Origin of the sequence: Ensifer adhaerens (genome assembly GCF_002940685.1) — a bacterium.
Lineage (GTDB): Bacteria > Pseudomonadota > Alphaproteobacteria > Rhizobiales > Rhizobiaceae > Ensifer > Ensifer adhaerens_E.
Window position 1 is genome coordinate 111,255 of the sequence record NZ_PNFP01000002.1, and the last position, 57,405, is coordinate 168,659.

Sequence of the window (57,405 nt, forward strand, 5' to 3'; positions counted from 1 at the left end):
CGAGTTTCGCCTGGTGCGCGAGGCGCTGATCGAGCGCGAGGTGCTGCTTCGGTCCGCCCCGCACATCATCTGGCCGATGCGTTTCGTGCTGCCGCATAACCCTGAGGACCGGCCAGCATGGCTCGTGCGCCTCGGGCTCTTCCTCTACGACCATCTCGGCGGGCGCAAGCGCCTGCCGGGCACGCGCAGCCTCGATCTCGCGACGGCGCCGGAGGGCGCGCCGATCAAGCGTGAATATCGCAAAGCGTTCGAATATTCGGACTGTTGGGTGGACGACGCCCGGCTGGTGGTCTTGAACGCGCTCGACGCCCGGGATCGCGGCGCGCGGGTGCTGACGCGCACCGCCTGCAGCGCGATCCGCAGGCGCGACGGGCTCTGGTCGATCGAGATGACCGACACGCGGACGGGGGCGAAAAGCGAGGCGAGGGCGCGCTGCGTCGTCAACACCGCCGGTCCCTGGGTCAACGACGTCATCGGCCGGATCGGCGGCCTGAACTCCACCCGCAGCGTGCGGCTGGTCAAGGGCAGCCACATCGTCGTGCCGAAATTCTGGGAGGGACGGCAGGCCTATCTCGTCCAGAACCCGGACAAGCGGGTGATCTTCATCAATCCCTACCAGAACGACCTGGCGCTGATCGGCACGACGGATATCCCTTACGAAGGCCGTCCGGAGGATGTGGCCGCCGACGACAACGAGATCGCCTATCTCCTGAAATCGGTGAACCGCTACTTCAAACAGCAGCTGACCTCCGACGATATCGTCTACAGCTTCTCCGGCGTACGCCCGCTCTATGACGACAATGCCGAGAACCCGTCGGCGGTGACGCGCGACTACATCTTCGAGGTCGATGCGGCCGAGGGGCAGCCGCCGCTGCTTTCGGTCTTCGGCGGCAAGATCACCACCTTCCGCAAGCTTTCCGAGCACGCGCTGGAGCGGCTGAAGTCCTTTTTTCCCAAGATGGGGCCAGCTTGGACGGCGAAGGCGCATCTGCCGGGCGGCGATATGGCAGACGCCGATTTCGATCTGTTTCTGGGTGAGCTCAAGGCGCGCTACCGCTGGCTGCCATCGGATCTCGCCAAACACTATGCGCGGCTTTATGGCACGCGGACGCATGCACTGCTTGCCGGAGCCACATCACTCGACGATCTCGGTCCGGCCTTCGGCCCGCTCTTTTTCGAGCGCGAGGCGCGCTTCCTCATCGACAACGAATGGGCGCTGACGGCGGATGATATTCTCGACCGGCGCACCAAGCATGGCCTGCACATGACGCCGGCCGAGCGGCAGGCTTTTACCCATTGGCTGGAACGCCAGCAGCAAGCGGCCTGAAGGAGATCGGATGCGAAGTCTGGAATTCGAAGCGCTTCTCGATCTTTCGGCCCGGGTGGGGGCGGATCCGCTTCTGGTGCAGGGGGCGGGCGGCAACACCTCGATCAAGGAGGGCGGAACGCTCTGGATCAAGGCGTCCGGTCTCTGGCTGGCGCATGCGCGCCAGCGCGACGTCATGGTGCCGGTGGCGCTTGAGCCCTTGCTCGAAGCGCTGGATGCGAACGATCCGGCAACCGAGAAGGCGCAGGATTTCGTGATCGCCGAGCGCAACCCTTCGGGCCTGCGCCCCTCGATCGAAACCACGGTGCATGCGCTGATGCCGCAGAAGGTGGTGGTGCATGTGCACTGCGTCGAGACGATCGCGACGGCGGTGCAGAGCAACGGTGCGGCGATCGCTGCCGAGCGGCTTGCGGGCTACCCCCATGTTTTCGTGCCCTATGCCCGGCCGGGATTGCCGCTTGCCAAGGCGATTGCCGAGCGGATGCAGGACAACACGTCGATTCTGATCCTCGGTAATCACGGCCTGGTCGTCGCTGCTGAAACCGTGGTCGATGCGGCGATCCTGCTGACGGACATTACCCGCCGCCTGACCGGGGCGCGCAGGCTCGCTCCGGCGGCAGATCTGGCGGCGCTTTCCCGCCTTGCCGTCGACAGCGATTACCGGCTGCCGGAGGACGTTGCCCTTCATTCGGTCGCCGCCGATCTCGACAGTTGCCGGCTTGCTGCCGGTGGCAGCCTTTATCCGGATCATGTGATCTTCCTCGGCAAGGGTGTCGTGGTCGCCGCACCCGGCGAGACCGCGCTTTCGATCGAGACGAAACGGCGTGCGACCGGCGACAGCCTGCCGCCCTTGCTGCTCTTTCCCGGCAAGGGCGTGCTGGTGCAGAAGGAGATATCCGCTGGTGCCTTCGCCATGGCCCGGTGCCTTGCCGACGTGACGGCGCGCATTCCGACCGATGCGCGGCTGCGCTATCTGAGCGAAGCGGAAAACGCCGAGCTTCTCGGCTGGGACGCGGAAAAGTACCGCCAGCAGCTCAATCGGGCCGGACAGGTGCTGCAATGAGCAGCCAGTCAGACAAACTCGTTGTCGGTATCGACCTCGGCACCTCCGGTGCACGGGCGGTTGCCATGGCGGCGGACGGCACCATCGTGGCGTCGGGTGCGGCGAAGCTTTCATCCTTCTCCGACGATCATCGCGATCCGATCGGCTGGTGGAAGGCGGTGCAGGCGGCGCTTGGTGAAGCGCTCGGCGGCGTCAACCGGCGGAAGGTCGTTGCGCTTTCGATCGACGGCACATCAGGTACGATGCTGCCGGTCGATCATGCGGGCGCGCCGCTGGTGGTGCCGATGATGTACAATGATCCGGTTGGCGACCGCGCGCTTCTCGAGGCGATTGCCGCCCACGCGCCGCGCGAGAGTGCCGCGCATGGCGCCACATCCGGCCTTGCCAAGCTTCTCGTCTTCCAGTCGCTGCCGGGTGTCTTCCGGGTGATCCATCAGGCCGATTGGCTGGCCGGCCATTTCACCGGGCTCTACGATGTCTCCGACGAGAACAATGCGCTCAAGACCGGCTACGATCCGGTGTCGCGGTCCTGGCCGGACTGGATGGAAAGGACCGGCGCGCTTGTCGATCTGCTGCCGGATGTACTGCCGGCCGGTGCGCCGATCGCGACGATCTCGCCGGAAGCGGCCGAAGCCTTCGGGTTTTCAAGCGACGTGGTGGTCGTTGCCGGCACCACGGACGGATGCGCCTCGTTTCTCGCCACCGGCGCCGATCAGCCGGGCGACGGCGTCAGCGCGCTCGGTACCACGCTGACGGTGAAGATGCTTTCCGACCGTCCGCTATTTGCGCCGGAATACGGGCTCTACAGTCACCGCATCGGCGAGATGTGGCTCGCCGGCGGGGCTTCCAATACGGGCGGGGTGGTGCTGGCGGAACATTTCTCAGCCGACCGGATCGCTGCACTTTCGGCCGAGATCGATCCGGCCGTCGACACCGGGCTCGATTATTATCCGCTGGTGAAGCCCGGAGAGCGCTTTCCCATCGCCGATCCGGATTTCGCCCCGCGCATGAGCCCGCGGCCGGCCGATGACGCGACCTTCCTCAAGGCGATCTTCGAGGGCATCGCAGGCGTCGAGAGCCTCGCCTATCAGCGGCTGACAGCGCTTGGCGGACCGGGGCTCCGATCGCTCCGCAGTGTCGGCGGCGGCGCGAAGAACGCGGCCTGGGGCGCTATCCGGGCGCGCAAGCTCGGCGTGCCGTTCCTGCCGGTTCTCTCCGAGGAGGCGGCGGCCGGCACGGCGCGGCTTGCTCTTGCGGGTGCCAGAAAGGCTGGTGTGCTGTGACGTTTGCTCAAACGACTGCGATCGAGGGACTTGGGGAGATTGCCGATCGCTACGACGCCTTCCTGATCGATCAGTTCGGGGTGTTGCGCGATGGCCTCGGGCCCTATCCGGGCGCGGCCGAAACGCTGGTCAAGCTGAAGGATGCGGGAAAGCGCATCATCATCCTCTCGAATTCCGGCAAGCGGTCGGCGGAAAACGACCGCCGCCTCGTCGATCTCGGTTTCGTCGCGGGAAGCTGGGATTGGTTCCTGACCTCGGGCGAGGTCGCCTGGCAGATCCTCAGGCGGGAAGGCGCGGGTGCCGCCGGTGGGCGGCGCAAGTGCCTGCTGATCAGTCGCGACGGTGACGTCTCGCCGCTGACGGGGCTAGACCTCGAACGCACGGAGAGTGGTGCCGATGCCGATTTCGTGTTGCTCGCCGCGAGCGAGGGCGATGTCCAGCCGCTTTCCCACTACGAGGCGCTTTTGGCACCGGCCGCCAGACGCGGCGTGCCCTGTCTCTGCACCAATCCGGACAAGGTGATGCTGACGAAGGAAGGTACCGCCTTCGGCGCTGGCCGCATCGCCGAGCTTTACGAGGAACTCGGCGGCACCGTTCGCTGGATCGGCAAACCCTTTGCCGACATCTATGCGTCAGCGCTCGACTTCCTCGGGCAGCCCGATTCGACGCGGGTCTGCGCGATCGGCGACAGCATCGAGCACGACATTGCCGGTGCGGCGAATGCAGGGCTTCACGCGGTGCTGGTGACGACCGGGATCCTGGAGCGCGCCTCGGACGAGGAGCGCCGCCGGCTCTTTGCCGAGCATGGCGCCAGCCCCGATTTCATTCTTCCGAAATTTACCTGGTAGGAGGAGCCGACCGTGGCCTTCACGCTCTCGCTCAACACCAATCCGCTGGTCAACCGCTTTGCTGAGCCCGATGACCTGATCGACACGATTGCCGAGAAGATCCGTATCGGCTACGTCCAGCTCACCCACGAGTTCGTCAATCCCGGCTGGCCGGCCGCAACGATTGCCAAGACGCTCAGGCAGTTTCGCAAAGCACTCGACCGTACCGGCGTGAAGATCACCTCGGGCATGACCGGGCCCTATGGCCGGCTCAACCATTTCGGCCACCCGGACCCGGATGTCAGGCGCTACTATGTCGACTGGTTCAAGACCTTTGCCGACATCTCCGCCGAGCTCGGCGCGTCGGGCATGGGCACGCAGTTCGCGATCTTCACGCTCAAGGACTATGGTGACCCGGCACGGCGCGAAGAGATGATGAGGGTCGCCATCGACTGCTGGCGCGAGGTGGCCGAGCACGGCATGGCGGCGGGGCTCTCCTATGTCTTCTGGGAGCCGATGTCGGTCGGCCGCGAATTCGGTCACACGATCGAGGAATGCCGGGCGCTCGACCGGCGGCTGGCCGAAGCGGATCTGCCGATCCCGATGAAGATGATGGTCGACATCGACCATGGCGACGTCACCTCCGACAACCCCGACGACATCGATCCCTATGCCTGGGCGGGCGCCTTTCCGGAGCGATCGCCGATCATCCACATCAAGCAGTCCTCGATGAACAAGGGCGGTCATTGGCCGTTCACCGCCGCCTACAACCGCGACGGCCGCATCACGCCGGAGAAGCTGATCGGGGCAGTCAAGGCCGGCGGCGGCACGGACAACGAGATCTGCCTGGAGCTTTCCTTCCGCGAGCGCGAGCCGACGGATCACAACGTCGTCCAGATGATCCGGGAGTCGGTCGAATTCTGGGAGCCCTACATCGACACGGGCTTCAATCGCCCGAAAAGCCACATTGCAAAATCACATTGAAAAATCACAAAATCACGTGATAGAAATTGAAATATCACAAATAGGTGTTATCTTCTCACGGTGAGCGCGGCTGAGGCTGCGCGTGATCGGGACCGAGACGATGAAGCCGGAAGACAGGCGACAGGCGATCATGGATGTGCTGATGGAGGCCGGGACGGCCTCCGTCGAAGACCTGTCCTTGCGCTTCGGCGTCAGCAAGATGACGGTGCATCGCGATCTCGACGACCTCGAGCAGGCGGGCCTTCTGCGCAAGGTGCATGGCGGCGCTTCGATCCAGTCGAGCCCGCAATTCGAAAGCGACTTCCGCTACCGCGAGAAGATCGCGATCTCCGAAAAGCGGCGGATCGCCGAGCATGCGGCAAGCCTGATCGAGCCGGGGCAGAGCATCCTCATCGACGACAGTTCGACAACCGGCGCGATCGCCGACTGCATCCGCGATATCCGTCCGCTGACGGTCATCACCAACAATCTCGGGGTGATCACCAGTCTCTCAGGCGCCCCCGGCATCAACGTCATCGCCCTCGGCGGACAGTACAGCAAGAAGTTCAACGGCTTCTTCGGCATCGTTACCGACGAGGCGCTCAGGTCGCTGCGCGTCGACATCGCCTTTCTGTCGAGTTCGGCGATCGAGGGAACCGCGGCCTTCCACCAGGACCAGGAGGTGGTGCAGGCCAAGCGCCTGATGGCGAAGGCGGCCAAGCGCACGTACCTGCTGGTGGACCACGACAAATTCGGGCGCTCGGCGCTCCACTTCCTGACCGGGCTCGATGCCTTCGACGCGGTGCTGACCGGCGCCGAGGTGGCGGCGGAGCACGCGGCACCGCTCGAGGAGGCGGGCATCCGGCTGGTCAGGGTCGACCATCGCAAGGAGAAAGCATGAAGAAGTCGGGCCTGTGGGTCGGCACCAGCTGGAAGATGAACAAGACGCTCGCCGAGGCGATGGCCTTTGCCGACGGTCTTGCCGCGGCCGACGCGACGCGCGACGCGCGCATCCAACGCTTCGTCATCCCGCCGTTCACGGCGGTGCGCGAGGTCAAGGCGCGTCTTTCCGGCACCAGCGTCAAGGTCGGTGCGCAGAACATGCATTGGGACGATGCCGGCGCCTGGACCGGCGAAGTGTCGCCGCTGATGCTGAAAGACTGCAATCTCGACGTGGTCGAGCTCGGGCACAGCGAGCGTCGCGAGCATTTCGGCGAGACCGATCGCACCGTCGGCCTGAAGACGGCCGCCGCCGTGCGCCACGGTCTGGTGCCGCTGATCTGCATCGGCGAGACGCTTGCCGAGCGCGAAGCGGGCGAGGCGGATCAGGTGCTGAAGCGCCAGGTCGAAGGCGCGCTTGAGCGTCTCGAAGGCGAGGCGAAGGCGGCTGAGATCCTGCTTGCCTACGAGCCGGTCTGGGCGATCGGCGTCAACGGCATCCCGGCGACGGCTGACTATGCCGACGAGCGTCACAAGCGCATCGCCGAGGTGGCCGAAGCCGCACTCGGCCGGCGCGTGCCGGTGCTCTACGGCGGCAGCGTCAACCCCGGCAATTGCGAAGAACTGATTACTGAGGCGCATATCGACGGCCTCTTCATCGGCCGCTCCGCCTGGGACGTCACTGGCTATCTCGACATTCTGCAGCGTGTCGCAAAGGCGATCTGAGCCTCCGGCCGTTGCAGCTCAAGAAGAACGAAAGGAACAATCATGAAGATTGCAATCGGAGCCGACAGCGCCGGCAAGCCCCTGCTGGATGTCATCGCCGCCCATCTTGGCAGCCGGAGCGACGTCGAAGTCGTGGACCTCAGCCAGTCCGGCTTCTATGCGGACCTCGCGCAGAACCTGGCGCAGCAGGTCGTCGAGGGCAAGCATGACCGCGGCATCCTCTTTTGCGGCACCGGTATCGGTGTGTGCATCTCCGCCAACAAGGTGCCGGGCATCCGCGCGGCGCTGACGCACGACACCTATTCGGCCGAGCGGGCCGCCAAGTCGAACAACGCCCAGATCATCACCATGGGCGCCCGCGTCATCGGCCCGGAACTGGCAAAGTCGATCGTCGACACCTGGCTCGCCTCCGAGTTCGACCCGAACGGTTCTTCGGCCGGCAATGTCGAGGCGATCAATCGCCTGGATGCCGCCAGGGCCGGGTGAGGAAAAATGTGGGCGGTTTCCGCCCGCATCCCCTCCCGATCTCAGGGCCTGACCCAATATCGCGGTGCCGTTGATCCTCCCTCGGGCATCGTGACGACACGCCCGGCAGCGATGCCGGGCGTTTTCGCGTCCGGGCTCGTCCTTCGCCTTGACGAAGCTTCTGCAAATATTTGAATATTCTTGCGGATCGTCAAATGAAGGACGTTGCCGCATGAGTGAAACGACCTCGACCGAGCCGCATCAAAGCGCGCACCATCATGTTGCGCGCATGAGCGGCCGCGACACGCATGAACATCACCGGACGGCGACGACGCTCGAACTGTTGTTCGACCTGACCTTCGTCATCGCCTTCAGTCTCGCCGCTTCGCAGCTTGCCCATTTCCTGGCGGAGGGGCACATCTTTTCCGGCCTCGCCGGCTTTGCGCTTGCGACGTTCTCCATCTGCTGGGCCTGGATCAATTTCAGCTGGTTTGCCTCCGCCTATGACACGGACGACTGGGTTTTCCGTATCGTCACCATGGTGCAGATGGTCGGCGTGCTGATCCTTGCGATCGGCCTGCCGCCGATGTTCGAATCGATCGACAAGGGCGAACACCTCAACAACGGCATCATGGTGCTCGGCTATGTCGTCATGCGGGTGGCGATGCTCTTCCAATGGCTGCGTGCCAGCCGGCAGGACCCGGCACGACGGGATGCCTGCATGGCCTATGTCAAGGCAATCAGCCTCGCCCAGCTTGGCTGGGTCGTGCTGATCTTCTTCGATTTCTCGTTGCTGGTGACCTTCGTCATGGTCGTGGGGCTGACGGCGATCGAAATGCTCGGTCCCTATATCGCCGAGATGCGCTACGGCGGAACGCCCTGGCATGCCCATCACATCGCCGAGCGCTACGGACTGCTTGCCATCATCGCGCTCGGGGAAGGGGTGGTCGGCACGGTCGCCTCGATCTCCGCCGTGGTCGAAGGGCAGGGCTGGAACCTCGATGTCGCGCTCGTCTGCCTGGCGGGGACGGGGCTCACCTTCGGCATGTGGTGGATCTATTTCCTGCTGCCGAGCGCCGAGATCCTGCATCAGTACCGTCAAAAGCGGTCCTTCGTCTGGGGCTACGGCCACATGCCGATCTTCGCCTCGATCGTCGCCACCGGGGCCGGGCTGCATGTCGCGGCCTATTACATCGAGCACAAGGCCCATATCGGCTCGGTCGCAACCGTGCTGACGGTCGCGGTTCCCGTGGCCTTCTACATCGGTCTGCTCTACGCGATGTATGCCTATCTCATGCAGCAGGTAGACCGCCTGCACCTCTGGCTGCTTGCCGGCTCGGCGCTGGTGTTGGCTGCCTCAGTGGTCGCGGCGATCGCCGGGCTCGACATGGCCAAGTGCCTGATCATCCTGATGCTGGCGCCCGTCGTCGTCATTGTTGGCTACGAGGTGGCGGGACACCGGCAACGCGCGGCGGCGCTGGAGCGTGGCCTGCACAAGGGTGAAGGGGTGCATTGATTTTGCGAGAATTCGAGAGTCGAAACAGCGCGTTATCGGTAGGAGCTGTCGGCTTGATTCAGCTGGTTCAGAAGTCGATTCAATGGGACGGCAGGCTCGTGAACTTAAAGCAATCGGCGAGCCTAGCCCCTCACCCTAACCCTCTCCCCGCAGGCGGGGAGAGGGGACGAGGCCTCTTGCCAATGCCGGGGTCTCTGATTGTCCCTGGGAGACAGTCGTTCTCGATAGTCAGGGGTATATTTGGGCGACAAGCGTGCCCATGCGTCCTTCTCCCCGCGAGCGGGGAGAAGGTGGCGGCAGCCGGATGAGGGGCAAGCCCTCACCGGGCGGATGAGGGGCCGAGTAGAGCGCCGGCGCCTCAAAGGTGTAACGGCCGATCAGGCGTTGACCAGCGCCAGCTTGGCGCGGGCATCGAGGATCTGGGCGCAGGCGTTGGCGGCCTCCGTACCCTTCAAGACGAAGTGCTCGCGGAAGAAGGCGATCAGCGGTTCGCTCTCCTGGAAATTATGCGGCGTCAGCACGGCCGAAAGCACTGGCACATTGGTGTCGAGCTGCACGCGCATCATGGCGTCGAGCACGGTTCCGGCGACGAAGTCGTGACGGTAGATGCCGCCGTCGACGACAAAGGCGGTGCCGAGGATCGCGGCATAGCGGCCGGTCTTGGCCAGCGTCTGCGCATGCAGCGGGATTTCCAGAGCACCGGGCACGTCGAAGATCTCGACGTCTGCCGCCGAGCCGCCGAGCTTCGTCCATTGCGCCACGAAGGCATCGACGCATCGGTCGACGATATCGGCATGCCAGCGGGCACGAACGATCGCGATCTTGGCGGCGGGGTGGGAAAGAATGGTCATGGTCTCAAGCCTTTCAGGGTTTGGCGTTTTCCAATGATCCCGTCGGGCGAACATGCATGCGCGCGGGGTCCCCGGTGGGGTCCCACGTTCCTGCTTGCTCTCTTCCATCCGGACTGTGACCGTCGGCTCCGGAATTCGACCGGATCTGCTGACCTCTGGGGCGTAAGCTCCAAAGCGCTCGCGGGCTTCGGTCTTTCGACCGCTACCGCCGGTGGGGAATTTCGCCCCGCCCTGAGAACATCGCGACTATATAGGCCGCAGAGGCGCGGTCAAACGCACGGCGCGACGAAAAGAGCAGAAATCACGACAGATTTTTGCTTATCGGGCAGAGGTCTGGCAAATTCGTTTCGATGGCGGCGGCGTTGGGGGCGGCGCGTTTCAGACGCGGCGGCAATGCACCCCTGTTTATCCGCGAAGCTCGTCGTCTTCGGCTGCAAGTGCCCGTCCGGCCCAATGGAGAAGGGCATCGTGGTCGTCGAGGCAATCGACCGGCGCTTCGTAGAAGCGGTGCACGACCACGGTCTTGCCGGCCTTCTGATAGGCGAAAGGCTGGCAGCCCTCGGCCGCAAGGGCGTCCTTCAGCGCCTGGTCAACCCGGAAGTAGAGGCGGTCCTTGATGCTGACGGCAAAGCGTTTGTCGGCGACGAGATAGGCCCAGCCGCCGAAGAAACGCTCTGTCTGGACGGGTCCGAGATCGGAGAGTTCGTCCTGGATGTGCCTGACAAAGGCACTTGGTTCCGCCTTGGCCATGATCTCGTCCTCGTTCAGCGTTTACCGATGGCGCAGCCATTCGCTGCGCCATGCCGGTTGGTGCTACTCGCGAATGACGAGCAAGTCTTTGGCGGCAAAGCGCAGGGTGACGTTGTCGCCGGAAACCGGCGGGGCCACGCCCGGATTGTTGAACATGTCGAAGGAGATGACGTCGCCGCCGACGCGAAGGCGGGTGCGGATGACCGAGCCGAGGAAGCTGGTCGAGACGACCTCGCCGGCAAGGGCGGTATCGCCCTTGGCGCCCTCGGCGATCGAGCCGGCTTCCGGACGCAGCGCCAGCGAGATGCTGTCGCCGCCCTTCATGCCGGAAATCGGATCCTTCAGCGCGATCTGCTGATTGCCGATCGTGACGGCACCTGCGGCCGGGTCGGCGACCTTGCCCTCGATGATGCTGAGCGTGCCGACGAAGGAGGCGACGAAGCGCGTCGAGGGCGTGTTGTAGATCTCGAAGGGCGTGCCGATCTGGTCGGCACGGCCGGCATTCATGACGACGATGCGGTCGGAGATCGACAGCGCCTCTTCCTGGTCGTGGGTGACGAAGACCGTGGTGATGCCGAGCTGCTGCTGGATCTGCCGGATTTCCTCGCGCAGCGACACGCGGATCTTGGCGTCGAGCGCCGAAAGCGGCTCGTCGAGCAGCAGCACCTGCGGCTTGACCGCAATGGCGCGGGCAAGCGCAACGCGCTGCTGCTGGCCGCCGGAGAGCTGGTAGGGGAAGCGGTCCGCCAGGTGCTCGAGCTTGATCAGCCCGAGCATCTGCTTCACCCTCGCGTCGATCTCCGACTTGTCGGTGCCTGCGACCTTGAGGCCGAAGGCGACATTGTCATGCACGTTCATGTTGGGAAACAGCGCATAGGCCTGGAACACCATGCCGATGTTGCGCTGGTTGGGCTTCAGCGCGTTCTGATCCTTGCCGTTGATGACGATCTTGCCGCTGGTCGGCGTCTCGAAGCCGGCGATCATGCGCAGAACCGTCGTCTTGCCGCAGCCGGACGGGCCGAGGAACGACACGAACTCGCCCTTCTCGATGTTCATGTTGAAATCATGCACGACCTGAACCGGGCCGAAGGACTTCTTGATGCTGGTGAGTGACAGGAAACTCATGGGTGCGGTCCTCAGGCCTTAGGAGGCGCGCTTTTCTGGAAGCGCGAGACGAGCTGGATGAGGCCGAGGCAGCCCCAGGTGATGCCGAATGCGATGACGGCGAGTGCGGCCGGCTCATAGGCGCGGTTGGCGCCGAGCAGCTGCATGTACGGGCCGAAGGCCGGGCGGTTGAGAAGCGCCGCCATGGTGAACTCGCCGATGACGATGGCGAAGGTCAGGAAGGCGCCCGAGAGCACCGCGACGAGCACGTTCGGCAGGATGATCTTGGCAAGGATCGTCGCCCAGCCGGCGCCAAGGCTCTGTGCGGCTTCGGTGAGCGTGGCGACGTCGATGGTGCGAAGCCCGGTGTCGACCGCGCGGTACATGTAGGGAAGCGCGAGCGTCGCATAACCGAACATCAGGAGGATGTTGGTGCCCGTCAGCGAGCCGGTCAGCGGCAGCCAGCTCGAGGTGTTGTAGAGCCGGATGTAACCGAAGACGATGACGATCGCCGGGATGACCAGCGGCAGAAGCGTGATGAACTCGATCACCGGGCGCAGCCGCGGCAGCTTGAGCCGGACCCAATAGGCTGTGGGTACGACGAGCAGCACGCCGAAGATGATGGTGAACAGCGCCTGCATCACCGAATAGGTGAAGGTCTCCTGGAAGCGCGGATCGGCAAAGACCTTCTGATAGGCATCGAACGAGTATTCGCCGCGGCGCATCTTGAGCGAGAAGTTGGTCATGCCGATGAGCGGCAGGGTGAAATAGAGGAGGCCGAAAACGAGGGCTCCCCAGGACCAGATCTTCTTCATTTCAGCCACCTTTCGCTGCGGGAACGGAGCCAGATGTAGATCGCGTTGGCGATGCCGGTGACGACGATCATGCCGAAGGCGAGCGCGTAGCCGAGATGCGGATTGCCGAGCACGTCGCCGCGGATCTGGGCAAAGAGCAGGATCGGCACGATCGACAGCGACGAGCCGGTGAGCGCGATCGCGGTCGCAACGGCGCCGAAGGCATTGGCGAAGAGCAGCGCCAGCGTGCCGAGCAGCGACGGCAGCAGGATCGGGAAGGCGACCATGCGCCAGTATTGCAGGCCGGTGGCACCGAGAATTTCGGCGGCCTCGCGCCATTCGCGCTTCAGCCCGTCGAGCGCCGGCGTGATGATCAGGATCATCAGCGGGATCTGGAAGAACAGATAGGTGACTGTCAGCCCCCAGAAGGAGAGCAGGTTGAAGCCGAGCATCCGGAGGTCGAGACCGAAGTTCGAGCGCAGGAAGACGGTGACGATGCCGACTGGGCCGAGGGTCGCGAGGAAGGCGAAGGCGAGCGGCACGCCGGCGAAGTTGGAGGCGACGCCCGAGAAGGTGAGCAGCGGACCACGAATGCCCTTCGGCAGACCGCCGAAGACGATGGCAGACGCCATGGCAAAGCCGATCAGGCAACCGAGAAGGGCCGAGGCGATGCTGATCTTGATGGAGATCCAGTAGGCAGCCAGGATCGAGGGCGTGAACAGGCCGCGGATGTTGTCGAGCGTGAAGCTGCCATCGGGCGTCTGGAAGGCACCGACCACGATCTTCATCGTCGGCAGAAGCAGGAACAGCGTCACGAAGGCGGCAAAGGGAAGAATGCCCAGCCAGTGAAGCGGTAGGCGACGCGCCGGCGGGCTGGCGTCGGGTTTAGCAGATGACATTCCGTTCGCGCCCCTGAAGCCGCGTTTTCGACGCGGGCGTTATCGATTGCTGCCAGTGAGAAGCGGGATGCAGGCGGACCGCGCACGGTTTCCAGTTCTCGCCCCAAAGACTTGAATTTCTTACGAATAACCTAAGCGCCCCGGTCGGAAAACCGGCCGGGGCGACAGGACTGTGGAAAGGCTTACTGGACGTTCGCGCCGACGACGGAATCCCAGCCGCCGGTGACGGCAGCCTTGTTGGCGTCGACTTCTTCGAGCGTCGGGAAGTAGGCCTTTTCATAGGCTGCTGCCGGCGGCAGGGCGTCGATCAGCTCCTGCGGAACCTTGCCGGCCTTGACCATGGCGTTGAAGCGGGTCGGGTGGCAGAAGCCCTTGAGCCAGCCGAGCTGTCCTTCGTCGGAATAGAGGTGCTCCATCCACAGCTTCGCTGCGTTCGGGTGCGGCGCGTAGGCCGAGATGCCCTGAACGTAGACGCCGGCGAGAACGCCGCTCGCCGGGACGACGACTTCGGTCGGCGGGTTGCCCGCGAGGGTTTTGGCCCAACCGAGCGCGTTGTAGTCCCAGGCAACCACGATCGGGGTCGAGCCCTGGGCGAGCGTGCCCGACTTGCCGATGACAGGAACGAAGTTGCCGGCCTTGTTCAGTTCGGCGAAGTAGCCGAGACCGGCTTCACCGGCTTCCTTGCCCGACTTTGCGCCCTTGGCGAGACCAGCGGCGAGAACGCCGAGGATCGCCTGGTTCGAGGCGCGCGGGTCGCCGGCGAGAGCGACCTGACCGGCATATTCCGGCTTCAGGAGATCGGCCCAGTCCTTCGGTGCGTTCTGGACGAGGTCCTTGTTCACGAGGAAGGACATCACGCCGTAGTAGTCGCCGTACCAATAGCCTTCGGCGTCCTTGACGCTGTCGGGGATCTCGTCCCAGGTGGAGACCTTGTAGGGCTGCAGCAGGCCTTCGGCCTTCATCTGCGGGCCGAAGGCGAGACCGACGTCGATGACGTCAGGCGCCTGCGGGCCCTTGTTGTCCTTGTTTGCCTTGACGGCTTCGACTTCGTCGGCCGAGCCTGCGTCCGGGTTCAGTTCGTTGACCTGGATTTCCGGATACTTGGCCTTGAAGGAGGCGATGACGTCGCCATAGCCGCACCAGTCGTGGGGCAGGGCGATCGTCGTCAGCATGCCTTCCTTCTTGGCGGCTTCGATGAGCTCGGCGCTCGGCTCGGCAGCGGCGATTGCGGTCGTCGCCAGGAAAATGGCGGTGGAGAGCGAAAGCAGGCGTCGGGTTTTTGAAATCACTGGAGTTCTCCTTATGGGTTTAGTCAAATTCGTGGGGTTTCAGTCGATTTCGGCGAAGCTGTTAAAGAGGTGCGATGAAAGTAATGTGACAGGGGTTTATCCGTTCGCGCCGCGTATGTCGTTGTAAGAACATTTCTTTTTTTGGTCCGGCGGGCCACTGTCGCATAACTGCATGAAATCCTTTGAACGGTGTCGGCAGCTCTCCTAAACGGGTTTGCGAAAGATGCGGGTGGAATCGAACAGGCCCTCGAGCGTCTTCATTCGGTCTCGGGTCTCCTCCCAGTTCGAACTCTGCACAGCCTCGATCAGGGCTTCGATCAAAAACAGAATCACCACCGAGCTGTCCCAGGCGGACGGCACCTCGATCTGCGAGCGAAACACCTTTGAGGCGGACTTGGCGACCGGCGAACTCCAGCGATCGGTAAAAAGCACGATCTCGACGCCGCGCTCGCGGGCGGATTTGGCAAGCGTCACCATTTCCTGCTCGTAGCGGCGAATGTCGAAGAGAATCAGCACGTCGCCCTGGCGCATGTCGAGCACGTAGTGCGGCCAGGCGCTGGCGTTCGAAGCGATCTCGGTGACGCCGGGGCGGATCACCTGCAGGTGGGTGAAGAGATAATCGGCGAGCGAACGGGTGATGCGCCCGCCAAGCAGATAGACGCTGCGTTTGCGGTCGGCGATGAGAGCGGCCGCCTCGTCGAAGTCCTGCGGCTCGATCTGGGTCAGCGTTTCGCGCAGGTTGCTGGTGATGGCATCGGCAAAGCGGTTGAGCGTGTGGGTGCCGGGCGCGTTGGCCGCCCAGCGGTCGTGCTTGGTGATCGGGTTGGAGATCGTCGCTTCGAGTTCCTGGTGCAGGCGCGCCTGGAAATCCGGGAAGCCGCGGAAGCCGAGCTTCTGCACCATGCGCGCGACCGTCGGAGTCGAAACGCCGGCGTTCTCGGCGACCGTGGTGATCGAGCCGAGTCCCGATACGGGATAATTGTCGAGAAGTGTCTCCGCCAGTTGCTTCTCCGCGCGGGTCAGCGCGTTGAATTGGGCAGTGATCACGTCCGACACCGTCGTGGATGTCGCCTTGCTGCTCAAATTGTCTCCCCTGAACCGATCTAGAGCCGGTTTGTGACAGATTAAACATCGCTGTCACAATTGGAGTCAATCGCAATTTTGAAGAGATCGTTTCAGATTTTGATTGACACTCGCCGTTCTCTGAAGAATTCTTTTCATTAACGAACGTCTAACGGGGCAAGAGGGGATGCCGGTGTTGACGCGACTTTTGACCGAAGCAGATGGTGAGCCGGTTGCGGTCGAAAACGCCGCAGGCACGGGCGATATCGTACTCGTCTGCGAGCACGCCTCGCGCCTGGTTCCCGAGCGGCTCGGGACGCTCGGCCTCAGCGAACAGGCGCTCGAAAGCCATATCGCCTGGGATCCGGGTGCGCTTGCGGTCGCGAGGCTCCTTGCGGCAAGGCTCGACGCGACACTGATCTACCAGCGCTTCTCCCGCCTTGCCTATGACTGCAACCGCCCGCCGGAAGCGGACGCGGCCATGCCTGCCGTCAGCGAGGTCTACGAGATCCCGGGAAACCGGACGATGTCGGCCGACGAGCGCCAGGCGCGTGTCGACGAGATCTACCGGCCGTTCCACGATGCGGTCGCCCGTTTCGTTTCCGAGCGCAAGGCTGCCGGCCGTCCGCCGGTACTGGTCACGATGCACAGTTTTACGCCCGTCTATTTCGGCAAGCCGCGGGCAGTCGAAGTCGGCGTGCTGCACGATGCCGACAGCCGGCTTGCCGACCATATGCTGGCGACCGCCACGAAGGGCAGGGTCGCCTATGACATCCGTCGCAACGAGCCTTACGGCCCGGCCGACGGCGTTACCCATAGCCTGATCGAATACGGCGTCCAGAACGGGCTGCCGAATGTGATGATCGAGATCCGCAACGATCTCATTCGCAATGACATCGGCCAAAGGGTCATGGCCGATTACCTGGAAGGGCTGCTCGCCAAAGGCGTGGCGGCACTTTCGGCACAATAAAAGACCCTGGGGAGCGGCGTTGCCGCGGTCCTGTTCCGGCCAGCCGGGGCAGGGTGGTTTATGGGACCCTGCCGCAATGGGGCGGTGTGGTCTGAAGAAATCAGGGGAAGAAAAATGTCGGACTACAGTGATTCAGACAAAAAGCAGGACATGAGCGTCTTGCACTCGATGGGCTACGCCCAGGAGCTCGAGCGGCGCATGAGCCAGTTCTCGAACTTCGCGGTGTCGTTCTCGATCATCTGCATTCTTTCGGGCGGCATCAACTCGCTCGCCCAGGCGACCGCCGGCGCAGGGGGCGCTGCGATCGGCATCGGCTGGCCGCTTGGCTGCTTCATCTCCTTGGTTTTCGCCGTTGCCATGGCACAGATCAGCTCGGCCTATCCGACGGCGGGTGGCCTCTATCACTGGGGTTCGATCCTCGGCAACCGCTTCACCGGCTGGCTGACGGCCTGGTTCAACCTGCTCGGTCTCGTCACCGTTCTCGGTGCGATCAACGTCGGCACCTATTATTTCTTCATGGGTTCCTTCGGCACGCCCTATTTCGGCCTCGCCGATACGACGCTGACGCGCATCGTCTTCCTCGCCATCATCACCGGCGGGCAGGCGCTGGTAAACCATATGGGCATCGGGCTGACAGCCAAGCTCACCGACTTTTCGGGCTACCTGATCTTCGCGACGTCGATCCTGCTGGCGCTCGTATGCCTGGTCGCAGCCGACAGCTACGACATCGCCCGTCTCTTCACCTTCTCCAACTATTCCGGTGAAGCCGGCGGCAACGTGTGGCCTCAGACCTCGGGCACCTGGGTGTTCCTGCTCGGCCTGCTCCTGCCGATCTACACGATCACCGGCTATGACGCTTCGGCGCACACTTCGGAAGAGACGGTCAAAGCCGCCCATTCGGTGCCGCGTGGCATGGTCTCGTCGGTGCTCTGGTCGGCGCTTTTCGGCTACATCATGCTGTGCTCGTTCGTGCTGATGATCCCGAACATGGACGAAGCCGCCAAGCAGGGCTGGAACGTGTTCTTCTGGGCAATGGATGCGCAGGTGCACCCCATCATCAAGGACATCCTCTATCTCGCCATCCTCGTCAGCCAGTGGCTGTGCGGTCTGGCAACGGTGACATCGGTGTCGCGCATGATCTTCGCGTTTTCGCGCGACGGCGGTCTGCCGGCCTCCAAGGCGCTTGCCAAGGTGAGCCCGACCTACCGCACGCCGGTTGCCGCGATCTGGATCGGCTCGATCCTGTCGGTCCTGTTCGTCTGGGGCTCGTCGCTGGTCTCGATCGGCGAGACGCCGGTCTACACCATCGTCGTTTCGTGCACGGTCATCTTCCTGTTCTTCTCCTTTGCGATCCCGATCACGCTCGGCCTCTTCGCCTGGGGAACCTCGAAGTGGGACAAGATGGGCCCGTGGAACCTCGGCGAGAGCATGTTCAAGCTGTTCGCCGTACTCTCGATCATCGCCATGGTGCTGATCTTCGTCCTCGGCGTGCAGCCGCCGAACGACTGGGCGCTCTACATCACCGTGGGCTTCCTGGTGCTGACCGGCGCTGTCTGGTTCGGCTTCGAGAGCCGCCGCTTCCGCGGCCCGCCGATCGGTGACGAGGTGGTACGCCGCCAGGCAGAGATCGCCGCTGCAGAAAAGGCCGTCGGCCAGATCTGATCAACGACAAAAGGGCGGAAGCGCGACCGCGACTTCCGCCTTTTCTTTGGGGCCGGACGAAATCGAAAGACAAAGTGCGCGGTTTCCGGCCGCACCCCGCGCCAGACAATTCGAGCTGATCACGTTCACGCGGCCAAAAAACATCGTGACCTCAAGGGAACGGCCGCGTGACAAAACATGGGATGGAAGTTGATGAGCTATACGTTTGACGAGTTGAAGGAAGACGTCGCCGCCGGCCGCATCGATACGGTGCTCGCCTGCCAGGTCGACATGCAGGGCCGGCTGATGGGCAAGCGCTTCCACGCGCAATTCTTCGTCGATGGCGCCTGGAAGGAAACGCATAGCTGCAACTACCTGCTGGCGACCGACATGGAGATGGAGACCGTTCCCGGCTACAAGGCGACAAGCTGGGAAAAGGGCTACGGCGACTATACGATGAAGCCGGACCTTTCGACGCTTCGCCGCATCCCCTGGCTCGAAGGCACGGCGCTGGTTCTCTGCGACATGCTCGACCATCACACCCATGAGGAAGTGCCGCATTCGCCTCGGGCGATCCTGAAGAAGCAGGTGGCGCGCCTCGAGAAGATGGGTCTCAAGGCCTATATGGCGAGCGAACTCGAATTCTTCCTCTTCGACCAGTCCTATGACGATGCCCGCCAGTCCGGCTATCGCGACCTGCAGCTCGTCAGCGGCTACAACGAGGACTACCACATCTTCCAGACGACCAAGGAAGAGGACGTGATGCGGGCGATCCGCAACGGTCTCCAGGGTGCAGACATTCCGGTCGAGAATTCCAAGGGTGAGGCGTCGGCCGGCCAGGAAGAAATCAACGTGCGCTATGCCGACGCGCTGACGATGGCCGACCGGCATGCGATCATCAAAAACGGCTGCAAGGAAATCGCCTGGTCGCGCGGCAAGGCCATCACCTTCCTTGCCAAGTGGAACTATGCGGCCGCCGGTTCGTCCTCGCATATCCACCAATCGCTCTGGAGCGCGGACGGCAAGTCGTCGAAGTTCTACGACGAGAGCGGCAAATACGGCATGTCCGAGATGATGCGCCACTATGTGGCCGGGCTTCTCACCCATGCGAGCGAGATCACCTATTTCCTCGCACCCTACATCAACTCCTACAAGCGCTTCATGGCCGGTACCTTCGCGCCGACCAAGGCGGTCTGGAGCAAGGACAACCGCACGGCCGGGTATCGTCTCTGCGGCGAAGACACCAAGGCGATCCGTATCGAATGCCGCGTCGGCGGCTCCGATCTCAATCCTTATCTCGCTTTCGCCGCTTTGATCGCCGCCGGCATTTCCGGTATCGAAAACAAGATGGAACTGGAAGCGCCCTTCGTCGGCGACGCCTATGGCGGCAAGGACGTGCGCGAGATCCCGCGCACGCTGCGCGACGCGACGGCCGCGCTGACGGAATCGAAGATGCTGCGCGCCGCCTTCGGCGACGAGGTCATCGAGCACTATACGCGGGCAGGGCGCTGGGAGCAGGAAGAATATGATCGCCGCGTCACCGACTGGGAGGTCGCACGCGGTTTCGAACGGGCCTGACCCGCGACATAATCATTTCACAAGGATGGCCGTTCCTGACCGGAGCGGCCATCGCATCATTCGCAATGAAAGCAGGAAGACGATCATGAGCATGATCAAGTGCATTTCGCCGGTGAACGGCGAGGTCTACGCAGAGCGCCCGGCGATGCCGCTGGACATGGCAAAGCAGGTGGTTTCCCGCGCCCGCCAGGCACAGAAGGCCTGGGCGCGCCGTCCGCTCGACGAGCGCGTCAATCTGGTTCTGGCCGGTGTCGCGCGCCTCAACGAGATGGTCGACGAAGTGGTGCCGGAGCTTGCCTGGCAGATGGGCCGGCCGGTGCGCTATGGCGGCGAGTTCAAGGGCTTCAACGAGCGCTCGAACTATGTCGCGACGATCGCTGCCGATGCGCTGAAGCCGCTTGTGATCGAGGAAAGCGACCGCTTCGAGCGCCGCATCGCCCGCGAACCGCATGGCGTCGTCTTCGTCGTGGCGCCGTGGAACTATCCCTACATGACCGCGATCAACACGGTCGCGCCGGCGCTGATGGCCGGCAACACGGTCATCATCAAGCATGCGAGCCAGACGATCCTCGTCGGCGAGCGCATGGTGCGTGCCTTCGTCGAGGCCGGCGTTCCCGCCGACGTCTTCCAGAACATCTTCCTCGACCATGAGACGACGGCAGCGCTGATTGCGGGCAAGAGCTTCGACTTCGTCAACTTCACCGGTTCGGTCGAAGGCGGCCGCTCGATCGAACGGGCTGCCGCCGGCACCTTCACCGGGCTTGGCCTCGAACTCGGCGGCAAGGATCCGGGCTACGTCATGGAGGACGCCGACCTCGACGCGGCCGTCGACACGTTGATGGACGGCGCCACCTACAATTCCGGCCAGTGCTGCTGCGGCATCGAGCGCATCTATGTGCACGAGTCTCTCTATGACGCCTTCGTCGAGAAGTCGGTCGCCTGGGTTTCCAACTACAAGCTCGGCAATCCGCTCGATCCGGAAACGACGCTCGGGCCGATGGCCAACAAGCGCTTTGCCGCCACCGTGCGCGAGCAGATCGCCGATGCCGTTTCAAAGGGCGCCAAGGCGCTGATCGATCCGAAGCTTTTCCCTGCCGACGACGGCGGCGCCTATCTCGCGCCGCAGATCCTCGTGAATGTCGACCATTCCATGGCCTTCATGCGCGAAGAGACCTTCGGCCCTGCCGTCGGCATCATGAAGGTGAAAAGCGACAGCCAGGCGATTGAGCTGATGAACGACAGCCAGTACGGGCTCACCGCATCGCTCTGGACCAAGGATGCCGAGCGCGCCGCTCGCATCGGCGCGGATATCGAGACCGGTACGGTGTTCATGAACCGCGCCGACTATCTCGACCCGGCGCTCTGCTGGACCGGCGTCAAGGAAACCGGCCGCGGCGGCTCGCTGTCGATCATCGGCTTCCAGAACCTCACCCGCCCGAAATCCTACCATCTGAAGAAAGTCACCGCATGACCATCACCGCCAACTGGAGCTATCCGACGTCCATCAAGTTCGGTGCCGGCCGGATCAAGGAGCTTGCCGACCACTGCAAGGCGGTCGGCATGAAGAAGCCGCTTCTGATCACCGACCGGGGCCTGGCGCCGATGGCGATCACGCAGAACGCGCTCGACATCCTTTCGGCCGCCGGTCTCGGCCGGGCGATCTTTGCCGACGTGGATCCGAACCCCAACGATGTCAACCTTGAAGCCGGCGTCAAGGCGTTCAAGGACGGCGGTCATGACGGCGTCGTCGCCTTCGGCGGCGGCTCGGGCCTCGATCTCGGCAAGTGCGTCGCCTTCATGGCCGGCCAGAGCCGGCCGGTCTGGGACTTCGAGGACATCGGCGACTGGTGGACGCGCGCCAGCGTCGAGGGCATCGCGCCGATCGTCGCCGTGCCGACGACGGCCGGCACCGGCTCGGAAGTCGGCCGTGCCAGCGTCATCACCAATTCCGCAAGCCATGTGAAGAAGGTGATCTTCCATCCGAAGTTCCTGCCGGCAGTCACGATCTGCGACCCGGAACTGACGGTCGGCATGCCGAAGGTGATCACGGCCGGCACCGGCATGGACGCTTTTGCCCATTGCCTGGAAGCCTATTCCTCGCCCTTCTACCACCCGATGTCGGCTGGCATTGCGCTCGAAGGCATGCGCCTCGTCAAGGAGTATCTGCCGCGCGCCTACAAGGACGGCACCGACATCGAGGCCCGCGCCAACATGATGAGTGCCGCCGCCATGGGCGCCGTCGCTTTCCAGAAGGGGCTCGGCGCCATCCACTCGCTGTCGCATCCTGTTGGAGCCATCTACAACACCCACCACGGCATGACCAACGCCGTCGTGATGCCGCCGGTCTTGCGCTTCAACCGCCCGGTGATCGAGGAGAGAATAGCGCGCGCTGCCGCCTATCTCGGCATATCAGGCGGTTTCGACGGCTTCTACGACTACGTGCTGAAGCTGCGCGAGGAACTCGGCGTTCCGGACAAGCTCGCAGCCCTCGGCGTTGGCACCGACCGGATCGACGAAATGTCGGAAATGGCGATCGTCGACCCGACGGCCGGCGGTAACCCGGTCGAGCTGACGCTCGACGCCGCCAAGAAGCTCTTCCGCGAATGCATCTGAGCAATTTCCGACGCCTTCGCCGTCGTGGCGAAGGCGTCGGCTCCTGGTTTAGGTAATCCGAAATTACGACTTGCCATTGCAGGCAATCTGTCACCTAATTGTCATCCAACTGTCACGTTTCGGGTTTGCGAAGCGTCTGCTTAACGCTTTGTTTACCGCGGTCTGGAACGCTTGCATTAGGGTGTGCGTATGTAACGGCCCCGCGAAAAGCCGGGCCCGCGTTGAGTTAGGGTCGACCGATGGCGATTGTTTCCCTCGCGAATGCGAAGGGGGGAGCCGGCAAGACAACGGCAGCCTTGCTGCTTGCCTGCGAATTCGCACGGCGCGGTGACCGCGTTGCGGTGCTTGATTGCGATCCTCTCGCCTGCATGACCGACTGGTTTCGCCACGGCCGCCACGACGGCAATCTTTTCGTGCTGCCGGGCATAACGACCACCACGCTCAGCGATCATCTGAGAAGGCTGCGCGGCCAGGTCGAGCATGTGGTCATCGATCTGTCCGGGGCTGCCGATGTGCTGGTGGCGCTGGCGATCGGCCTTTGCGACCTGACGCTGATCCCGGTGCAGGGCTGCGCCATGGATGCACGCGGCGCCATCCAGGTGCTGGACCTGATCCGCTACATCGAAAACAATGCGCGCGCCGACATCAACCACGCGGTGGTGCTGACCCGCGTCAACCCGATCGTGACGACGCGGGCGATGCGCAGCGTCAAGCTGTCGCTTGCAGAGAGCCGGATCCGGCTGGTCGACACCCCGCTTGTGGAGCGCACCGCGTTTCGCGAGCTTTTCGAACAGGGCGACACGCTGTATTCGCTCGATGCCGCGCGTGTCAGCAACCTGGCGAGGGCGCAGGCCAATGCCCGCGCATTGGCGGACGATGTGCTTCGACTGCTCAATCCGCCGGGCGAGGCGGCGCGACACGGTCCGTTTTCGTCCATGTGCTACCGCACGCGACGGACAGCGGATCCGGTTGTCGTGCGCGCCTGAAATCCTTGCTCCCACGGGTCTTCCGGCACCGCCGTGATGAGGTTCCCGGCAATGCCGCGGGGCTCGACTGTCAGGTTTGACGTGCCCGCGTTACCATTTCGTTAACCATCTTCTGTAAGGTTTCGTTAAGAAGCGAACCGTCGGCCGTGGCCGCGCCGTTCGCGCGAAACATGCAGAGAATGGGGAATATCATGGCGGTCATCACTTTCGCCAATGCAAAGGGTGGCGCGGGCAAGACGACCGCGGCGCTGATCCTGTCGACGGAACTGGCGCGGCAGGGGCACCGGGTGGTCGTTCTCGATGCCGATCCGCAGCGCTGGATTACCAGCTGGGCCGAAGCGTCCGGCCACATCGCCAATCTCACCGTCATCTCGCACATCACGCCCGGTTCGCTCGAATGTCATATCCGCGAGGCGAAGGACGAGGCGGATTACATCGTCATCGATCTCGCGGGTGCCAAGGACCAGATCGTAGCGCTTGCGCTCGCCATCTCCGACCACGTGCTGATCCCGGTGCAGGGCTGTGCCATGGACGCAAAGGGGGCCGCCCAAATCCTTGAACTGATCCGGCAGATCCAGGATCGCTCGGGCCATCGCATCAACCATTCGGTCGTGCTCACCCGCGTCAACTCGCTCGTCACCACGCGCGCGCTGCAGACGATCAAGGCGATGCTCGCCGAGCGTGGCGTCTCGGTGCTCGACACGCCGATCGTCGAGCGTGCGGCCTATCGCGAGATCTTCGATCTCGGCGGCACGCTGCAGACGATGGATCCGAACCGCGTCAGCAACCTCGACAAGGCGCGCGAGAACGCAACCGCGCTGGCCAGCGAAGTGCTGGCGCTGATGCCGGCCAAGGCCCGCCGCTCCTGGGCTGCGCGCATGCCGTCCTGGGCCTCGCGCAACGCCGCCTGATCCTCGAACCCCACCGTTTATTGCGTATCAACCGGAATTGATGTTTGTCAGTTCCGGTTGAGTTGTGTTTCGGGCCTCGCGAAATAGCTGTCGCGCGTAAGGCTTCCTTTACCCTGCGCTTCTATCAGTGACCTTGGACACAGCTTGCCCCTGCGATCGACGCAACAGGGTAACCGGCCGCCATGATTGCGGCCAAGATCTCGGACGCTTCAGTGCCGTCGATCCTGTCTCCATGATCCAGAAATGAGCATGCAGGGAAGTTCGCGCATGAAAACGGAACACGCCGCTGCCGGCACGCAAGACGTTGCCGGTCGTCTGAATTTCATGGCGCTCGATGACGCCGCCAGAACCAGCCTCAAGGCGCTGAAGCCGATCCTGGAAAAGGAACTTAAACCCGCCCTCGACAAGTTCTACGTCAAGGTCAAGACGACGCCCGAGACCAAGCGCTTCTTCTCCTCCGACGCACATATCGACCGCGCCAAGGGCGCCCAGGTTGGCCACTGGGCCAACATCGTCGACGCCAATTTCAACGAGGACTACAGCGCCAAGGTGCGCACCATCGGCCTGGTGCATGCGCGCATCGGTCTCGAGCCGCGCTGGTACATCGGCGGCTATGCGCTGATCGCCGAGCATCTGATTACCGAGATTGTCGAGGCGCATTGGCCGAAGGCCGGCCTGTTCTCGCGCAAGGGCACGTCGGCCGAGGACATGGCGGCGATGCTGTCGAGCCTGATCAAGGGCGTCTTCCTCGACATGGATCTGTCGATCTCCGTCTATATGGACGCCTCCGACGTCACCAAGCAGCGCGCCGTGCAGGAAGAGGTGCTTTCGGCCGAGCGCGCGCTGATCAGCAAGACCTTCGGGGCGGCGCTGAAGAAGATCGCCGAAGGCGACCTGACGGCGCGCATCGGCGCGGATCTGCCCGCCGCCTATCAGGAACTCGGCGAGAACTTCAACCATGCGATCGGCGAGCTCTCGCGCGCGATCGGCGGCATCGAGGCCGGCGCCAGCCAGATCCATACGAGCGCCAAGGAAATCGCGGCTGCGGCCGACGATCTTGCCCGGCGCACGGAACGGCAGGCGGCGAACCTGGAAGAAACAGCGGCCGCCGTCGAGCAGGTGACGCGCACCGTCAAGCAGACCGCCGAAGGCGCCAACCAGGCGAATTCGACGGTGATTGCCGCCCGCGCCAATGCCGAACAGAGCGGCGAGATCGTCAGCCACGCGATCGAGGTGATGCAGGAGATCCAGACGTCGTCTGCGAGCATCGCGCGGATCGTCGACGTCATCGACGAGATCGCCTTCCAGACCAATCTTCTGGCGCTCAATGCCGGCATCGAAGCGGCGCGCGCCGGCGAGGCGGGCAGGGGCTTTGCGGTCGTCGCCTCCGAGGTCCGGGCGCTGGCGCAGCGTTGCGCCGAAGCGGCCAAGGACATTCAGGGCCTGATCGCCAAGTCGCGCGGCCAGGTGGACGATGGCGTCAACTCGGTCAACCAGGTGGCCCAGTCGCTGCAGCAGATCGTCGCGCAGGTGGTCGAGGTCAGCTCCGTCTTCGGCGCCATCCGTGCGAGCACCGCCGAACAGGCGACCGGCCTGCAGGAGGTCAACACCGCCATCACCCAGATGGACCAGATCACCCAGCAGAATGCCGCCATGGTCGAACAGGCGAATGCCGCCAGCCAGGCATTGACGGGAGAGGCTGAACACATCGCCATGCGGCTCAGGGCCTTCCGCACGTCGGGACAGGTGCAGGTCAGCGCCGGCACGGGTTACCGCGCGGCGGCGTAGCATGCGTCTCGGATGAGGTCAGGTCGGGCCAAGCGGCGCTTGGATAACTCCTTGGACGCCGACTGGTGTCGCACTTTGCAGGCAGGTCCATCGACTCCTAGAAATACAGCAGAGGACATCCCGGCAAATGCGCGTGGCTGGCTTTCAACCCAAGGATGACCTCTTGCCCGACGCCGTCTTGGTCGGTGCCGCAATGATGCTGGGCGTTGATTTCCCGCCGTTGTACCGCGAGCTAATTCGCACTCACAATGGTGCCTACGGTGATGCAGAGTTCCCCGTCACGGGAACCCCGCAAGCCGGTGGGTTCGGATTGTGGCTCTCGCTATTGCCGTGGGATACTGAGTCTGTATGGACATCTCTCGCTTGCTGGAAGGAGCATGATTTACCGCGCCAGATCATTCCCTTTGGAGAAGACGGTGGAGGAAACCTCGTATGCTTCGATTATCGATCATCGTCTGAGCCGTCCATTGTGCTCTGGTACCACGAGCTGCGAGGTCAGGACGGGCTTCATCCCGTTGCAGAGCGTTTCCCAGACTTCCTGACGCTTCTCCGCGAGGCTGTCGATTAGACAGCGGTCGTGTAGGCGGCCGTCCGCGCTACGCGCAACGTCGTCGAGGGGAGAGCTTTCTGTTGCAGTGTTCTGCTGATTCAAGAACGCGAGCGACCCAGCGACAACTGCAGCTCCTGGCGTTTATCCGGGGCGTTTCTGTGGGGTTGTTAGGGCTGTCGAACGGGGGCAGCTCCACGACGAGACAGCGTGTTTTTGTGTGAAAGCGGTCAAAGACTGCTTTCACACTTCGCGCCTATGGATTTAGGTGGGCCGAACGTATCCACGGCAGAACCTCTAGAAGTGCAAAACACGCCACCCGTTGAACTAACGACAAGCCGCCTTGTCCTGCGTGCAGCCCGCTCTGAACACGCAGCGTCCGTGTTTGCGGAATACACAGGCAACAGTTTGGCAGCGCGATTTTTGCCGCGCGGCGCTCATCCTGCACAAGCCAGCACCGAGGCGGTCATCCATGCGTGGGGAGAAAGCAACTGGTCGGATGGCGACCGCTTCATCTGGAGCATCATCGACCGCAGCGACCAGCGGTCGATCGGCCTCTTCCTTATGTTTCTGGATGGGGACAGCGCGGAAATTCACTATGGCATCGGTCCGGCCTATTGGGGACGGGGACTGGCGACGGAAGCCGGCCTGGCGATCATGCACTGGGTCAAGCAGCAGTCACGCCTGTCCGAGGTTCATACCGTATGCGCGGCAGCGCATGAGGCCAGCTGCCGTGTTCTCGAAAAGATCGGCCTTGTGCGTGGCCAGTTCCTGCCCGGCGCCTTGTTGCTGAAGGCGACCGGGGAGAGGGTCGACGGTTGGTTCTACCGCTGGAGACGCGCCGCGTGAGGGCAACGGGAACGCCAACGCGCCGGACCCCTGGCTTGAAAAGCAAGATTGCTGCTGAGCGGACGGGTTCGTGCTACGGCGTGAACGCGCCTTCCGATCGAAGCGGCGCCTCGGATCGGGCATGATCCGGGGCGTTTCTGCTCGGTCGGGCTGGCAGGCCCGGTAGGCTAAGCAGGAACGTAAACCAGCCGCACCACGTCCTCGCCGATCCGATCATGAGATACCAGGCGGAGCGGCGGCCGGGGGCCGGCGAAATAGGGGTTGCCGTGACCGAGCACGACCGGGTGCAGGTAGATCCGGTACTCGTCGATCAAGCCAAGTTCGGTGAGGCTGTGCGCCAGGACCGGGCCAGCCACTTCGATCTCGCCGTCGCGCTCGGCCTTCAGCTTGCGCACCGCGGCGCCGAGATCACCATCGACGAGCCGGGCGTTGGGTCCGACAGACGTCAGCGAGCGTGAGACGACCCATTTCGGCTGCTTCCGCCACGCCGCCGCGAAGGCGCGTCTGTCCGCATCCCATTCGGGATGCTCGTCGTCCCAGTAGCGCATGATGTCGTAGATGCGGCGACCGTACAGGCTGCCCGCCTGCTGTTCGGCCTCCTTGATGAAGTGGCGGAAGAGCGTGGGGCTCGGTCCAAACTCCATGTGATCGACGTAGCCGTCCAGCGACTGATTCATTCCGAACACGAGCTTTGCCATAGCCAGTTCCTTGTCTCGAATGGCCCGTTCGCACGGGTCTGCTTGCGAGGTGCAATCAGTCGAGGTTAAGGTGACTGATCTCAAATCGCAAGCGGTTTTTGGGTTTCGGCGCTGAAGGTCACGACCGTGCGCCGGTCTCCATAGCGCGCCACCGCCGGCAGGAGAGGGCTGGTGGCGCTACTGCGAATTGGCCGCTGTCGGCCTTCTGCGCTTCGTCACGGCCTTTTCCTGGTGCTGGTCGTACCAGCTATCCGGGAACGCGATGCTCCACATCAGGTGGCGCAGGTCCCCCGCGTCGATGCCCCGATACCCCAGTTCATCCAGCCGAAGCAGTAGCAACATATGATCGGTGATGACGATCAGCCGGGCGTGGTTGCCGACCTGAAGCAGTGCCGGGCGCAATGCCGCATGGGATTTGAAGCTGAACGATGCGGCGATTGCCTCGTCCAGGTGCGAGGACTTGATGTGCGGATAATGATCCCGGAGGGACTTCTTCAGGGTGGCGATGTTGGACGGCGAGAACCTGACCTGCGGGTGCAGCATGAGACGATCCGATGCTCCTGGTCGAAGTCTGCCGATTACGCTTCGACGTTGATGAACATGGTCGTCGAGTAAGGTTCCGCGGCCCTTCAACCCGGCAGCAGGTTTGGATGGGCAACCGCGATGGACGCTACACCCCAAGGTTTCAACATTCAAAGATAGGTCAGCATGGGCCCGGCGCAGTCCGGCCGGCGACTGGCCACGCATTTCACCCTGCGCCGGAACGGCGCGGCATGTTGCGGACCGACATGAACGGTTCGCGCCGTGCCCCGTCTCAGAATCGCCGGTCGATGAAGTGCTTGGCCTGCGCGCCCGCATGGTAGAAGGCGGACTTCACGCCGCGCCAGGTGTCCGGAGTCACGGGCGTTTCGGCGAGCGGGATCGCCGAGGTCTCGCCGGTAACGTGGCTGGCCAAGGCGCGGCCGAAGACGGTGCCTGGCGCGATGCCGCGGCCGTTGTAGCCGCTGACGGAGACGACGTTGGGGGCAAGCGTGTGCATGGCCGGCAGGTTATTGGTGGTCATGCCGATGCGGCCGTCCCACCAGTACTCAAACCGGAAGTCGCCGAGGAAGGGGAAGAGCTTGCGCAGCGAGCGGGCGGCAAAGGCGCGGTGCGTGCCTTCGGCGATCGCGTCGAGCCTTCCGATCGAGCCGAAGATCAGACGGTTCTGCTGGTCCATGCGGAAGGAGGTCATGACGAGGCCGGTGTCCCAGGTGCCCTGGCGCTCCGGCAGGATGCGGGCAGCCACGGCGTCCGGCAGCGGATTGGTGGCAAACTGGAAATAGGGCAGGATCGTCAGTTCCCGCGTATGGGCCTGCCACGGGCTCTCGGCGAACAGGCCGCCATAGGCGTTGGTAGCAAGGATGACCTGTTTTGCGCGGACCACGTTGTTGCCGGCCTTCAGCACCCAGCTGTCGCCCTTTCGCTCGGCGCCAGTCAGTGGCGTGTCGGTGTAGATTTCGGCGCCGGCGGCAAGGGCGGCACGCGCCAGCCCGCGGGCATAGGCGAGCGGCTGGATGGTTCCCGCGCGGCGGTCGAGCAGGGCGCCGGAAAAGCCTTCGGCACCGGTGAGCGCGTGCGCGCGTTCGGCCGAGAGCGCCTCGACCGGAGCACCGCGCTTCTGCCACTGCGCTTCGCGGTCCCTGATTTCGGTAACGCCTTCGCTGCCGACGGCCATATGCAGCGTGCCGTTGCGAACGGCCTCGCAGGCGATCCCGTGTTTTTCGACCAGCGCATAGACCATCGACGGGCCGTCGCCGAGTTCGGTGAGCAAGCGGTTGCCGGCCTCGGCCCCAAGCGTCGAGATCAGGTCGTCGGGCTTCACCCACATGCCGGCATTGACAAGGCCGACATTGCGGCCGGAGCCGCCAAAGCCGATCATCCTGGCTTCGATGACCGTTGCCTTCACACCTTTTTCGGCGAGGTGCAGCGCTGCCGAAAGGCCGGTAAAGCCGCCGCCGATGATCGCGACATCGGTCGTCAGGTCATGGCTGAGGGGCCCGGTCTCAGGGGCGGCCGGTGCCGTCGCATGCCAGAGGTTGGGCAGGGTGCGCTCCGTCGCCATTCAGGCCATCCTTCACGTGCGGCCGCATGTCGGCCATTGTCATCGAGATAACAGGTGATAGCCGATTGGCGGGAAAATTCTCATGACAATGTTTCATGAAGTCATGATGCAAGGAGAGAGGTTAAGAGCGCGGGGCCGGGCGCTCGAAAAAAAACCGCAGCTGGGTCGTCGGCAGCTGCGGTCTTTGCAAATTGATAGGTCTGAAACAATTTAGCCGACGGGTCGGCGCAAAGACATTTAACATCGAGTGCCTTGTCGTGGATGGTCAACCAGGCAACTCCATCATCTATGCTGCAGACGCGAAGTCACTCACCCAATTGGGGGAAACCGTGCAAAAAAATGCCCGAAAAACAACGCTTCGACTGACGAAAATCTGTCGTTCCGTCAGTCGACGAACTCGACCGTGACGCCGGCGCTCACCATCTTGGCAAGCTCGGTCGCGTCCCAGTTGGTCAGGCGCACGCAGCCATGGCTCTGGGTCTTGCCGATCTTCGACGGTTCCGGCGTGCCGTGAATGCCGTAGGTGGGCTTCGAAAGCGCGATCCAGACGGTGCCGACAGGACCGTTCGGACCGGGCTGAAGCGTCAGAATCTTGTCGTTGTTGCCCTGCTTGAAGTTGATCTTCGGATTGTAGGTATAACCCGGATTGAGCGCGATGCGCTCGACATTGACGGTGCCTGATGGAGACGGCGTGTCGGACGAGCCGATCGTTGCCGGGTAGGCGGCGATGAGCTTGCCGGCGTCGTCATAGGCCAGCACCTGCTTGCGCGCCTTGTCGGCGAGGATGCGGGCGACCTTGCCGGTCTTGTTGGCGCCGGGATTGATGACCTTGATGATGGTGCCGGGGATGGTGAAGTCGACGCCCGGGTTCAGCTCGCGCAGATAGGCTTCGTCCATGTGGAACTTCTCGCCGAGCATTTCCGTCGTTGAGGTAAACGACATGTGCGGCAGCATCGCCTTGTGCGCATAATCCTCGGGAATGGAGGCGACATAAGGGCCGGCGGCGTCGGCCGCCGTGATCGTATAGCTGGTGATCGGCATGCCGCCGCTCATGCGCAGACGCTCGAGAATGTCCTCGGTGTTGTTGGGGTCGAGCGTTTCGCCGGTGGCCTGCTGCCATGCCTCGATCGCCTTGGTGACGTTCGAGCCCATCTTGCCGTCGATGACGCCGGGCGAGAAACCTTCGCGATCGAGGAAGACCTGCAGCGCTGTGATTTCGGCGCGCGACTTCGACTTGACCGAGATCGCCGGCGGCATCGACTGGCGCATCGGGTTGCCGTCGTTCGGATCGACGGAGGCTTCTTGCGTGCCGTCGATCAGGCCCGGCAGGCTGTTTGGCAGTTCGTTGCCGTCGGTCGAGGGCGGAACGACGTCGCGGTAATCGGGAATGGAGCCGGTGACATCGCCGGGCTCGGAATAGCCATAACCGGTTTCCCGGTTGCGTCGGTTGGAATAGATGTCCACGTCACCCTGACGGCGGTAGCCGCCATAGTCGCCCTGGCGGTTGCCGCCGTAGTCGCGTTGACGGCCGCGATTGTTGGGCACCACAGTTGCGACCACATTGCCCCAGCTGTCGATCAAAAGCGTGCGGCCGCGGCTGTCGCGCATGGTCTGCACTTCGTCGGAGCGGGGCACATAGTCCAGGATTTCGCCGTCGGGCGTGACCAGCATGACGTCATCGCCATAGCGATTGTAGCCGCGATAGTCCTGTGCCAAGGCAGCCGTCAGATCCACGGCAAGAAAGCCGGCTGCGGCGAGGAGCGAGAGGCCTGTGCGGGTCGCTGACGTCACGAGAGAACCTGTTTTCATTGTGGTGAATGTGGCGCGGTACATTTGGATTTCGACGTTAATGTGAAAAAAATGAATTCATCATGAACAAGCGGTTAAATTCTATCTAGGCGGTGCAATCCCGGGCTTCAACCGGTGAATTGCGTCTCTCCTCAGCTATCATGTCTTTGTGATTGCAGTGATTCTGCGGCCGATTTGAGGAAGAGGACATGCTGAAGACGCTCGAAGAACCTCAGGATCTTCAAGAGAATCATGTGCTGTTCGACCGGCTCTCGGCGCTCGATATCGCCGCCTTCGTCGTCGACGGCGTCGACCTGTCGCCGGGGGCTGCTATCCCGTCGGATGGGGATCCCAGGATCGACCGGGCGCTTGCCGGTTTTCTTTTCACCTGCGGTCCAGAACATATCCGCCACCCGGAACCGGTCGAGGGCGGGGCGGACGGCGCGCGCTACCCGCTGCATGGGTCGCTGGCCGGAACGGCCGTCAGCGAAACGGCGATGGCGAGCGACGGAACCGCCTGCACGGCGACGATCGTGGTGGCGCTTGCGGGTGGCGGGCAGGCGCGGGTCGAACGGCGCTGGCGGATCGATGCCGCGCGACACGAAGTGGTGCTCGAGGATCGCGTCGTCAATTCAGGGACATCCGCCTTTCCGCCCGTCATGATGTATCACCTCAACATTGCCGGCCGCCTGCTCGGGCCCGATACCCGCATCGTCAGCGCGTCGCTTGCGGGCGGCGCGAGCGCCTGGCGTTTCGGCGACGGCGAGAGCGCGCATTTCTGCCTGCCGGCGGCCATTGGTTCCGACGGCTGGTCGGAGGTCACGCTTGCGGGCCTTGCCGGCCTCGGCGGGCGGAATCTGAAAGTGCGGTTCCGGGCAGACACGCTGCCGTTCCTGCAGATGTGGCGCTGCCAGCGCGGCGAGGCCAACGTCATCAGCATCGAGCCGGTGTCGCACCGCATCGCCAAGCGGCCGGAGCTGGCGGCGGCCGGGGAACTGATTCCGCTTCAGCCGGGCGAGGCACAGAGCTACGCCATCGCCTTTTCGGTCGTCTGATCATGCGCCTTGACGATGCGGCTTTTGAATTGACGGGAGATGAGGCTGCGCCTACATCAGGGGCCACCACATTTGCTGAGGAAGACGACCATGGACATCCGCCAGATCAACGACGAATACTCGGTCACCGGCCAGATCACGGTCGAGGATCTCGACCAGATCAAGGCGCTCGGTTTCAAGTCCATCGTCTGCCACCGCCCGGACTTCGAGGCGCCGGACCAGCCGACCTTCGATTCCATCGCGGCGCGTGCCGAAGAGCTCGGCATCGAAACCAAGCACATTCCCGTCGGCCCGATGGGCGTGACCGCCGATGCCGTGAAGAACATGGTCGACGCGCTCGACGAGTTCCAGCGGCCGATGCTCGGCTATTGCCGTTCGGGCGCGCGCTCGACGGCCGTCTACCAGCAGACCCAGCATATCCGCGGCTGAGCCTGAGCAATACAAACACCCTCGCGCTCGGCCGTATCGTTCCATCTGACCGTGGAGGATCGGCATGGCCGAAGCGCATCTCATTTCGCGCGAGCAATGGGCGGATGAGCGGGGGTAGTCCGGTATGCAATCCTGATTCAGAGGAATGAGTATGCTTGGCCTAATTCGCTCGCATATTCGTTACTATAGGGCACTTCTACTTGTGCTGCTGGCCGCCTCTTTTGCTAGTGGATACAGTAGATCTGTCGTTCTCTGGGTGGCGGTCCTGTATCTTGCCGGCAAGATATATGAAGCATTTATGATGCGTGGCGGAGATCACTTCGCGAGAAACGCCTTTTCATTAAAGTTGACGTTGGTCTGTAGACTGGTGGATGCAGTTTGGGACGGATTTCGGGGGCTTAAAGAACGGGCATGACGGACATCTAGTGACCGATGTCAGATTGTCACCGCTCCGACTCTCGCTCTGCCAGCAGATCTAGCATGTTCGCGGCTGAGCAAGGGTTGTAGTCCCCGTGGATCGCGCTCGGCCGTTTCGTTCCATCTGACCATGGAGGACCGGCATGGCCGAAGCGCATCTCATTACACGTGAGCTATGGGCGGACGCGCCCGACGCCTGGAAGGGCGAATTCGAGGGTGGCGTCTATGGCGCAGGCCTTTCGGTGATCTTCGTTTCCACCGATGAGATCGGCTACGGGCCGAAACTGCACCGCCATCCCTATCCTGAAACCTTTATCGTCCGCGTCGGCCGCGCCCGCTTCACCGTCGGCGATCGCACCATCGACGCCGAGGCCGGTCAGATCGTCGTGGCGCCGGCCAATGTGCCGCACAAGTTCGAGAACCTCGGGCCGGGGCGTCTGGAGACGACCGACCTGCATGAGGCCGGTGCGTTTTCGACCGAGTGGCTGGAGTAGGCGGCAGGGCGGTTCGCGGTCGCTGGCAGGGTAAGGTGTCAGCGTTTCCCGCGCCGCGGACGCGGCGCTGCTGGATTTCTGTGACAAGCACAGGAATGAGGGAGGGGGAGGAAGCGCCGATAACGCTCTGGCGTTTGCTACGGCCTGCTCCCGCTCTGCACATTTGCGGGGTTATCGACCCCGGGTGCGTATGGCGGAGCGCCCCGCAGGGCGCGTCCTCCATCAAAACAACCCACAGCCGCGGCTTTCAGAACGCCCTCATTCCTGTGCTTGTCACAGGAATCCAGCCACGGCGCGTCTGCGCCGTGATTGAACCCGGCTTGAGTGACGCCTGCTCAGCCAGCCCTGATCTCGCTCAGCGTGCGCGTCGGCGTGATTGCCTCCGGGTCGAGCTTGATCTCGATGATCGCCGGCTTGCCGCTGGCGCGCGCCCTCAGGAACGCGTCGGCAAACTCTTCCGTCCTCTCGACCGTTTCGCCATGGCCGCCATAGGCGCGGGCGAGCGCTGCGAAATCCGGGTTGGTGAGATCGGTGGCGCTGACGCGACCGGGATAATCACGCTCCTGGTGCATGCGGATCGTGCCGTAGATGCCGTTGTTGACGACGACGGTGATGATCGGCAGGCGGTAGCGAACGGCGGTGGCGAATTCCTGGCCGTGCATGAGGAAACAACCGTCGCCGGCAAAGCAGATGACTTCGCGATCCGGATGCAGCTTCTTGGCGGCGACGGCGGCCGGCAGGCCGTAGCCCATGGAACCCGAGGCGGGAGCGGCCTGGGTGGCGTAGCGGCGGAAGCGGTGGAAGCGGTGCACCCAGGTGGCGTAGTTGCCGGCGCCATTGGTGAAGATCGTATCCTCAGGCACGTTCGCCTCGATCCAGTTCATGATCGGGCCCATCTGGACCGCACCCGGGCCGGTCTCGGGCGGCGTCGACCATTTGAGGTAGGCCGCGTGCATGGCCTCGGTGCGCGCAGACCAGGTCGGCTCGCCCGAAGGTGCAAGGCCTTCCAGCGCGGCGACGAAGTCGCGCGGGCTGGCGGCGATCGCCAGCTCCGGCCGGTAGACGCGACCGAGTTCGGAACTGTCAGGATGCACGTGCACCAGGGTCTGGCGCGGGTAGGGGCTGTCCATCAGCGTGTAGCCGGAGGACGGCATCTCCGAGAAGCGGCCGCCGAGCAGCAGCACGAGATCCGCTTCCTTGATCTCCTTTGAGAGAGCCGGGTTGATGCCGATGCCGACGTCGCCGGCGTAATTCGGGTGCAGGTGGTCAAACAGCATCTGGCGACGGAAGGAGCAGCCGACCGGCAGCTTCCAGCGCTCGGCGAAACGCTGGAACTCAGCGACGCTTGCCGCCGTCCAGCGGGTGCCGCCGAGGACGGCGATCGGGCGCTTGGCGTTCTCGAGCATTTCGCCGAGCCGCTTGACCTGCGCCGGGCCCGGATGCCCTTCGACCGGCTGGTACGGCTTGGCGGCGGGCGCTTCGGCGCTGCGGGTCAGCATGTCCTCGGGCAGGGTCAGAACGACCGGGCCGGGCCGCCCGGAGGTGGCGACGGCGAAGGCGCGGGTGACGAATTCCGGGATGCGGGCAGGATCGTCGATCTCGCCCACCCACTTGGCGACCTCGGTGAAGGCGCGGCGGTACTCGATCTCCTGGAAGGCTTCGCGTTCGCGCGCCTCGCTTTGCACCTGGCCGATGAAGAGGATCATCGGGATCGAGTCCTGCCTTGCGACATGGAGGCCGGCCGAAGCGTTGGTCGCGCCCGGGCCGCGGGTCACCATGCAGATGCCGGGCTCGCCGGTCAGCCGCCCCCAGGCGTCCGCCATCATCGCCGCACCGCCCTCCTGGCGGCAGACGAGCACGTCGATGTCGGTGTCGTAGAGCGCGTCGAGCACGGCGAGATAGCTTTCTCCCGGCACGCAGGCGATGCGCTTCACGCCGTTGGCGACGAGCGCGTCGACGATGAGCTGACCTCCAGTTTTCATGATATTCCTCCCGATGGTCTTTCTTTTGTTTTCAGATGGCGGGTGACACGGGTGCCACACTCGTATCCTTGTGAATGCGGCGTTCGCGCCAGATGATGTAGAGGCCGGAGCCGATGATGATGGCGATACCGAGCCATTTCAGTGCGTCGGGCAGATCGCCGAAGACGAGCCAGCCGAAAATGGTGGCGGAGACGATTTCGAGATATTGCAGCGGCGCCAGCACCGAGGCCGGGGCGGCACGATAGGCATAGACGCCGAGCACGCCCGATATGGTGGCGGTGACGCCGACGCCGAGCAGGTAGTACCAGGCGGCGCCTTCGGGCCAGACCGGATCGAAGATGCCGGAACCCGTGCCCTCGCCGAAATAGAGCAGCACGAGACAGAAGAGCCCGCCCCAGATGCCGGCATGAAACTGCATTGACCAGGGATCTTCGTTCTGCGCCACCATGCGGGTGACGAGCAGGAAAACGGCAAGGCCGAAGGCGGCGACGACGGGCAGGAGCGCAATCCAGCCGACCTCCTGCATGCTCGGCTGGATGACGAGCAGGGCGCCGAAGAAGCCGACGCCGCAGGCGGTGTAGCGCCGCCAGCCGATCGTCTCCTTCAGGAAGATGCTGCCGAGGATCGTCAGGATGATCGGCTCGACGAAGAAGATCGCGATCGCATCCGCAACCTCCATCACCTTCAGCGTGGTGATGAAGGAGAGCATGGTGACGACCAGGAGACCGCCGCGCAGCGCGTGTAGCCCGGTCTTCCTCCAGGTGAGATCAAAGAGGGTGCCGCGGATCAATACGATGGGCAGGATGAAGATAACCTGCAGCAGGAAGCGCGTGGCGGTGATTTCAGCCGAGGGAACGGTGGCGATCGCGAGCTTGGCGAAGATGTCGATCAGCGGCGACAGAAGCACCGAGATCACCATCAGTGTCAGCCCGTAGGAGATGCGGCTGTGGTCCGTGGCGATCTTGGAAAGGGAAATGTCGGCCATGATGTTTCCGGTCAGCGGCGCCCTGCGACAGCGCGCAGACACCAGGCGGCGAAGTCGGCTGTTGCCTGTTCCCGGCCGAGTTCGTTCAGCGTCTCGTGGCGCATGCCGTCATAGACGGTGACGGTGACGTCGCTGAGGCCGGCGGCCTTCATCTTCGTGCCAAGCCAGCGGATGGCATTGCCCATTTCGGTCGATGGGTCGGCGCTGCCGCCGACGAGATGAACGGGCAGGTCGTTGCGAAGCCGCGCCAGCCGGTCGGGCCGGGCGCCGGCGTAGGACAGGCGGAAAAGATCGAGCCAGAGCGAGACGGTCGCATCGAAGCCGCAGAGTGGGTCGGCGGCATATTTCGCCACCTCGACGTCGTCGCGCGACAGCCAGTCGAGATCGGTCTTGCGATCCTTGATCGCGCCGCCCCACATGCCGAAGGTAAGCCTGGTCAGGAGCGGGCTCGGCACATCCGAGCCTTTGAGCGCCTTTTCGATCTTCAGGATCAGCTGCCCGCCGCGGCCGGCTAGACCGGGACGGAAATTGGAGTTCCAGACGGCGAGCGCGTCATAGAGGCCGGGATCGGCCTCGGCAGCGTTGAGCGCGATCAGCCCGCCCATGGAATGGCCGAAGAGGACGACCGGAAGCCCCGGATTGTCGGTGGTCGCGATCTCGCGCACGGCGCGAATATCGGCGAAGACCTTGTCGAGGCCGTCGCGGTTCGAAAACATGCCAAGCGGCGCGTCCGGCGCCCGCGTTGCGCCATGGCCGCGATGGTCGTGGGCATAGACGTGAAATCCATGGCCGGCCATCGCCTCGGCAAAACGGGCATATCGGCCGGAATGCTCGGCAAGGCCATGGCTTAAGAGAAGGATGCCGCGGGCCTCTGTGGTTGCCGGAAAATGCCGCCAGCTCAAGCTGGCACCGGTCGGGCTCTGATGCGTCTTCACCTGCCCGAACATCTCTTCTCCCGGCAACAATCGACAGACCTTAGAGATTTCAAATCGATTTGCGTGGTAAAGGCAATCGCCGCTTGTTGATCGTTGCGCATGAGGTCACAAGCGATTTGGCGGCATCTGACATTAGGGGTTGCAATTTTCCCGTTTTGAGCGATATTTGTTCCCGTTTTGTTTTGCGGGAGGATATCATGGTGAGTTTGCTGAAAGCGATATCGGGTCCGGCGGCGGGCATTTTTGCGGTGCTGGCGCTGTTGCTTGCGCCGGGAGCCTTTGCTGCCGGTGAAGACCCGTCCGAGGCGGCTGCGCCTGCAAGCGCTGCCAGCCGCACCGAGTATGTGCTGGCGGTGAGCTGGCAGCCCGGCTTCTGCGAGACGCGGCCTCAGCGCAAGGAATGCGAAAGCCAGACGGCGGAGCGCTTCGACGCCACCAATTTTTCGCTGCATGGCCTGTGGCCCTTGCGCAAGAGCTATTGTGGGGTGGCAGCCGAGGCGCGCGCCAAGGATCGCAAGGGCAGCTGGCTGGAGCTGCCGAAACTTGCGATGGCCGACGACACGGCGGCGCGGCTGCTCGTCGCCATGCCCGGCGTGCAGTCCGGCCTCGACCGGCACCAGTGGCTGCGGAGCGGAACCTGCCAGAGCGGCTCGGTCGACGACTATTTCTCGGTGCAGCTGCGGATGCTGGAAGAGCTCAACCGCTCGGCGGTCGGCGCCCTGTTCCGCCAGCGTGCCGGCTCGGAACTCGATGAGGCGACGATCAAGCAGGCCTTCGACCAGAGTTTTGGTGCGGGAGCCGGCGACCGGGTGCGCATGCGCTGCCAGACCGTTCAGGGTCGCAGCATCATCACCGGGCTGACGATCGGGCTTGCCGGCGACGTCATGAAGGCATCGAGCCTCGGCCCACTGATCCAGGCGGCCGGCGCCACCGAGTTCAAATGCGCCAAGGGCATCGCGGATACCGCCGGTCGCGGCTAGGGCATTTCGCGCGGGTGGGGCCATGCCAGGGGCCCCGGGGCGCGGATTTTGCGGCGCCTCCTGGCGTTGCTTGCCTGATGTGTCGATGGGGATGTTCGTTTTGGGATAGGACGGGGGCGGATGCCTTTGCTCATTGCCCCCTTCCACTAATTCGCCTACATAGCGGGCAAATTTCCTTATCCCTGCGGAGCATTCCCTCATGGCACGTCAGTTCATCTATCATATGGCCGGACTTAATAAGTCCTACGGCGCGAAGAAGGTTCTCGAGAACGTTCATCTGTCGTTCTACCCGGACGCCAAGATCGGTATCCTCGGCCCGAACGGTGCCGGTAAGTCGACGGTTCTGCGCATCATGGCCGGCCTCGACAAGGAGTTCACCGGCGAGGCCTGGGTGGCAGAAGGTGCGACCGTCGGCTACCTGCCGCAGGAGCCGCAGCTCGACCCGACGAAGACCGTGCTCGAAAACGCCATGGAAGGCGTTGCCAAGAAGAAGGCGATCGTCGACCGCTACAACGAACTGATGATGAACTATTCCGACGAGACGGCGGAAGAGGGCGCCAAGCTCCAGGACATCATCGACAGCCAGAACCTCTGGGATCTCGAGAGCCAGGTGGAAATGGCCATGGAAGCGCTGCGCTGCCCGCCGGGCGACGCGGAAGTGACCAACCTGTCGGGCGGTGAAAAGCGCCGTGTCGCGCTCTGCAAGCTGCTTCTGTCGCAGCCTGACCTGCTGCTCCTCGACGAACCGACCAACCACCTCGACGCCGAGACGATCGCCTGGCTTGAAAAGCACCTGCGCGAATATCCGGGCGCCGTGCTGATGATCACCCACGACCGCTACTTCCTCGACAACGTCACCGGCTGGATCCTCGAGCTCGACCGCGGTCGCAGCATTCCTTACGAAGGCAACTACTCGGCCTACCTCGTTGCCAAGGCCAAGCGCATGCAGCAGGAAGGCCGCGAAGAGGCGTCCCGCCAGAAGGCAATCGCCCGCGAACAGGAATGGATCGCATCGAGCCCCAAGGCCCGCCAGGCCAAGTCCAAGGCCCGTATCCGCTCCTATGACGAACTGGTCAACGCGGCGGAAGCCCAGCGTCCGGGCGACGCGCAGATCATCATTCCGGTCGGCGAGCGCCTCGGCCAGGTGGTCATCGAGATGGAGGGCGTCACCAAGGGTTACGGCGATCGCCTGCTGATCGACAACCTGTCCTTGAAGCTGCCGCCGGGCGGCATCGTCGGCATCATCGGCCCGAACGGCGCCGGCAAGACGACGCTCTTCCGCATGATCACCGGCCAGGAACAGCCCGACGGCGGCTCGATCCGCATCGGCGACACCGTGCATCTCGGCTATGTCGACCAGAGCCGCGACGCACTCGACGGCAACAAGACCGTGTGGGAAGAAATCTCCGGCGGCGCCGAAGTCATCAAGCTCGGCAAGCACGAGATGAACTCGCGCGCCTATTGCTCGACCTTCAACTTCAAGGGCGGCGACCAGCAGCAGAAGGTCGGCAACCTCTCAGGCGGTCAGCGCAACCGCGTTCACCTCGCCAAGATGCTGAAGTCCGGCGGCAACGTGCTGCTGCTTGACGAACCGACCAACGACCTCGACACCGAGACGCTGGCCGCACTCGAAGTGGCGCTCGAAAACTTCGCCGGTTGCGCCGTTATCATCAGCCACGACCGCATGTTCCTCGACCGCCTGGCAACGCACATTCTCGCCTTTGAGGGCGACAGCCAGGTCGAGTGGTTCGAAGGCAACTTCGAGGACTACGAGAAGGACAAGATCCGCCGCCTCGGCCCGGACTCGGTCAATCCGAAGCGCGTCACCTACAAGCGCCTGACGCGCTGATCGCATTGGGCGCGCCGCAGTCTCTGCGGCGCGCCTGACGTGTCGCGTTTGCTTGCCGTGGCAGGCGAACGCGGCCCATGATCTGGGCCAAGAGCGCTCGGGCGGGTCGCACCACGGTGCACCAGAGCGCCGCAGCAGTGCCCGGAAAATGCCGGAGAGCGCGCGCCGGTCATCATGTGCGGCTGGCGGCTCGGCGGGCAGAAGCGCTCGAGCACGCGCCACTCGAAGTCGGTCGGGTCACATCGGCGTCCTTTTGATGCTGGATCAGAAGTCTGCCTCTCTTGGAAGCCGCCAGTTGCGAATGCCCCTTGTCGAGCGTTGCCCGCGAATGAACAGATGGTGCAAGACAGTTTCGAGAGGTCAATCATGGAACGGCTTGATCGCGACGCTCCGCTTCCTGCCGAGATGCAGGGCCGGTGGGTGGACGTGCAGGATTCGACTTCGAAACTGATCGTTCGGGGTGGCGAAATCATCTGCTTCGGAGAAGCCGTTTCCTACGATTACAAGCTGGTTCATACAGAGGATGGGGCGCTGACCGTCAGTCTGAAGATCAACGATCAAGCGGCCGAGGACGCCTTCCAGCGCGCCAACATCACCGAGTTGGTGATAACGCCCGAAGGCGATTTCCACGCCTACAATGCCAAGTTCGCCAGCCAGTTCGAACGCATTTAGCGACATCGCCGCGCGTCTCGGCCGGCGCGCGAAGGTTGCTGATGGCTTTTGAATTCCTGCATTTTGGTCCTGTGGTCGGCTTCCTCTGAAAGGAGGCATGCAGGCCAAGGGCGACCGCCAATGCGTGGAACCGCATTTACGGGTGCGCGGCTAAGAACGGGCGATGCGCCGGCTTCGCCCATTTTGCTGCATGGCATTTTCGCGGCCAGCGCCGGACGCCTTTCGCAAGGTGCTTGCCGCCGACCATCCTGACGGCCAATGGCAGTGCCTGCCGGGTTGGCGCAGGGCCGCGACGCGATGCACGCAGGACCTGTCTTGTGCACGCCATTGTTTGGCCTCTGCGCGCAAATCTGCTTGCGTCACCACTGCAAATCACATAAACATATCTTTATGTGTTGATGGGGATCGTGATGGCTCTTCAGAGAGAACTGGGTCTGGATGCGTTGGTGGACGTGCTGAAGGCGGCGGGTGAGCCGACCCGCATGCGTCTCGTCGCGCTGCTGGCCGCCGGCGATCTCACGGTCACCGATCTTACCGAAATTCTCGGCCAATCGCAGCCGCGCATTTCCAGGCACCTGAAGCTGCTTGCCGAGGTCGAGCTGATCGACCGCTACCAGGAAGGCGCTTGGGCCTATTTTCGCCTCCGGCAGGACGGTGCTCGCGTCGGGCTCGTGCGGGCGATGCTGGCCTCCGCCTCCGCCGACGATGCGGTGCTTGCGCGCGACGCTGCGCGGCTTACCACCTTGAAGAGGGCGCGGTCGGAGAAGGCCCAGGCCTATTTCAGCCGCAACGCCGCCGGCTGGGACGAGCTTCGCCGCCTGCATGTCAGCGAACGCGACGTCGAGGCGAAGCTGCGCGAGATGGTCGGCGACGAACCGGTCGAAAGCCTGCTCGATCTCGGAACCGGCACCGGCCGCATCCTGCAGCTCTTCGAAGGTCTCTATCGTCGCGGCATCGGCGTCGACGCCAGCCGCGACATGCTCGCGGTCGCGCGCTCCAACCTCGATCGTGCCGGCATCACCAAGGCCTCGATCCGCCACGGCGACATCTTCAACCTGCCGCTCGACGGCCAGGCCTTCGATCTCGTCACCATTCACCAGGTGCTGCATTTCCTCGAGGAGCCGGAAGCGGCGATTGCGGAAGCGGCGCGCATGCTGACGCCGGGCGGGCGGCTGGTCATCATCGACTTCGCTCCCCATGGGCTTGAGCATCTGCGCGACGAGCACGCCCATGCGCGCCTCGGCTTCTCGCACCAGGCGATGGCCGATTGGCTGGCGAAGGCCGGCCTTGTGCTCGAAAAGACCACGGATCTTTCGCCTGAGGGGGCGGACGATGGAAAACTGACGGTGACGATCTGGCTCGCGCGTGATCGGCGAGCCGTGAATGAGAATGAAACGCCGCGGCCGCGTGTCCAGGCGGGGGGAGTTTGATTATGACGGCACAGACGCTTTATCCGGCCGAACGCGGCAATCTCCGGCTCTCCTTCGAATATTTCCCACCCAAGACCGACGAGATGGAGGCGCAGCTCTTCCAGGCGGCGGAAGACCTCTCGGTCTTCGGTCCTGCCTTCGTGACGGTCACCTATGGCGCCGGCGGCTCGACCAAGGCGCGCTCGCTGACGACGGTCAGGCGGATGATCGAGGAGAAGGGCTTCGCCAGCACTGCGGCGCATCTGACCTGCGTCGGCGCGCCGAAGGCGGAAGTCGATGCGGTCATCGATGAATATCTGAGCTTTGGCGTCCGCCACTTCGTGGCGCTGCGCGGCGATCCGCAGGGCGGCCTCGGCAGCATCTACCAACCGCATCCGGAGGGTTATGCCAGCAGCACCGATCTCGTGCGGGCGATCCGCGCGCGCGGCGACGATATCGAGATTTCGGTTTCGTCCTATCCGGAAAAGCACCCGGAGAGCCCGGACGTGGCAGCCGACATCGACATGCTGAAGCGCAAGGTCGACGCCGGTGCAACCCGCGCGATGACCCAGTTCTTCTTCGACAACAACGATTTCGAGCGTTACCTCGAGCGGGTGCGTCGCGCTGGCGTCAATATCCCGATCGTGCCGGGTATCCTGCCGATCAATAATCTGGCGCAGGTGCAAAAATTCGCCGGCCTTTGCGGCGCCAGCGTGCCGGAGGCGATCGTCACCCGGCTGGTGCATCTCGAAGACCGGCCGGAGGAGCGCTTCAAGGAGGCGACCCACATCGCCGCCGAGCAGATCGTCGATCTCGCCCGCCGCGGGGTGCGCGACTTCCATCTCTATACGATGAACCGTTCGCCGCTCGTGACTTCAGTGCTTGATCTCGTCGGGTTCGAGCGGGTCGAGGCGGAGGCGGCGCCCCCGATCGATGCGCCGCGGATGGTGGCGGCCGGCGCTGCGGCCTGACCTTCACCGGCACCTTTGCGACGCGCAAGGCTCACTCTCCATCCTGAACTGCGGATGGCGGCGAAAGCGCCGTGCGTCCTGGCAGACCGTGCAGGTGGCAGTGCCCTTCAAATAGCGACGTGCCTGTCGGGGGTAGCTCGGCTGCGGTCGCAGCAGACACGCCGATCGCCGCAGCATTCGCCAAAAAGGAAAGCGCCCGAAGATCGATCTTCAGGCGCTTTCTCGTTTGTCGCAGCGTCTAGACCCTGTGCTCTCTTGGCGGTCTAACTGGCTTGGTGCTGCAAAATGGTTTCCCGGAAATTTAAGTCCCTATTCGGTTTGGACTCTCAGCGGCCGCTCATCAGATGAAGAGCATCGTGGCCACGAATACGAACGCTGCACTGATCATGAGGACATTCAGCGAATGTGTAAGGCCCATGGAAGACCCTCCCTGCGTTAACGCGTTAAAACATAGGGCGAAATCACGACGCGTTAAAGGGAAACTTGTGCTGCAGTGCGAAATGCGTGAGCCGATGGGGTCTTATTCACAGGGCTATAATTCTGATTTTATTTAAGTTTCCAGGATGCCACATTTTTTTCACAATCGCTTCGGCAAGGTTAATATATCCGTCTGTAACCATGCGTGAGTGGCCCAGGAAGGGACGCAAATCGGCCGCCGATTCCCCTCCGGAGTCACGCATCAACCGGTGCGCCGAGGTCGCTGCGGCACCTGCATCGTGCTGTCGTTTGATCGGCTCGGAGCAAATGGGCCCTGTCGTCGTCAGGCCGGCCGTTTGCGGCGCAGGATCCGACCATCGAGCACCGCAAGGCCAAGGGCGATCAGCACCATGCCGGCGAAATCGGCCGCCTGCAGAGTCTCTCCGAGAAAGAGGTAACCGAGCAGGATCGCGCTTGGCGGCACCAAAAGGGTGACCAGCGAGGCGTTGGTGGCACCGGCCTCGCGCATGATGCGGAAATAGAGAATGTAGGCATAGGCCGTGGAGACGAGTGCCAGGCCGAGGATCGACAGGATGACCTCGAGGGGTGGCATCGGCAGCATCCAGGGCGTGTCGATGAAGGCAGCCCCGGGCAGCGCAATCAGCGTCGAAGCCGTCAGTTGGCCTGCGGCCGTCACCGGCGGTGCCAGATCGCGGAACCTCTTGCCGTAGGTGGCGGCAAAGCCATAGCTGATGGCGGCAAGCACCGGCAGCACGAGCGCCCAGAGCGGCACGCTGCTCGACGTGCCGAAGAGACCGGCGAGCGCGCTCGGCCCGATCAGCACGACGGTGCCGGCAAGCCCCAGCAGGCAGCCGGCAAGCTTGGCGGAGCTTAGCTTCTCGTCCTCCGTCGCCATGTTGGCGATGATCACGGTCCAGACCGGTGTCGTGGCGTTGAGGATCGCGGCAAGCCCGGCGCCGATCTCGGTCTGGCCGAGAAAGATGAAGGCATGCGGGATGACGTTGTTGATCAGCCCCATCAGCGCGAATTCGCGCCAGCGGCCGGCAAGAGCCTCGTACATGCCGAAGCGGCCGCGGATATAGATGTGCAGCGCCAGCGCCGCTAGCCCCAAGCGCAGGAATACCAGCGTGAAAGGCGGCACATGGGCAACGGCGACGCGGGCGAAGAAGAACGACCCGCCCCAGATCAGGCCGAGCAGGGCGAGCAGCGCCCAGGTGCTGACGTTCATCTGATGGCCGTCGACGGTTGTTCGCGCATTCATGGTGAGGCCCGTCCGTGCTGATTGGTTGCTCGCCGTCGGCCTCCTCCCGGCGACGCGCGGAGGGGATGGCGCACGGGCCGTCTTCGCTGCTCCCGGGTCGGTTGTGCGCCGACGGCCGATTCATAACCCGGCTTGCTCACCGGAACCACCCGGTTCTTGCGGCGATCATGGCGGCTGGGCGAGGCATGACAGGTAGGGCAGGGGCGAACCGGCGGGCCTTCGCCGACCATGAGCCGATCGGCTGACGCGGCATGAAAAAACCCCGGAGATCGTTTCGATCTCCAGGGTCATGGTTTGAACGTCGGCTGATGCTCAGAGCGCGTTCAGGAGGTCCAGCGTCGCCCAGCCGTCGGCCGGGCGACCGAGGCGGAGCTGTTCCTTCTGCAATGCGGCGCGGGTGCCCGAGCCGAGGATGCCGTCGATCTTGCCGACGTCGTGGCCGAGCGTCTGCAGCTTGGTCTGCAGTGCCTTCATGCCGGTGTCGTCGAGGCCCGGTTCCGGATTGCCGCCTTCATAGGTCGGCGCGCCGCCGAGACGGGTCGCGAAATAGGCGGCAGAGGTCGTGTAGATGAACGACTGGTTCCATTCGAGATAGACGTTGAAGTTGGGGTAGGTGAGGAAGGCCACGCCCTTGCGGCCCTGCGGCAGCACCAGCGAGGCTTCAAGGTTGCCGAAGGCGGTGTCGCCGTTGCGCGGCTTGACGCCGAGCGCGAACCAGTCGCTGGCCTTCATGCCCGGCTGCAGGCCGGTCTTTTCCCAGGGGAGTTGCTCGGGAACGCTGACTTCCTGGATTACCGGCTGGCCAGCCTTGTAGCCGAGGCTCTGGATGAACTTGGCGGCGGTCAGGATCGCGTCGGGCGAGCTCTTCTTCAGGTTGACGTGGCCGTCGCCGTCGCCATCGACGCCATAGGCGATGATGTCTTCCGGCAGCATCTGCACCTGGCCGATCTCGCCGGCCCAGGCGCCGGTCGTCGTTGCCGGGTCGAGGTCGCCGTGCTGCACCATCTCGATGGCCGCGATCAGCTGCGGGCGGAACATTTCCGGTCGGCGGCAGTCATGCGACAGCGTCACAAGCGCATCGCGGGTGTTGAAGTCGCCCTGGACGGCACCGAAGTCGGTTTCCATCGCCCAGAAGGCGGTGATGACGGGCGCCGGCACGCCGAATTCCTTCTCGGCGCGGGCAAAGACGTCGGCATATTCCTTCATCTTCTGCTGGCCGATATCGAGGCGCGACTTGCTGACGGTGCGCTTGGAGAATTCGGTGAAGGTCTGCTTGAAGACGCCCTGCGTACGGTCGCGGCTCAAGACCTTTTCGTTGATCGCGGCACCGGCAAGCGCCCGGTCGACGACATCGGCCGGAACGCCCTTGGCGACCGCCTCTGCCTTGACGCCCTGCAGGAAGGCGCCGAGATCGCCGCCGCAGGCGACAGCCGGGGCTTTTGCCTGAGTGCTGGTCGGTGCTGCGGCCTGGGCGGACGCGGCGGAGGCGATCAGCGCCAGAAGCGCGACGGAGGTGAGGGCGCGCCTGGTGGTGCGGTTCATCATAAATTCCTTTCTTTGCCGTGGGGCGCGACGCGCCACCACGGGCAGCCAATTGCTGGATGCAAAATCTGTCGTTGCTCTTTCAGAGCATTATGACCGAAAGAAGAAAACGGGCCTGCCTGCCGCAGTTGTCGGCAGGAATGTCGGTCTCACTTCGGCTGCGAGACCGCCGCGACCCAGTTCTTCCAGTTTTTCGCCGAGCCGGCGAAGACATTGATGTCGGTGGCGCCGTCAATACCGGGGATGACCCCGGTGCTGGTGTATTGCCAGAACGCCCAACGGCGCTCGACATAGACCTCACCCGGATGCTTGGCGACCGAACGCACCCAGAAGTGATGTTCCTTGAACTGGTCGACGAGATTGTCGCGGTGGAAGTCGACCGAGGTGTAGATGATCGGGCGTTTGCCGTAATGGGCTTCGAGCCGGTCCATGAAGCGCTTCATCTCGACGCGGACCTCATCCGGCGAGGGACGGTGGCGGCAGGTCTTCGATTCGCCGTTCCACTCGACGTCCAGAACCGGCGGCAGGTAGACCGCGCTCTTCGGCACGTTGGCGATGAACCAGTCGGCCTGGTCGTCGGCGGTCGAGCAGAAATAGTAGAAGTGATAGGGCGCATAGGGGATGCCGGCGGCACGCGCCTTCTGCCAGTATTCGCCAAAGCGGGTATCGACCCGGTCCTTGCCCTCCGTCGCCTTGATGAAGGCGAAGGAAACGCCCGAATTCTTGACCTTCGTCCAGTCGATATCGCCATTCCATTTCGAAACGTCGATGCCGTGGACGTTGTGGTGCTGGGGCGTGCGATCGCCGAAGTTTTGCGGATCGGTGTCGTGGAAGCGCGGCGGGATCGATGCCGTCTGCATCAGGTCATAGTCGGTCGACGAGCAGCCGGAAAGAAGAGTGGCAAGGGGCAGCAGAGCCAGGAGAAGCCGGCGCATGATTTTCCTGTCTAGAGACAATCGATGATCCTGCCTCACACGATGGCTTCCTGTCGGTGATTTCCCCTGTGAGGCGTGAACCTCATTTTCACCATATCATCGTAAAAATTGAGTTAGCTCAAGCGGGAATTGCGGGCGGCATCCCCCAGCGCGAAAGCGCCGAAACCAGGCGGTTTCGGCGCTTTCCAGGGCAGGCTGTCCCCATGGGGCATGAAAACCGCCGGGTGAATGGCTACCGTCCTAGGCGGCGATCGCCACGGCCGGGCGGTGATAGACGGCAAGCCAGGCATAGCCGCGGCCGATCGCGCGCCGCTCCAGATCGGCGCCATTTGCCCGGGCTTTTTCGCGCAGCACGTCGAACAGGCGCTCGCGCGGCGTCACGTGGAAGCGGTTCAGCCAGCCGTGCAGCGCCCGGCGGAAGCTCGTCGGCAGACGCTCCTGCTGGCCGAAATCGGCAATGTGCAGCGAGCCGCCCGGATTGAGTGCCGCGATCGCCGCATCGATCGCCTTCTGCCAATCGGGGATCATCGACAGCGAGTAGGAGATGACGATGTGGTCGAACCCCCTTTCGCCGAAGGCCGCCGGGTCGAAATCGGTTGCGTCGGCGACGTGGAGCGTGGCGCGCCTCTTGCCGCCGCGATTGAGCTTCGCGTCGGCCGACGTCAGCATTTCCTGGGATATGTCGAGCCCGAACAGGCGGGCCGACGGAAAACAGCGGCCGATCAGTGCCAGATTGCGCCCGGTGCCGCAGCCGACCTCGAGCACCGAGGCGCCGGAGGCCGGGTTCATTTCGCGGATCAGCGTGTCGCGGCCGAAGAGATAGTACTTCCGTGTCAGATCGTAGAAGTGCCGCTGGTAGCGGTACATGTGGTCCATGCGCCGCGCGTGGGAGATCCCGGCCTGTTGCACGTCTCAGCCCTTCTTGCGGTAGATGTGGAAGCCGCCATAGATGGCGGAGCGGTCGTCGGCGCCGAGCCTCAACGAGGCCTCGGCGTCGTAGTGCCACTGGTCGAGCAGCGCCGACGAGACGCGGCCCGGCAGGATGCTGTCTTCGGCGGCCGTGCGGAAGATCACGACAGCACCTTCATCCGCCGTGCGGGTGATTTCCGTCCAGAGGTCGTTCAGCTGCTGATCGGTCATCCAGTCCTGCGCATCGAGCAGGATATAGCGGTCGACGGAGCCCGCGGATTTGCCCGCGAGAAGTTCGGTGAAGCTCGCATGGCGCACCTCGACGCGATCGGCATTGTTGCGGATCGCCTCATAGGCCCGGGCATCGAGATAGGGCGGCAGGTCGCCTTCGTGCGGCAGCGGGTAGCGCCGGCCGAAGGCCTGCCAGGCGAAGTAGTTTTCGCGCAGCGGGAAGTGACAGGTGAGCTTTTCGAGGCGATGGCGCAGCACGGCGGCCAGCGACTTCTCGGCACTCAGGCTTGCAAGTTCGTCGAACTGCTGCGGCGGGATGCCAAGACCGAAGAGCGAACTCTTGCGCCCGGTGATCCAGCGGATGACGGGACGATCGAAAAGCGGCGCCAGACGCTCGTCGAAGAACTGGCGCTGTTCGCGCATGGAGCGCGCCTTGACGAATTCCTCCGGGTTGACGCCGTGCAGGCGGGCAAGCACGTGGCTTGCGGCAATGAAGCGGCCGAGCAGGCCGGTGCGGTAGATGTTGCGGTTAAAGACGCCGATGCGCCGGCGGCCGGTCATGTCGCGGCCGTTCCAGTAGCCGAGCGTCGCCGCGTCGAGCTTCGGCGCGATGAACAGGTCGAAGGCCTGGACGTTGGTCGCCGTGCCTTGCGTCGCCAGGAAACGGGCGACGTCCTTGTGGCTCGGCAGATGGCGGAAGGCCGCAAGCTTCAGGCGGTTCAGCGCGATGTGATGCGGGTTGAGGTCGACGACGTCGATGCTGCGCGGGCCGGCCGAGAGATAGGTCAGCATGTTGCAGCCGCCGGAGCCGATGGTGACGATCCGGCTTTCCGGGGTCAGGCGCATCGCCTCCATGTCGACGATCGGATCTTCCCAGATCTGCGGATAGACGAGGCCCGAAAAGAGCAGGCCGAACAGGCGTTCCGAGAAGCCTGCGAACGAGAGGGTCTTGTGCTGGAGCAGGGCGTTTTTCAGCTTCGGATTTTTTCTGCCAAAGCCAACGTCGGGAGCGAGTTCATTCATCTCTGCCGGTCATCCAGTTGAAACTTAGGCGCTTCTAAAGTGACTCGGCTACACTTTGATGACGGGCTTTCCCACAGGGTCTGGACGGCCTCCGGAGCGCAAATCTACAATTTTTCACCCATAAGAATTCATTAAACCCTGACGTGCTAGCACCTCCTCACATACGGGGGGCGTCGACATGATGTTAAGTACGTTTCTGCCGAAGCCCGAGCAGCGATTTGCGGCTGCCGGCGCGGCATTGGGGGCTCTGGTTTCGGCGGCCTGGCTCGCCAGTGGAACCGCTCTTCCCGGCGAGATGGCGCCGCATTGGGATGTCCCCGCCGTGCTGGCGGCCGGCGCCATGCCCTTTGTTCTCGGCGGTTCCTTCTATCGCTGGCGCTACTCGCGCCGGCTCGAGCTGGAGTTGCGCGCAGCGCGGCGCGCCGAGCGCCGCCTGCGCAACGAGGTCCACCGCGACAAGCTGACGGGGCTTGCAAACCGCGCAGCGCTCGAGGTCGACATCAGCCAGGCGCTTTGCGCGGAAGGTGCAGCGTTTGCGCGCAACGCCTTGCTTCTTCTCGATCTCGACCGCTTCAAGATGATCAACGATACGCTGGGGCACGACGCCGGCGACAGGCTGCTGGCGCTGTTCGGCGGCCGTCTCAAACGTGCCTTTGCCGGCGAGGCGACCGTCTATCGCCTCGGCGGCGACGAGTTCGTGCTTGCGGCCGCGCGTGCGCCATCCCAGGCCGATGCGGAAATGCTCGCTATGCGGGTGGAGAGGCTGTTCGAAGCGCCGTTCGACCTCGGCGAAACGCGCGTCGCTTCCGGCTGCAGCATCGGCATCGCCTTCATCGAGCGGGCGGACAAGTCGACATCCGACGTCTTGAAGCGGGCGGATCTGGCGCTCTACGAGGCCAAGGCGATCAGCGGCAACAGCCATGCCTTCCACTCCGAAACCCTGTCCCGTGCCATGCGGCTCAAGGCGGAAGCCGAGCGCGATCTCACGCGCGGTTTCGCGGAGGATGAGTTCTTTCTCGTATTCTTGCCGATCCTTAGCATCGAAAGCGGATCCATCCGCGGGTTCCAGGCGCTCTTGCGCTGGCGGCATCCGCAGCTCGGCGTCATCGATGCGGAAACGTTCGAGCCGCCGGAGCAGAGCGCGATCACGCGGTCGCTGGGCGCCTGGGCGCTTCAGACGGCCTGCAGGCAGGCGGCGATCTGGCCCCAGCCGAAGGGGCTGACGGTCGCTCCCTTCGTCCCGCAACTGCGCGACCGCGACTTCGTCGCACAGGTGGAGCGGTGCCTTGCGGAGGCGGACCTTTCACCGGAGCGCCTGACGATCGAGGTTGCCGAAGGCGTCTCGACCGACGACCTCGCCGTTGTCGCGGAAAACCTGCGGGGACTGCGCGCGCTCGGCGTTCGCGTCGCTCTTGGCGGCGGCTCCGCCTCGTCGCTGCCGTTGAACCAGATCTCCGACGTGGAGCCCGACCAGGTGACCGTCGACCTTGCAGCCGTGCGGGCGGCGCACGGAAGCGAGCGCAGCGTGGCGCTGCTCGCCTGCTTGATCAAGACCGGGCAGGTGCTGCGGCTTTCGATCGCCGTCAATGGCGTCGAAAAGGAAAGCGAGGCGGATTGCGCGCGGGCCTGCGGTGCTATCGAGATCCGCGGCCCCTGGGTTTCGCCTGTTATGGCTGACGTGTCGGTGCTCGTCGGCGATGGCGGAATGGAAGAGGCTTACCGCGCCGTCCGGGCGTGAGGGACTTTGTGTCCCGACCTCGGAAGCAATGCACTTTTTCGTGCCTGCGCGCGCCGTTCTAAAATGAAAAGTTGAGCCGGCCGGGGCTTTCCCTTCCGCAAAAATGCTGGTTCTCTTTGCGCATCAGGCCGGAGGACCGCATGGGACGCTTGTTGAAGATATCGAGTGCTGTGCTGGCGCTGATTGTCGCCGCGCTGTTCGGCTGGCTTGCGCTGGCGCCGCCGGAACTGCTGAAGGTCGGCGACGGCTATGCGGCGAAAATCGTCTGTTCCAACGTGTTCATCGCCGGCCGTGACGCCCAGGCGGTGCTCGCCGACGACGTGCAGGCGCCGGGGCATCCCTTGCTCAAGCTCGTGCGCGTCGGCGTCGACAGCGAGAAGCAGATGGTGACAGCGCGCATCCTCGGTTTTGCGGCAGCCGGTTATGCGGCCTATCGCCCGGGCGCCGGCTGCGCCAGCCTGCCGGACGGCGTTGCCGCGGGTCTGTCGCCGATCGAGACAAAAACTGCCGCGGCAGCACCCCTGCCGGGCGCGGCCTGGCCGGAAGGCGAGGGGGCTGCGATCGATCCGGCCCTGCAGAAGCTCGTAGAGGATGCGGATCTCGCCGGGCCTGGCGTGCGGGCGATCGCCGTGATCCGCGATGGCCGGCTGGTGGCCGAAACCTATGGCCAGGGATTTGATCGTTCGACGCCGCTGCTCGGCTGGTCGATGACCAAGTCGGTAACGGCGGCGCTGATCGGCCTTCGGGTCGCCGAGGGGCGCATGGAGGTTTCGCGCGCCGACCTGCTGCCCGAATGGGCCGGGGACGAGCGGGCCGCCATCACCCTTGCCGACCTGATGGGGATGCAGAGCGGGCTCGCCTTCAACGAGAATTACGGCGACGTCACCGACGTGACGCGCATGCTTTACCTTGAAAGGGACATGGCAGGCTTTGCCGCAACGCGAACACTTGGCGCCAAGCCCGGCACGACGTTCAGCTATTCGAGCGGCACAAGCACGCTCCTGTCGCGGATCTGGATGCGAACGTTCGACGACCCGGCGGCAGCGCTCGCCTTTCCTTATGACGCGCTGTTTGCACCGCTCGGCATGACGAGCGCCGTTCTGGAGACGGACGAGAGCGGTACCTTCGTCGGCTCGTCCTATATGTATGCAACGGCGCAGGACTGGGCGCGTTTCGCCCAGTTTCTGCTGCAGGACGGTGTCTGGAAGGGGAGGGCGATGCTGCCGAAGGACTATGTCGCCTTCATGCGCGCGCCGACCAAGGCATCGGGCGGAAAATACGGCCAGGGCCAGGTATGGCTGGAGGAAAACGGCGTGCGGGCGGGAACTGGCAGTTTCCCGGCGGATGCCTTCTGGATGCTCGGCCATGACGGCCAGGCGATCATGCTCGTGCCTTCGCTGAAACTGGCGGTGGTGCGGCTGGGGCTCACGCCCTCGCGTCTCGGCTACGACGTGCAGAAACTGAACGGCAAAATAATAGAGGCGCTCGATTGAGCGCCTCGCAAGGGAAATTCCAGAAACGGTGAGAAGCGGCGGGCGAGCCGGGCTGGCCGGCTCACTTCATGCCGAGTTCCTCAAGCAGACCCTTGCGCTTGGCGTGGTAGTAATAGCCACTCGCATAGAGCTTGACCGCGCCGTCGTGCTGGTTGTCGGCCACCATCCAGGCGCCGTGCAGGTACTTCGTCGCGTATTTGATGTTGGTCTCGGCGTCGAAGAGACCTTCCGCCGGACCGTCATAGCCGAGGCCCTTGGCGGTGTTGTAGCGGATCTGCATCAGGCCATAATTGCCCTTGCTGTAGGCGCGCGGGTTGTAGTTGCTCTCGCGCTTGACGACGCGGTGCACCAGTTCCACCGGAATGCCATTGAGGTCGGCATAATACTTGATCAGCTTGTCGAGTTCGGGACGCGAGCTGGTCGGCGTGTTGGTAAACTTCATCGAATCCGGGATGACGTTGGCGACGGCGGCCACCGTCGAGCCGATGACGCCGGTCTTCGGGCGCTCGGTCGGCACGATCATGCGGTTGGCGACCAGCGTTTCGAGACCGACCGGTTCGCCGGTGTCGAAGTCCGATTCCATTGCAGCGGCAACCGCGAGCGTGGAAACCGGAAGATCCTGGACGCGGGCCGTCTTGGTCGCCACAGGCGAGATGGCAGTGGCTGCCATCTGCGTTGCATTGCCCGAGGCCGGGGCTTCGGCTGCGGCAATCGCAGCGCCTGCGCCGGTCTGCGTTGCAGGCGCAACCATGGCAAGCGCCATGGTGTCGCCGGGCTTGGCCGCGGGAACCGCGACCAATGCGGGGGCGGCTGCGGCGCCCTGCGCCAGGTCGGTTGCGACCGGGTAGGTCGTAGCCATGCCGGTCGTCGTTGCGGCCGTCTGGGCGACAAGTGCTGCGCTGGTCGCGGTGGCCACACCATCAGGCGTGGGCAGCGCATAGGCCGTCATCTCGGTGCCGGGCTTTGCGAGCGGGGTGACCGTCTGCACGGCCGTCAATTCTGCAAGCGACGTGTGCTCTACCGTTGAGCATCCCGAGACGATGGTCGCAGACAACAATGCTGCCACGCCAAACGTCTGTTTGGAAAGGGAAATACGGTAATTCGCCATTCTGTCACTTTCGTGCTTCTGGGCCCCGTAGCCCCTGCAAATCAGCGGTTGCCAGCCGCCAAGCGTGAATCTCCATTAACCTATGAGGCTGGCGGCGGCAAGCGTGGGGTCGAATTTCAGGCCGTGGCCCGCTTCATCGTGGCCGTCAGAAGCCCGGCGCCAATCAGCATGGAGCCACCGGCGCGGTTGACGATTCGCCGCACATTCGGCTTGGAAATCGTGCTGCGGGCGGCGGTCGCAAGGGCTGCATAGAGGCTGGCATTGAGGATCGCGAGCGTGAGGAACGTCAGCTCGAAAATCGCCATCTGGGGAATGAGCGGCTGGCTGAGATCGAGGAACTGCGGCAGGAAGGCGACGAAGAAGACGATGCTCTTCGGGTTCAGCGCAGTCACCGCATAGGTGTGAAAGAAGATGCGAAGCGGGCGTTCCGTCGACGTGCTTTCGAGGTCGGCGTCGCCGCCGGCGGCCACCGGCGCGCGCCAGAGCTTGATGCCGAGCCAAATGAGATAGGCAGCGCCCACCCATTTCAAGACGGTGAAGATGGCGGCAGAGGTGGCGAGCAGGGCGCCGAGGCCGAGCATGGAGGCGGTCATGGCGGTGAAATCGCCAAGCGCCACGCCGGCGACCGTCGCGCCCGCCGTCTTGCGGCCATGGCCGAGCGCATAGGAAATGACGAGGAGAATGGTGGGGCCGGGGATGGCGAGCAGCACGGCCGAGGCCGCGGCAAAGGCAAACCAGTGTTCGAACGACATGAAAAAGCTCCGCGCTAAAGGTGGTGTTCGGCAATCAATTCGCCGAGCCAGCCACGGAAACGCGGAGCCGTCAACGTCTAATCAGGCGTTGTCGGCGGATGGCATATGCACCCGCCGGCAAGTGTCGGTCAGTGCTTCTGGGCCTGCCACTTCTGGCCGATGACGTCCATGACTTCGCCGAACCACTTGGTCGAGGTGTCGAACTGCTTGCCGCCCTTGATGCGCGGGAACTCGATCGTGCGCAGCTTGCCGCCCTGATCCTCGTCGTGACCCGTCACGCCCGAGACCTTGTTGAGCGCGCTTTCGACGGCAAGGTCGACCATGCTCTGGATCAGGCGCAGGTCGTCGCCGTTGGCCGGGGCCGAGCGGGCGTAGTAGCCGGATTTCTGCACCATCGAGCGCTCGGCGCCGAGAAGGGCTGCGAACTGCTTGGAGAACCAGTTGCCGACATTGATCGTGTCGATCTTCACATGGCCGAAGGCATCGCGCTTGATCGTTTCGCCGGCCGCTTCCCGTTCGGCGACGATCGCGTCGAGGCAGGCACCTTCGCTGACGAACAGCGTGACGAAGCCGGTGCGGTCCATGACTTTGCGCAGGCGATCGGCTTCGCCCTGCAGATCGAACTTCATCTCCGGCAGGTAAAGGCCGTCGATGTTCTTCATTTGCCGGTTCATCATGAAGCCGTCGACGAATTCCTTGTCGTCGGTCATCTGGATATAGGAACGGGCGGTGGCCGCCGTCAGCCAGCCGCTGTGGCGGCCCATAACTTCATGGACGACGAGCGTGCGCGGGGCGGCACTCTGTTCGTTGCTGACATTGTCGAAGAAGCGGGCGCCGTATTCGGCAGCCGTCCAGGCGCCGAGCGTCTGGCGGATCGGAACGACGTCGTTGTCGACGGTCTTCGGCAGGCCGACCACGGTCAGGTCGTAGCCGTTGGCGCCGAGATAGGCGGCAAGGTCGGCCGCGGTCGTGTTGGTGTCGTCGCCGCCGATGGTGTGGAGGATCGAGATGCCGTCCTTGGCAAGCCGCTCGGCCGCGATCCGCAGCGGGTTCTCACCTTCCTTGACGAGGCCGCGCTTGACGCAGTCGGCGGCGTTGGTGAGCTTGACGCGGCTGTTGCCGATCGGCGAGCCGCCGTGGCGGTGCAGGATATGGGCCTTCTCGCGCATGTCGCGGGTGATTTCGATGCGATCGGCCAGGAGCAGGCCCTGGTATCCGGAGCGATAGGCGACCAGTTCGTATTCGGGTGCTACGTCCGTATAGCGCTCGATCAGTCCCCCAACAGCGGATGACAGGCAGGGCGCGAGCCCGCCGGCCGTCAGCATTGCGACTTTTTTCTTGGCCATGTTTCCTCCTCGGGACTTTGGCATGCGATAGTTGGGCCTCCATAACCCAAATCAGATGGAAATTAAATGACGGGCCTGTGTGACGACGGTGTAAAAATGCCGCCGCCGGATCGGTGAAGG

51 protein-coding genes and 1 riboswitch (1 of these 52 cut by a window edge) are annotated in these 57,405 nt (G+C 63.7%); of the genes, 29 read left to right on the forward strand and 22 right to left on the reverse strand.

Annotation, left to right across the window (positions count from 1 at the left end; genetic code table 11):
- From C1A35_RS03720 to C1A35_RS03760, 9 genes are all read left to right on the forward strand, one after another.
- On the forward strand, positions 1-1,327 hold the 3' portion of the coding sequence (locus tag C1A35_RS03720; protein ID WP_104663424.1) for a glycerol-3-phosphate dehydrogenase. The gene continues 206 nt to the left of window position 1, outside the view; only the last 1,327 of its 1,533 coding nucleotides appear in the window; its start codon lies beyond the left edge, outside the window; it ends in the stop codon at positions 1,325-1,327.
- 10 nt (positions 1,328-1,337) lie between these two features.
- Positions 1,338-2,390 (forward strand): class II aldolase/adducin family protein, encoded by a 1,053-nt coding sequence (locus tag C1A35_RS03725; protein ID WP_104663017.1) that lies wholly within the window; start codon positions 1,338-1,340, stop codon positions 2,388-2,390.
- Positions 2,387-3,673, forward strand: coding sequence for an FGGY-family carbohydrate kinase (locus C1A35_RS03730; protein WP_104663018.1), 1,287 nt, complete (start codon positions 2,387-2,389; stop codon positions 3,671-3,673). Before C1A35_RS03725 ends, C1A35_RS03730 begins: the two co-directional genes overlap by 4 nt.
- Positions 3,670-4,521 carry a TIGR01459 family HAD-type hydrolase gene (locus tag C1A35_RS03735; protein WP_234822727.1) on the forward strand — a complete coding sequence of 284 codons (852 nt, stop codon included), beginning with the start codon at positions 3,670-3,672 and terminating at the stop codon, positions 4,519-4,521. The genes C1A35_RS03730 and C1A35_RS03735 overlap by 4 nt, the downstream gene beginning before the upstream one ends.
- 12 nt (positions 4,522-4,533) lie before the next feature.
- Positions 4,534-5,484, forward strand: a complete 951-nt coding sequence (locus tag C1A35_RS03740; RefSeq protein WP_104663019.1) for a sugar phosphate isomerase/epimerase family protein — start codon at positions 4,534-4,536, stop codon at positions 5,482-5,484.
- A 100-nt stretch (positions 5,485-5,584) separates the two neighbouring features.
- Positions 5,585-6,364 (forward strand): DeoR/GlpR family DNA-binding transcription regulator, encoded by a 780-nt coding sequence (locus tag C1A35_RS03745; RefSeq protein ID WP_104663426.1) that lies wholly within the window; start codon positions 5,585-5,587, stop codon positions 6,362-6,364.
- Positions 6,361-7,128 (forward strand): triose-phosphate isomerase, encoded by a 768-nt coding sequence (locus C1A35_RS03750; RefSeq protein WP_104663020.1) that lies wholly within the window; start codon positions 6,361-6,363, stop codon positions 7,126-7,128. The genes C1A35_RS03745 and C1A35_RS03750 overlap by 4 nt, the downstream gene beginning before the upstream one ends.
- Before the next feature lie 42 nt (positions 7,129-7,170).
- Positions 7,171-7,614, forward strand: coding sequence for a D-erythrulose-4-phosphate isomerase (derI, locus tag C1A35_RS03755; RefSeq protein ID WP_104663021.1), 444 nt, complete (start codon positions 7,171-7,173; stop codon positions 7,612-7,614).
- Positions 7,615-7,825: 211 nt separating this feature from the next.
- Positions 7,826-9,109 (forward strand): low temperature requirement protein A, encoded by a 1,284-nt coding sequence (locus tag C1A35_RS03760; RefSeq protein WP_199772852.1) that lies wholly within the window; start codon positions 7,826-7,828, stop codon positions 9,107-9,109.
- 377 nt (positions 9,110-9,486) lie between these two features.
- Here the strand turns inward: C1A35_RS03760 and C1A35_RS03770 are convergent, their stop codons facing one another.
- From C1A35_RS03770 to C1A35_RS03800, 7 genes are all read right to left on the reverse strand, one after another.
- Positions 9,487-9,960 carry a 6,7-dimethyl-8-ribityllumazine synthase gene (locus tag C1A35_RS03770; protein ID WP_199772853.1) on the reverse strand — a complete coding sequence of 158 codons (474 nt, stop codon included), beginning with the start codon at positions 9,958-9,960 and terminating at the stop codon, positions 9,487-9,489.
- A gap of 92 nt (positions 9,961-10,052) precedes the next feature.
- Positions 10,053-10,203: riboswitch (FMN riboswitch) on the reverse strand.
- A gap of 162 nt (positions 10,204-10,365) precedes the next feature.
- On the reverse strand, positions 10,366-10,710 hold the full coding sequence (locus C1A35_RS03775; protein WP_104663023.1) for a TfoX/Sxy family protein: 345 nt from the start codon (positions 10,708-10,710) through the stop codon (positions 10,366-10,368).
- A gap of 63 nt (positions 10,711-10,773) precedes the next feature.
- Positions 10,774-11,835 carry an ABC transporter ATP-binding protein gene (locus C1A35_RS03780; RefSeq protein ID WP_104663024.1) on the reverse strand — a complete coding sequence of 354 codons (1,062 nt, stop codon included), beginning with the start codon at positions 11,833-11,835 and terminating at the stop codon, positions 10,774-10,776.
- Between the two features lie 11 nt (positions 11,836-11,846).
- Positions 11,847-12,629, reverse strand: coding sequence for an ABC transporter permease (locus tag C1A35_RS03785; protein ID WP_104663025.1), 783 nt, complete (start codon positions 12,627-12,629; stop codon positions 11,847-11,849).
- Positions 12,626-13,507, reverse strand: coding sequence for an ABC transporter permease (locus C1A35_RS03790; protein ID WP_034792273.1), 882 nt, complete (start codon positions 13,505-13,507; stop codon positions 12,626-12,628). Before C1A35_RS03790 ends, C1A35_RS03785 begins: the two co-directional genes overlap by 4 nt.
- 182 nt (positions 13,508-13,689) lie before the next feature.
- On the reverse strand, positions 13,690-14,796 hold the full coding sequence (locus C1A35_RS03795) for an ABC transporter substrate-binding protein (RefSeq protein ID WP_104663026.1): 1,107 nt from the start codon (positions 14,794-14,796) through the stop codon (positions 13,690-13,692).
- Between the two features lie 204 nt (positions 14,797-15,000).
- A complete protein-coding gene (locus C1A35_RS03800; RefSeq protein ID WP_104663027.1) occupies positions 15,001-15,879 on the reverse strand; it encodes a MurR/RpiR family transcriptional regulator in 879 nt (292 codons plus the stop codon).
- A gap of 175 nt (positions 15,880-16,054) precedes the next feature.
- Here C1A35_RS03800 and C1A35_RS03805 point away from each other — a divergent pair, with 175 nt between their 5' ends.
- The 10 genes from C1A35_RS03805 (at position 16,055) to C1A35_RS03850 (ending at position 27,741) form a co-directional block, all read left to right on the forward strand.
- Positions 16,055-16,828, forward strand: coding sequence for an N-formylglutamate amidohydrolase (locus C1A35_RS03805; RefSeq protein WP_104663428.1), 774 nt, complete (start codon positions 16,055-16,057; stop codon positions 16,826-16,828).
- Positions 16,829-16,942: 114 nt separating this feature from the next.
- Positions 16,943-18,490 (forward strand): amino acid permease, encoded by a 1,548-nt coding sequence (locus tag C1A35_RS03810; RefSeq protein WP_104663028.1) that lies wholly within the window; start codon positions 16,943-16,945, stop codon positions 18,488-18,490.
- Positions 18,491-18,682: 192 nt separating this feature from the next.
- Positions 18,683-20,047 carry a glutamine synthetase family protein gene (locus C1A35_RS03815; RefSeq protein WP_104663029.1) on the forward strand — a complete coding sequence of 455 codons (1,365 nt, stop codon included), beginning with the start codon at positions 18,683-18,685 and terminating at the stop codon, positions 20,045-20,047.
- Positions 20,048-20,132: 85 nt separating this feature from the next.
- A complete protein-coding gene (locus C1A35_RS03820; RefSeq protein ID WP_104663429.1) occupies positions 20,133-21,518 on the forward strand; it encodes an aldehyde dehydrogenase family protein in 1,386 nt (461 codons plus the stop codon).
- Positions 21,515-22,660 (forward strand): iron-containing alcohol dehydrogenase, encoded by a 1,146-nt coding sequence (locus C1A35_RS03825; protein ID WP_104663030.1) that lies wholly within the window; start codon positions 21,515-21,517, stop codon positions 22,658-22,660. Before C1A35_RS03820 ends, C1A35_RS03825 begins: the two co-directional genes overlap by 4 nt.
- Before the next feature lie 239 nt (positions 22,661-22,899).
- Positions 22,900-23,646: a ParA family protein gene (locus tag C1A35_RS03830; protein WP_104663031.1), complete on the forward strand. Its 747-nt coding sequence runs from the start codon at positions 22,900-22,902 to the stop codon at positions 23,644-23,646.
- 191 nt (positions 23,647-23,837) lie between these two features.
- Complete coding sequence (locus C1A35_RS03835; protein WP_104663032.1) at positions 23,838-24,557, forward strand: ParA family protein; 720 nt, start codon at positions 23,838-23,840, stop codon at positions 24,555-24,557.
- A 267-nt stretch (positions 24,558-24,824) separates the two neighbouring features.
- On the forward strand, positions 24,825-26,345 hold the full coding sequence (locus C1A35_RS03840) for a globin-coupled sensor protein (protein WP_158664961.1): 1,521 nt from the start codon (positions 24,825-24,827) through the stop codon (positions 26,343-26,345).
- Positions 26,346-26,472: 127 nt separating this feature from the next.
- Positions 26,473-26,913: an SMI1/KNR4 family protein gene (locus C1A35_RS03845; RefSeq protein ID WP_104663034.1), complete on the forward strand. Its 441-nt coding sequence runs from the start codon at positions 26,473-26,475 to the stop codon at positions 26,911-26,913.
- Positions 26,914-27,150: 237 nt separating this feature from the next.
- Positions 27,151-27,741, forward strand: a complete 591-nt coding sequence (locus C1A35_RS03850; protein ID WP_104663035.1) for a GNAT family N-acetyltransferase — start codon at positions 27,151-27,153, stop codon at positions 27,739-27,741.
- A gap of 167 nt (positions 27,742-27,908) precedes the next feature.
- Here the strand turns inward: C1A35_RS03850 and C1A35_RS03855 are convergent, their stop codons facing one another.
- The 4 genes from C1A35_RS03855 to C1A35_RS03870 all read right to left on the reverse strand — a co-directional run bounded on the left by C1A35_RS03855 (position 27,909) and on the right by C1A35_RS03870 (position 32,376).
- A complete protein-coding gene (locus tag C1A35_RS03855; RefSeq protein WP_104663036.1) occupies positions 27,909-28,439 on the reverse strand; it encodes a dihydrofolate reductase family protein in 531 nt (176 codons plus the stop codon).
- Between the two features lie 177 nt (positions 28,440-28,616).
- Entirely contained in the window at positions 28,617-28,982 is a 366-nt protein-coding gene (locus tag C1A35_RS03860) for a hypothetical protein (protein ID WP_104663037.1), read from the reverse strand.
- Positions 28,983-29,253: 271 nt separating this feature from the next.
- On the reverse strand, positions 29,254-30,543 hold the full coding sequence (locus C1A35_RS03865) for an NAD(P)/FAD-dependent oxidoreductase (RefSeq protein ID WP_104663038.1): 1,290 nt from the start codon (positions 30,541-30,543) through the stop codon (positions 29,254-29,256).
- Positions 30,544-30,927: 384 nt separating this feature from the next.
- Positions 30,928-32,376 (reverse strand): L,D-transpeptidase family protein, encoded by a 1,449-nt coding sequence (locus C1A35_RS03870; protein WP_104663039.1) that lies wholly within the window; start codon positions 32,374-32,376, stop codon positions 30,928-30,930.
- Positions 32,377-32,543: 167 nt separating this feature from the next.
- Between C1A35_RS03870 and C1A35_RS03875 the strand changes: the two genes are divergently transcribed.
- From C1A35_RS03875 to C1A35_RS03885, 3 genes are all read left to right on the forward strand, one after another.
- Positions 32,544-33,386 (forward strand): DUF4432 family protein, encoded by an 843-nt coding sequence (locus C1A35_RS03875; RefSeq protein WP_440271498.1) that lies wholly within the window; start codon positions 32,544-32,546, stop codon positions 33,384-33,386.
- Between the two features lie 90 nt (positions 33,387-33,476).
- Positions 33,477-33,815, forward strand: coding sequence for a TIGR01244 family sulfur transferase (locus C1A35_RS03880; protein WP_104663041.1), 339 nt, complete (start codon positions 33,477-33,479; stop codon positions 33,813-33,815).
- A 560-nt stretch (positions 33,816-34,375) separates the two neighbouring features.
- On the forward strand, positions 34,376-34,726 hold the full coding sequence (locus C1A35_RS03885; RefSeq protein ID WP_104663042.1) for a cupin domain-containing protein: 351 nt from the start codon (positions 34,376-34,378) through the stop codon (positions 34,724-34,726).
- 335 nt (positions 34,727-35,061) lie between these two features.
- On the opposite strand, the gene C1A35_RS03890 is transcribed toward C1A35_RS03885, so the two are convergent.
- The 3 genes from C1A35_RS03890 to C1A35_RS03900 are packed head-to-tail and all read right to left on the reverse strand — an operon-like array spanning position 35,062 to position 38,640.
- Complete coding sequence (locus C1A35_RS03890) at positions 35,062-36,708, reverse strand: thiamine pyrophosphate-binding protein (protein ID WP_104663043.1); 1,647 nt, start codon at positions 36,706-36,708, stop codon at positions 35,062-35,064.
- Between the two features lie 31 nt (positions 36,709-36,739).
- Positions 36,740-37,693 carry a DMT family transporter gene (locus C1A35_RS03895; protein ID WP_104663044.1) on the reverse strand — a complete coding sequence of 318 codons (954 nt, stop codon included), beginning with the start codon at positions 37,691-37,693 and terminating at the stop codon, positions 36,740-36,742.
- An 11-nt stretch (positions 37,694-37,704) separates the two neighbouring features.
- Positions 37,705-38,640, reverse strand: coding sequence for an alpha/beta fold hydrolase (locus C1A35_RS03900; protein WP_104663045.1), 936 nt, complete (start codon positions 38,638-38,640; stop codon positions 37,705-37,707).
- 185 nt (positions 38,641-38,825) lie between these two features.
- Here C1A35_RS03900 and C1A35_RS03905 point away from each other — a divergent pair, with 185 nt between their 5' ends.
- From C1A35_RS03905 to metF, 5 genes are all read left to right on the forward strand, one after another.
- Positions 38,826-39,608, forward strand: coding sequence for a ribonuclease T2 (locus C1A35_RS03905; protein ID WP_104663046.1), 783 nt, complete (start codon positions 38,826-38,828; stop codon positions 39,606-39,608).
- Between the two features lie 199 nt (positions 39,609-39,807).
- Positions 39,808-41,457: an energy-dependent translational throttle protein EttA gene (gene ettA, locus C1A35_RS03910; protein WP_104663047.1), complete on the forward strand. Its 1,650-nt coding sequence runs from the start codon at positions 39,808-39,810 to the stop codon at positions 41,455-41,457.
- Between the two features lie 366 nt (positions 41,458-41,823).
- Positions 41,824-42,129, forward strand: a complete 306-nt coding sequence (locus C1A35_RS03915) for a hypothetical protein (protein ID WP_104663048.1) — start codon at positions 41,824-41,826, stop codon at positions 42,127-42,129.
- 410 nt (positions 42,130-42,539) lie between these two features.
- Entirely contained in the window at positions 42,540-43,559 is a 1,020-nt protein-coding gene (locus C1A35_RS03920; protein WP_104663430.1) for an ArsR/SmtB family transcription factor, read from the forward strand.
- A 2-nt stretch (positions 43,560-43,561) separates the two neighbouring features.
- The gene (metF, locus tag C1A35_RS03925; protein WP_104663049.1) at positions 43,562-44,509 is read left to right on the forward strand and encodes a methylenetetrahydrofolate reductase [NAD(P)H]; all 948 of its coding nucleotides are present in this window, start codon (positions 43,562-43,564) and stop codon (positions 44,507-44,509) included.
- A 760-nt stretch (positions 44,510-45,269) separates the two neighbouring features.
- Here the strand turns inward: metF and C1A35_RS03930 are convergent.
- From C1A35_RS03930 to C1A35_RS03950, 5 genes are all read right to left on the reverse strand, one after another.
- Positions 45,270-46,208, reverse strand: a complete 939-nt coding sequence (locus C1A35_RS03930; RefSeq protein WP_104663050.1) for a DMT family transporter — start codon at positions 46,206-46,208, stop codon at positions 45,270-45,272.
- 312 nt (positions 46,209-46,520) lie between these two features.
- A complete protein-coding gene (locus C1A35_RS03935) occupies positions 46,521-47,750 on the reverse strand; it encodes a lytic murein transglycosylase (protein WP_104663431.1) in 1,230 nt (409 codons plus the stop codon).
- 149 nt (positions 47,751-47,899) lie between these two features.
- Positions 47,900-48,685 (reverse strand): glycoside hydrolase family 25 protein, encoded by a 786-nt coding sequence (locus C1A35_RS03940; RefSeq protein WP_104663051.1) that lies wholly within the window; start codon positions 48,683-48,685, stop codon positions 47,900-47,902.
- 240 nt (positions 48,686-48,925) lie between these two features.
- Positions 48,926-49,561: a class I SAM-dependent methyltransferase gene (locus C1A35_RS03945; protein WP_104663052.1), complete on the reverse strand. Its 636-nt coding sequence runs from the start codon at positions 49,559-49,561 to the stop codon at positions 48,926-48,928.
- A gap of 36 nt (positions 49,562-49,597) precedes the next feature.
- Positions 49,598-50,848 carry a DUF3419 family protein gene (locus tag C1A35_RS03950; protein ID WP_104663053.1) on the reverse strand — a complete coding sequence of 417 codons (1,251 nt, stop codon included), beginning with the start codon at positions 50,846-50,848 and terminating at the stop codon, positions 49,598-49,600.
- A 178-nt stretch (positions 50,849-51,026) separates the two neighbouring features.
- Between C1A35_RS03950 and C1A35_RS03955 the strand changes: the two genes are divergently transcribed.
- Positions 51,027-52,586 (forward strand): putative bifunctional diguanylate cyclase/phosphodiesterase, encoded by a 1,560-nt coding sequence (locus C1A35_RS03955; RefSeq protein ID WP_104663054.1) that lies wholly within the window; start codon positions 51,027-51,029, stop codon positions 52,584-52,586.
- A 140-nt stretch (positions 52,587-52,726) separates the two neighbouring features.
- Positions 52,727-54,079 carry a serine hydrolase domain-containing protein gene (locus tag C1A35_RS03960; RefSeq protein WP_104663055.1) on the forward strand — a complete coding sequence of 451 codons (1,353 nt, stop codon included), beginning with the start codon at positions 52,727-52,729 and terminating at the stop codon, positions 54,077-54,079.
- A 61-nt stretch (positions 54,080-54,140) separates the two neighbouring features.
- Here the strand turns inward: C1A35_RS03960 and C1A35_RS03965 are convergent, their stop codons facing one another.
- From C1A35_RS03965 to C1A35_RS03975, 3 genes are all read right to left on the reverse strand, one after another.
- Positions 54,141-55,187 (reverse strand): lytic transglycosylase domain-containing protein, encoded by a 1,047-nt coding sequence (locus C1A35_RS03965; protein WP_104663056.1) that lies wholly within the window; start codon positions 55,185-55,187, stop codon positions 54,141-54,143.
- Positions 55,188-55,303: 116 nt separating this feature from the next.
- On the reverse strand, positions 55,304-55,939 hold the full coding sequence (locus C1A35_RS03970) for a LysE family translocator (RefSeq protein ID WP_104663057.1): 636 nt from the start codon (positions 55,937-55,939) through the stop codon (positions 55,304-55,306).
- A 128-nt stretch (positions 55,940-56,067) separates the two neighbouring features.
- The gene (locus C1A35_RS03975) at positions 56,068-57,285 is read right to left on the reverse strand and encodes a pyrophosphate--fructose-6-phosphate 1-phosphotransferase (RefSeq protein ID WP_104663058.1); all 1,218 of its coding nucleotides are present in this window, start codon (positions 57,283-57,285) and stop codon (positions 56,068-56,070) included.
- Positions 57,286-57,405 lie beyond the last annotated feature (120 nt).

Coding starts and splice junctions, on each gene's coding strand:
- C1A35_RS03885 (WP_104663042.1), top strand. CDS start 34,376: ATGGCCGAAGCGCATCTCATTACACGTGAGCTATGGGCGGACGCGCCC.
- C1A35_RS03785 (WP_104663025.1), bottom strand. CDS start 12,629: ATGAAGAAGATCTGGTCCTGGGGAGCCCTCGTTTTCGGCCTCCTCTAT.
- C1A35_RS03810 (WP_104663028.1), top strand. CDS start 16,943: ATGTCGGACTACAGTGATTCAGACAAAAAGCAGGACATGAGCGTCTTG.
- C1A35_RS03930 (WP_104663050.1), bottom strand. CDS start 46,208: ATGAATGCGCGAACAACCGTCGACGGCCATCAGATGAACGTCAGCACC.
- C1A35_RS03815 (WP_104663029.1), top strand. CDS start 18,683: ATGAGCTATACGTTTGACGAGTTGAAGGAAGACGTCGCCGCCGGCCGC.
- C1A35_RS03845 (WP_104663034.1), top strand. CDS start 26,473: ATGCGCGTGGCTGGCTTTCAACCCAAGGATGACCTCTTGCCCGACGCC.
- metF (WP_104663049.1), top strand. CDS start 43,562: ATGACGGCACAGACGCTTTATCCGGCCGAACGCGGCAATCTCCGGCTC.
- ettA (WP_104663047.1), top strand. CDS start 39,808: ATGGCACGTCAGTTCATCTATCATATGGCCGGACTTAATAAGTCCTAC.
- C1A35_RS03725 (WP_104663017.1), top strand. CDS start 1,338: ATGCGAAGTCTGGAATTCGAAGCGCTTCTCGATCTTTCGGCCCGGGTG.
- C1A35_RS03825 (WP_104663030.1), top strand. CDS start 21,515: ATGACCATCACCGCCAACTGGAGCTATCCGACGTCCATCAAGTTCGGT.
- C1A35_RS03965 (WP_104663056.1), bottom strand. CDS start 55,187: ATGGCGAATTACCGTATTTCCCTTTCCAAACAGACGTTTGGCGTGGCA.
- C1A35_RS03760 (WP_199772852.1), top strand. CDS start 7,826: ATGAGTGAAACGACCTCGACCGAGCCGCATCAAAGCGCGCACCATCAT.
- C1A35_RS03975 (WP_104663058.1), bottom strand. CDS start 57,285: ATGGCCAAGAAAAAAGTCGCAATGCTGACGGCCGGCGGGCTCGCGCCC.
- C1A35_RS03850 (WP_104663035.1), top strand. CDS start 27,151: ATGGATTTAGGTGGGCCGAACGTATCCACGGCAGAACCTCTAGAAGTG.
- C1A35_RS03750 (WP_104663020.1), top strand. CDS start 6,361: ATGAAGAAGTCGGGCCTGTGGGTCGGCACCAGCTGGAAGATGAACAAG.
- C1A35_RS03865 (WP_104663038.1), bottom strand. CDS start 30,543: ATGGCGACGGAGCGCACCCTGCCCAACCTCTGGCATGCGACGGCACCG.
- C1A35_RS03880 (WP_104663041.1), top strand. CDS start 33,477: ATGGACATCCGCCAGATCAACGACGAATACTCGGTCACCGGCCAGATC.
- C1A35_RS03860 (WP_104663037.1), bottom strand. CDS start 28,982: ATGCTGCACCCGCAGGTCAGGTTCTCGCCGTCCAACATCGCCACCCTG.
- C1A35_RS03770 (WP_199772853.1), bottom strand. CDS start 9,960: ATGACCATTCTTTCCCACCCCGCCGCCAAGATCGCGATCGTTCGTGCC.
- C1A35_RS03915 (WP_104663048.1), top strand. CDS start 41,824: ATGGAACGGCTTGATCGCGACGCTCCGCTTCCTGCCGAGATGCAGGGC.
- C1A35_RS03945 (WP_104663052.1), bottom strand. CDS start 49,561: ATGGACCACATGTACCGCTACCAGCGGCACTTCTACGATCTGACACGG.
- C1A35_RS03940 (WP_104663051.1), bottom strand. CDS start 48,685: ATGCGCCGGCTTCTCCTGGCTCTGCTGCCCCTTGCCACTCTTCTTTCC.
- C1A35_RS03835 (WP_104663032.1), top strand. CDS start 23,838: ATGGCGGTCATCACTTTCGCCAATGCAAAGGGTGGCGCGGGCAAGACG.
- C1A35_RS03890 (WP_104663043.1), bottom strand. CDS start 36,708: ATGAAAACTGGAGGTCAGCTCATCGTCGACGCGCTCGTCGCCAACGGC.
- C1A35_RS03745 (WP_104663426.1), top strand. CDS start 5,585: ATGAAGCCGGAAGACAGGCGACAGGCGATCATGGATGTGCTGATGGAG.
- C1A35_RS03900 (WP_104663045.1), bottom strand. CDS start 38,640: ATGTTCGGGCAGGTGAAGACGCATCAGAGCCCGACCGGTGCCAGCTTG.
- C1A35_RS03790 (WP_034792273.1), bottom strand. CDS start 13,507: ATGTCATCTGCTAAACCCGACGCCAGCCCGCCGGCGCGTCGCCTACCG.
- C1A35_RS03920 (WP_104663430.1), top strand. CDS start 42,540: ATGGCTCTTCAGAGAGAACTGGGTCTGGATGCGTTGGTGGACGTGCTG.
- derI (WP_104663021.1), top strand. CDS start 7,171: ATGAAGATTGCAATCGGAGCCGACAGCGCCGGCAAGCCCCTGCTGGAT.
- C1A35_RS03955 (WP_104663054.1), top strand. CDS start 51,027: ATGATGTTAAGTACGTTTCTGCCGAAGCCCGAGCAGCGATTTGCGGCT.
- C1A35_RS03855 (WP_104663036.1), bottom strand. CDS start 28,439: ATGGCAAAGCTCGTGTTCGGAATGAATCAGTCGCTGGACGGCTACGTC.
- C1A35_RS03970 (WP_104663057.1), bottom strand. CDS start 55,939: ATGTCGTTCGAACACTGGTTTGCCTTTGCCGCGGCCTCGGCCGTGCTG.
- C1A35_RS03935 (WP_104663431.1), bottom strand. CDS start 47,750: ATGAACCGCACCACCAGGCGCGCCCTCACCTCCGTCGCGCTTCTGGCG.
- C1A35_RS03895 (WP_104663044.1), bottom strand. CDS start 37,693: ATGGCCGACATTTCCCTTTCCAAGATCGCCACGGACCACAGCCGCATC.
- C1A35_RS03780 (WP_104663024.1), bottom strand. CDS start 11,835: ATGAGTTTCCTGTCACTCACCAGCATCAAGAAGTCCTTCGGCCCGGTT.
- C1A35_RS03840 (WP_158664961.1), top strand. CDS start 24,825: ATGAAAACGGAACACGCCGCTGCCGGCACGCAAGACGTTGCCGGTCGT.
- C1A35_RS03830 (WP_104663031.1), top strand. CDS start 22,900: ATGGCGATTGTTTCCCTCGCGAATGCGAAGGGGGGAGCCGGCAAGACA.
- C1A35_RS03950 (WP_104663053.1), bottom strand. CDS start 50,848: ATGAATGAACTCGCTCCCGACGTTGGCTTTGGCAGAAAAAATCCGAAG.
- C1A35_RS03905 (WP_104663046.1), top strand. CDS start 38,826: ATGGTGAGTTTGCTGAAAGCGATATCGGGTCCGGCGGCGGGCATTTTT.
- C1A35_RS03870 (WP_104663039.1), bottom strand. CDS start 32,376: ATGTACCGCGCCACATTCACCACAATGAAAACAGGTTCTCTCGTGACG.
- C1A35_RS03730 (WP_104663018.1), top strand. CDS start 2,387: ATGAGCAGCCAGTCAGACAAACTCGTTGTCGGTATCGACCTCGGCACC.
- C1A35_RS03960 (WP_104663055.1), top strand. CDS start 52,727: ATGGGACGCTTGTTGAAGATATCGAGTGCTGTGCTGGCGCTGATTGTC.
- C1A35_RS03820 (WP_104663429.1), top strand. CDS start 20,133: ATGAGCATGATCAAGTGCATTTCGCCGGTGAACGGCGAGGTCTACGCA.
- C1A35_RS03775 (WP_104663023.1), bottom strand. CDS start 10,710: ATGGCCAAGGCGGAACCAAGTGCCTTTGTCAGGCACATCCAGGACGAA.